This window comes from Halomonas sp. KHS3 (genome assembly GCF_000830495.1).
Classification (GTDB): domain Bacteria; phylum Pseudomonadota; class Gammaproteobacteria; order Pseudomonadales; family Halomonadaceae; genus Vreelandella; species Vreelandella titanicae.
On the sequence record NZ_JWHY01000017.1, the window covers coordinates 1 to 55,126 of the forward strand.

The following is a 55,126-nucleotide window of genomic DNA, read 5'->3' on the forward strand; positions in this document are numbered from 1 at the left end:
TAGCGTTGCACTACTAGTAACTTGAACGCTTCATTATGTTTCGTCATGAAAAACACCCCAATCGTTGGATGAGCGTCCAACTTTTGGGGTGCAGTTCAGTCTAGGTGCCGTTTTTGTATTCGCGTAGGAGAACTAGCGCTGATCGGCAAGATCTTCAATCAGCGCCCGCAGCATTGACCAAAACTCCTCCACAGAGGCGATCTCTACCCGCTCATCCGGCGAATGGGCGCCGCGAATCAGCGGGCCAAAAGAGATCATCTCCAAATGCGGGTATTTGCCGCCAAGAATGCCGCACTCGAGCCCGGCATGAATCACCTTCACCTCCGGCTCACGGCCCAGCAGCGCCGCATGGCGGGCTTTAAAGGTCGCTAGAAGCTCGCCATTCGGATTCGGCGCCCAACCTGGGTAGCTGTTCTCAACTTTTACCCGTGCGCCGATCAATCCAAACAGCGCTTGAAAGCGATCCCCCATGGCCACCACCGCACTGTCGTGGAGTGAGCGTACCAGTGCGCAGAGATGTAACCGGCCATTTTCCAGGCTTAGCACGCCCAGGTTATTGGAGGTTTCCACTACGCCTGGCACATCCGCGCTCATCCGCTCGACGCCACAGGGGGCAGCGTGAAGCGCGGCCAGCAGCATAACGCTGGCGTCCAAGGTTAGCGGCTCCGCGTCGGGTATCTCAGTCAGACGTTGGGCGCTAATTTTAAGGCCGCTGTCGCCACTGCCTAACTCTCTTAACAGAATCGTTTCCAGCCCGGCGATAGACACCATGGCTGCATCCACTTCATCGGCGGGCAGTGCCACCTGGGCAAAGGCTTCCCGGGGAATCGCATTGCGCAAGGTGCCGCCTTGGTAGCTAATCAAGCGCGCATCAAACGCCTCAAGGGAGCGCAGCACTCTAACCAACAACCGGTTGGCGTTACCCAGCGGCTTATGGATATCCGCGCCGGAGTGGCCACCCTTCAGGCCGGTCAAGACGATTTCGATCACCCGTTCGTGGTCGCCAGCGGCGGCACTGGGCAGTTGGGCATCGACTTCAACGTCGGCCCCGCCCGCACAGCCAATATAGACCTGCCCCCGATCTTCGCTATCCAGGTTGAGTAGCAGCGAACCTTCGAGCCAATTTTCAGCCAGGTTCAGAGCGCCGCCCATGGAGGTCTCTTCTTCCAAGGTGAATAGCGCTTCCAACGGCCCGTGGCGTAAATCAGGGTCTTCCAGCACGGCGAGAATCGCCGCCACGCCCAATCCGTTGTCTGCGCCCAAAGTGGTGCCATCGGCGTGCAGCCAGCCGTCGGCCACATAGGTACTGATCGGGTCGCGGGTAAAGTCGTGAGCATGATCGCTGTTGGCCTGGGCCACCATGTCCAGGTGGCCCTGGAGTACCACGCCGGGCGCCTGTTCGCAGCCGGGAGAGGCTGGCTTAAGCAGGCGTAAATTACCGAAGGTATCCCGGTCGTGGGCGAGGCCTTGGGCATCGGCCCAGCTTTCGAGGGTAGCGACGAGTGCCGCCTCATGCCCAGAGGGGCGCGGCGTATTACAAAGCGTTCGAAAGTGGCGCCAAACCAAGGAGGGCTCAAGCGCGTCAAGATGTGCGTTCATAAAGACTCTTCGTTATCGGTAACCGATCTACTTTACCTCAATGAGGCTGTTGACAGCGAGGCGCAGGGATTTCACTGCGTCGTTATGAGCATCCGCCAGAGCGATATTTTGGAACGCCCAGGCAGATAATTGTTGATGTGCCTGCTGTTGTGTCTCAGTTAAAGCGCGGTGGCTGGCTACGCGGGCCAAGGCTTGCAGAGCCGAGCGGGCAAGAGCGGGGTCGCGATGGGCGGTCGCTACGTCCTCGATATCCTGCCACTCGCGGTCACTCAGTGGCATGCTTGGCATTTGAGCGAGCAGCACTACGAGCACTGCTGCGGGTAGCGCCTTGAGTTCAAAAGCCAGCAGAGCTGGGAGCGCCGTCTGGAAGCGCTCACTAAGATCAGCAAGCACCGCCTCGCCCTCTGAATTCAACGCTTTGGCCACCATAACAGCGAACTCCCCGGTGGATGTCTCCCGAGTAATCCCTAAGCGTACCGGCGTAAAACCCAGCGCCAGCCAAAAGCGCAGCAGTGACGCTTCAGCGCCGAAGGTCGCGCCATAAAGTGCAGCACCTTGCTGCTTGGCAGCGTCCATATCCTCGCCTAGTAACGCTTGCCCCAAGCCTTGGCGTCGCCGCTCGGGGTGGGTAGCGATACGTACCACTCGACGCCAGCGGGCAGTCAATGCCTCACGGCTACCGGCATGGGTTGCCAACGATTGCGCCAACAAATGCCCCTGGGGACGTCGTTCACCGCGGGCGACCCGGTCGGCAAGAGTGGCCTCAAAGCCGCCCTCTTCACGGGTGACCAACACCGCTTGAGGTTCACCTGCCTGCTCAATCATGCGTAGCTGAGCACCCGGGCTGTCAAGCAGTTGGCGCAGGTCATTGGGAGAGGTGCGGTAGTGCGACTGTACCAGCAGCCCAAACAGCTTCTCCAACATAGCGTCTTGATGGGCGAGGCGAGCTCGATCAATCACCTTGGTTGCCACTGCGCTGCCATCCGTCTGAGCGCTGGGCAGCGGTGCTTTTAACAACAGCAGTTGATTGACCAGAGCTTCCAACGGGTCGCCGCTGCGCCAGCGGATCGGTGCGTTAAGCGTTAGCGCTTTCCACTGGGGCGTCAGGCGATCAAGGGTCGCGCGAAAGCGCAAGGCGAAGCCTCTTCCCGACCCCTCATAGCCGTGCACCGTGGTGGCAAAAGCAATACGCGGAAAGACCGCGAGCCACTGGCCCAACAGTGCAGCGGGAATCGCCGCCGCCTCATCGACCATTAGATAACTGCCATCACCGCCCTGCTGCTGAGCTTTAACCTGCTCGGTGAGCACATCCGGGGGTAAAAACATCAGCTCGCTGCCCTCGGCCAATACAAAGTGGCCGGTAGCGACACGACGGCCATCCGGGCAGAGTTCCGCTACCCGCTCGAACACGCTCTCCACCGCACTCAGCCGCGGCGCGGTGAGCACTACTCGTTGGGCTTTGTGGGTCAGCAGCCGAGCACAGGCAATGCCCAGCGCGGCGCTTTTGCCGCGCCCACGATCAGCGGTTATTACCAACGGGCGGCGGCGCTTTAAGCCAACCAGCTGTGTCACTGCGTAGGCTTGGTCTGAAGTCAGGCAGTCGCTATCGCCACTTGCGGCTTCATCTGCTTTGCGCACAGGCAGTCGAGGTAGATACAGCGTCTGGTCAGCGCGCCAGCGCACTACCTGAGACGAGGCCTGCAACTGGCGCGCTAAGCGCGCCAGGTAGTGGCAGCTCAGCTCTGACCAGCGCCAGGGATGATCAGCAAAACGTGCGTAATCTGGATCCGGTGACTCTCCCCACGGCTGCGGGGTGAGCAATACCAGCAAACCACCGGCGGTGAGCGTTCCCGCCAGCGCCCCCAAGGCTTCGGGATCAAACCCGGTGCGGTGGGTGTCGAGCACTACCAACTGGTGTTCTGCGCCCAGGCGCGTGCGCGCCTTGCGTGGCGACAGGTGTTCGCCCCCCACCCATAACGGCGCACTCCAGGGGAGGGCTTGCCATAAAGCCTGCGCAAGGGATTGGCACTGCTCGGCATCGCCGCTTAGCCACACAAGCTGGCGCCAGCGGCGGCGGGCCAAACGCTGCGCATGATGAACCAACGCCGCCACCATCCGCGCTTGCGGTTTATTCTCTAGCACATGGATATTTAACAAATGATTTCCTGCTCCAGCGCGACTGCTTCCCATCACGTTACCCTATTAAGTGTGTAAGTGTGCCGCTGAGCCTCTTATGGAGCGCTTATGCTACAACTTTGGTTGAACAATTTAACTCCTTTCAACGTTCTTGAGAGACGCAACTACTCATCTCGACGCTTAAAAAACAACATAACTATTTGTTTTAATTAAACCAATAGGGTTTTCCCATAAAAACCAACGGCTGAAATCTCTTACATTACTGATATTGCACTGCAGCGGGGTTGTTGTGCTAATTTAGCTCTGCAGCGCTAAAACCCATGTTTACGTAAACGTAACCCAGCAGCGCTGCACTTTCCTGCATCCAGGTACCCAACACTAATAACGCCACGCGCCAAACCAGGAAATACATCATGAAAACAATGAACAAATTTGCCCTCACCGGCCTTGCCGCTGGTATTGCCTTCGCTGCCTTAACGACCACCGCCCAAGCACAAGAAGAGTGGACAATGACCAGCACCTGGCCGGAAAACCTTGACCTGATCAAGATTGACCAGCACTGGGTGGAACTGGTCAATCAATTGGCGGGAGAAGAGCTACAGATCAATTTCCGTGCCGGCGGTACGCTGATGCCCGGCACAGAAGTATTTGACGCCACCGAAACGGGCAGCATTGAAGCCGCAGGCGACTGGCCGGGCTATTGGGCCGGCTTGAACCCCGCTTTTTCACCACTGGCCACGACCACCAGCCTGTTTAATGGCGTTGATTACCTTAACTGGATTCAGCAGTGGGGCGGCCGCGAGCTGTACGAAGAGATCTACGGCCAGTTCAACATGGTTTATCTGCCTTACGGCATTACCAACAATGAGTCGGGCTTTATGGGCCGCACCCCGATTGAAAGCATTGCCGACCTGGAAGGCAAGCGTCTGCGCCTTTCGGGCCGCGACCAGGGCCGCGTACTCGAAGAGCTGGGCGGCTCGCAAGTCACTCTGGCGGGTGGTGAAGTCTACCAAGCCATTGAACGCGGCGTTATCGATGCGGGTGAATTCTCCACCCCTGGCGTTGATTTCAATGCCGGTTTTGCCGAAGTGGCGGACTACTGGGCAACCCCCGGTTGGCACCAGTCTGCCAGCGTATTTGGCGTAATGATCAATAAAGACGCCTGGGACGCCCTCTCAGAAGAGACCCAAGAGACTCTGCGTATTGCGGCGGATGCCACCATGGCATGGTCACTGGCCTGGTCTGAGCGCCAGTCGACCGAAGCCACACAGAAGTTCATCGACGCAGGCGTCACGATCAATCAGTTCTCTGAAGAAGATTTGGCGCGCATTCAGGAAGTCACCAACGAAGTGATTCTGCGCGGTGCTTGCGAATCTGCTGACCACGCCAAGGTCTACCAGTCGATGATTGCCTACCTTGAGCACTACGCAACCTGGCGCGATGTTTCCGCTCCTTTCAACATGAGTCGCGTGATGGATAACCTGCCCTCACTGGAAGAGATCGAAGCCTGCCTGTAAGGCGCTTCTGTGCCGCCTTGGTGTTTGCCAGGGCGGTTTTTTTGTGCTGACCGCGGAGATCTTCCATGAATGCGATTGCCAAGGCGATCGATGCCATCAATGAAGCTTTTGGGCGTGTCATCGCTCCATTGATTGCCATCATTACCCTGATTGTTCTTTACGATATTGCGTCACGCTTTCTGTTTGGGCGCCCTAGCGACTGGGCATTTGACGTGACCAAAATGCTGTTTGGCGCCCACTTTATGCTAATGGCGGCCTATGGGCTCAAACATCATGCCCACGTGGAAGTCGATATATTAAAACGTCTGCTGCCGCGCAAAAAGCAAGCGGTGCTGGAATTGCTTGGTTACCTGATTTTCTTTGTCCCCTTTATCTGGATGCTGATCACCCTGGGCTGGAGCTTCTTTGAACGCGCTTGGAGCCGCGGTGAAACCACCTATGGCATGGTCTCAATCCCGGTCTACCCGATCAAAGGGGTGATTGTGGTCGCCGCTATCCTGATTCTGCTGCAGGCAATTGCCATTGTGCTGCGTGCCATCATGCAGCTTCGTGAGGAGGCATCAGCATGAACCTAAGTCCTGAAGTACTCACGCTGGTGATGTTTGGCGGCCTGATGGTGGGGCTGTTTATGGGCCACCCGTTGGCGTTTGTGCTAGGCGGTGTAGCCGTTATCGGTGCCTTTCTTGGCCCCGGCGAGCGCATTCTCGGCACCCTGATCAACAATATTTTCGGTAACGCCATGGATAACTATGTCCTGGTCGCGATACCGCTATTCATATTGATGGCGAGGTTCTTAAACGACTCTGGTGTTACTGAGAAGATGTTTGACGCCATGCGCCTATTGCTGGCGAACCTGCGCGGTGGCTTGGCGCTTACCGTGGTCATTGTATCGGTGCTGCTAGCGGCTACCACCGGTATTGTTGGCGCTTCAATTGCAGTAATGGGCATGATTGCCCTGGTGCCGATGCTCAAGTATGGCTACAACAAAGAGCTGAGCGCAGGCGTTATTATGGCCAGCGGCTGTTTAGGCATCTTGATTCCGCCCAGCATCATGCTCATTCTGATGGCCAGCTACTCACCGGTTTCCGTGGGCGCACTGTTTGCTGGCGCGCTGATTCCCGGCCTGCTACTTGGGGTCATGTATGCACTCTACGTACTGATCATCTGCTACATCAAACCGCACTATGGCCCTAAGGTACCAGCCGAAGAACGCGCCGAAGTCAGCACTAAACAACTGCTGATCATGTTGGCGAAGTATGTGCTTCCCCCCATGTCGTTGATCCTGGGCGTGCTGGGCGCGTTATTTACCGGCGTCGCCACCGCCACTGAAGCATCCGCTATCGGCGTCTTTATCGCCTTTATCCTGTTTATGATCTTCGGCGACCGCAAAATCAGCACCTGCTTCTGGACGATGATAGAGGCGGGCAAGACCACCACCATGGTCATGCTGGTACTCGTCGGTGCTACTGCCTTTACCGGTGTGTTCTCGCGCGGTGGCGGCATGACCGTGATTAGCGACCTTGTGCTGGCAATGCCTGGCGGCACCATTGGGGCACTGATTCTGATGCTGTTCCTGGTATTTATCCTGGGCATGTTCCTGGATTGGACCGGCATCGTACTGCTGAGCTTCCCGATCATGCTGCCCATCGTCGAAACCATGGGTGTGGATATGCTCTGGTTCGTGGTGATGGTGGCGGTAGTGCTGCAGACATCGTTCCTGACCCCACCCTTTGGCTATGCGCTGTTCTACTTAAAAGGCGTGGCACCACCCGGGGTCGAAATCGTCGATCTGTACAAAGCGGTCGTGCCCTTCGTCGCCTTGATTCTGCTGGCCTGTACGCTAATGGCGTTCTTCCCGTGGTTGATTACCGGCCTGCCTAGAATGCTGTTGGGCGGTTACTAGGTCCTTTGAACTTAAGCTTAACGTCCAACCATTATGGCCCGCTTCGGCGGGCTTTTTTGCACCACCTACCCGCCTGCAAAGCTGCAGCAGCGCAGCGCCAGTGCTACTATTCACGCCCGTCACTATTTCGCATCAAGTGCGCTGCACCACTTTACGCTGCTGCAAGGAGTGTTCGTTTGTTCAGATCCGGCTATCGCGGGCTATTCGCCTTCTCCTCTTCACTTAGCCATCGCGCTAGCCCCTGGTCGATTGCCCTGATAGCAGTAGCGTTCGTCGTGGCGCTGCCTGTGCTGGTAGTGTTTGCCCATATTGCGATGCCCACCGATGGCGTTTGGCAACACTTGGCCAGCACCGTACTTGGCCGCTATTTGAACAACACCTTCTGGCTCGTTACGACCGTAGGACTCGGCACGCTTATCATTGGTACCGGGACGGCCTGGCTGGTGGTCATGTGCCGCTTTCCAGGCAAGCGGCTATTCGAGTGGGCGCTACTACTGCCGTTAGCAGTACCCACCTACGTTATCGCCTACGCTTACACCGACTTTCTCCAATTTGCCGGGCCGTTACAAAGCCTACTACGCGAGACATTTGGCTGGGAGTATGGCGACTACTACTTTCCCAATATTCGCTCCCTTGGTGGCGCCGCGACGGTGATTACCCTGGTGCTTTACCCCTATGTCTACCTGCTGGCCCGCGCCTCGTTTTTAGAGCAGTCGGTCTGCGTACTGGATGTGGGCCGCACTCTTGGCCGCGGCCCCTGGAAACTGTTTGCCAGTATCGCCGTACCGTTGGCACGCCCGGCGCTGGTGGGTGGGGTATCGCTGGTTCTGATGGAAACACTTAACGAGTTTGGGGCGGTTCAGTTCTTCGGCGTGGATACCTTTACCACCGGCATCTACCGCACCTGGTTTGGCATGGGTGAACAGGTAGCGGCGGCACAGCTGGCGGCATGCCTGCTCACCTTCGTGATTGTGCTAGTGCTGCTGGAGCGCTGGTCACGGGGTAAACGCCGCTACTTCCACACCACCAATCGCTATCAGCAGTTGCCCGAGTACGCGCTGCACGGCTGGCGCGCTGCTGCGGCGACACTAGCCTGCCTGGTGCCGGTGCTGGTGGGCTTTTTACTGCCCAGTGGCATTCTGCTCAATCTAGCCCTGCAAGGGGGTGATTCACTGTGGGGCTCGCGATTTATTGGCTACGCCTGGAACAGTCTGGGGTTGGCAACAGTGGCTGCGCTAATCGCCGTGGGCTTGGCCGTTGTGCTGAGCTACGGCGTACGCATGCACGATACGACGTTTGCGCGGGTGGCTTCTCGCGTAGCCTCTATGGGCTACGCGATTCCCGGTTCGGTAGTCGCGGTGGGTATTCTGATTCCGTTTGCCTGGTTGGATAACGCCCTCAACACCTGGCTGAATAATCACTATGGCTACATCGTTGGCCTGGTCTTCAGTGGGTCGGCGTTTATTTTGTTATACGCCTATGTCGTGCGTTTTCTAGCTGTCTCGTTCAACGCTGTTGAGGCGAGCTTAGGCAAAGTAACCCCCAGCATGGACGCCGCCTCGCGCACCCTGGGTCAAACGGCAGGGGGCACGCTGCGCCACATTCATACACCAATGATGCGCAGCAGCCTGTTGGCGGCGGGAATTTTAGTCTTCGTTGACGTCATGAAGGAACTGCCCGCGACGATTATTCTGCGCCCCTTCAACTTCGACACCCTGGCCGTGCGGGCGCATAATCTCGCCTCTGACGAGCGATTGGCCGAAGCATCGACCTCATCATTGGCAATTGTGGTAGTGGGCATCCTGCCGGTCATTCTGCTTAGCATGGCCATGCGTCGCTCACGTCCCGGCGCTCAGTCGTAAAAGCTAAATGCCAAGCACTAATTGCTAGACCACAAGGGGAAAAACAAATACCTGTGAAAGGTCGAGATGAATATCCACCGGCTGCCCCTCCGCGGGTAAAAACACCCCAGGTACGCGGGCGTGCAGGTGGGCCTCAAGGCCGTTTCCACCATGGGCACACAGGTGTAGAAGGCTGGTCCGCCCCAGCAGCTTCGCCATTACCACATGGCTATGGCGGTGCTCATCCGCAGGCAGTTCACGCTCAACAATACGCAGCGCCTCAGGGCGAATCATGACCTGGGCGTCACTGCCTTCCGCTAGCCCACCGGCCGGCACCCGCCCCACGGGCGTGTTAACCGCGCCATTATGCACCTTGCCCTGTAGCTCATTGACGTCGCCAAAAAAGGTCACGACAAAAGGGTCTTGAGGTGAGCAGTAAAGCTCTCGCGGCGTTCCCGTTTGCACGATCCGGCCATCCCGCATTAGCGCGATGCGATCGGCCATAAACATGGCCTCTTCGGGGTCATGGGTCACCAGCAACGTCGCCGCGCCGACTTTTTTAAGCACGTGCAGCGTATCGTCGCGGATTCGGTCTCGCAGCCGCGCATCAAGGCTTGAAAACGGTTCATCCAACAGCATTAAGCGCGGAGATGGCGCCAGCGCCCGTGCCAAAGCCACCCGCTGCTGTTGCCCGCCGGATAGCATGTGTGGGTACACATCGATATACGCGGCCATCCCCAACTGCTCAAGCAGTTTGGCCGCCTGCTCCCGACGCTCGCGAGAAGCTAAATGTTTAAGCCCAAAGGTGACATTCTCCAAAACGGTTAAGTGGGGGAAAAGTGCCGAGTCTTGAAACGCCAGCCCGACATTGCGTTTCTCCGGCGGCACGTGACGCTGGCCCGGGCCTGCAATATAAATATCCTCCAAGGAAACGCTGCCCTCTTGCAGCACTTCAAGGCCCGCAGCGATACGCAGCAGCGTTGTTTTGCCACAACCAGAGGGGCCTAATAGGCAGACCACCTCTCCTGGAGCAACGCTTAAATCCACCCCTTTTACAACCGTATGGCCATCATAAGCGTGGCGTACATTACGCAGGGTTAACGCCGAAGAGCCAGGCGCTTCCTCAGCAGCCCTTCTTTCAGTTACCTTTAGAGTTGCCGTCATAAATCACCGCTATTAATTAGCACTGTCTGAATAGCACTTTCCAGGTGAGCAAACCGCACCTCTAAAAGACTAAACGCGGATTCAGTACATTTGAAAGTTGTTTGCATTCTATTTTTAATTGCCCCGATATGCACGTACCACCTTTTGGGTAGGCATTTACTCTTGACTGAAGGCATACGAAACGCTTCAATAACAATGTTAATAATGTAACTTATTATCATTCAATAAATAAGGATGTGCTTGATGAAAACCGTACGCTTTGTTGCTCCGATGGCAGCGATGATGGTGGGCGCTACGTTTGCCGGTCAGGTCGCGGCAGACGAGCTCAACCTTTACTCCGCACGCCACTACGACTCTGACGAGCGCCTCTACGATGCGTTCACCGAAGAGACAGGCATCGAAGTCAACATCCTTGAAGGCGATTCCGACCAGTTGATCGAGCGCATTCAGCGCGAAGGCGTGGCCAGCCCTGCAGATATCATGCTCACTGTCGATGCTGGCCGCCTCTGGCGCGCTGAAGATGAAGGCATCTTCCAAAGCGTCGAGTCGGACGTTCTCAACGAGCGCCTGCCCGAAGCCATGCGCCACCCTGACGGCCTGTGGTTCGGCTTTAGTCAGCGCGCACGGGCTATTTTCTATAACCGTGAAAACTTCGATCCGAGCCAGATCACTAGCTACGAAGACCTTGCCGACCCGCAGTTTGAAGGCAAGGTGTGCATTCGCTCTTCCAACAACATTTACAACCAGTCGCTGCTGGCCGCAATGATCGAGCACCACGGTGAAGAGGGTGCTGAAGAGTGGGCCCAGGGCGTGGTCAATAACATGGCGCGGGATCCGGAAGGTGGCGATACCGACCAGATTCTGGGCGTGGCCAGCGGCGAGTGTGACATCGCCGTGGCTAACCACTACTACTATGTTCGCCTGCTAAAATCCGACGACGACGCCGAGCGTGAAGCGGCTCGTAAAGTGGGGATTATTTTCCCCAACCAGGATGACCGCGGCACTCACGTGAACGTTGGCGGAGCCGGTGTGGTGGAAGGTGCGCCTAACCGCGAAAACGCCATTCGCTTCCTCGAATACCTGTCTTCCGACACTGCTCAGGAAATTTTCGCCTCCGGCAACAATGAGTTCCCGGTAGTTGACGGCATCAAGAAAGACCCGGTGCTGGAATCCTGGGGCAACTTCAAAACGGATGACGTGAACATCAGCGTGCTGGGTGAGAACAACCCTGAAGCGATCCGCATTTTTGATCGCGTCGGCTGGCGTTAAGCCCCCCTCTGCCCGCATTGAAGGAAGAACCTCGCTAGGCAAAAAGCACCTAAGTAGAGGCTAGAAACACCCGCAACTGCGGGTGTTTTGCGTTATAGCGCTTCTAAACATGCTGGCACTGGCGGAAAGCGCCGGGGACGACCATCTTCCTGCATATAGAGGGTACGCACCTGACTTTCAGGCAGCTCTAATGGCACGTGGCTAGAAATAACCAGAATCCCATGCTGTGCGCGGCGCACAAGGCTGGTGACGACATGACGCCGAGTTACCGCGTCAAGCCCGGCTAACGGCTCGTCGAGCAGCAGAATGGGCCGTCGCGCCAGCAGCACCCGCCCCAGGGCGATACGTCTCGCCTGACCTCCAGAGACAGCTGCTCCATACTCGCCCAAAGGTGTCTCAAGCCCCAGGGGCAACCCTCGCGCCCAGGTGCCTAGCGCCAAATCATCAAGAACGCTCCACAGCTCACTATCACCGGCATGACGGGCACCAAGGCGTAGATTTTCCGCCAGACTCATGTCAAACAAATCCCACTGTTGGGGCAGATAGCCGACGGCGTTGTGCATTGACCACTGCTCAATGGGATAACCATTAAGACAACACTCCCCGGACAGCGGCAGCAACTCGCCGGCAAATACCTGCAACAAGGTCGATTTGCCACACCCCGAGGGGCCATGTAAACAGAGTATTTCACCGCTCTTCAACGCCAGGCTGATACGTTGCGGCCCCACCAGTGCGCCAGGCAGGCGTGCTGTTAATTGGCTGACATTTAGCTGCCAGCTGAGCGGTGCGGTTTCAGCCTCCTCAATAGCGATTTGCGCCCTCGGCGCCCCTTCCGCCAGGGTATTGAGACGATTCCGTGCGGCAAAGCTCGCGCCCAAGGCAAGAAAACTATGGGTCAGTGGTGCCAATATTTCCCCTAATGCCAGGATCGCCAAGACGGCAGCTAACAGCATTGGCACCGTCAAATGGCTGGCCGCTAACAGCGCTTCTGCCTGCCATAGCACACTAACGATGGCAGCTCCCAGCGCCACCTGCTGCAACGCGGTGGTCAGGCTAGCAAGCAGTTGCTGGCGCTCCTGATGCGCCAAGTAGTCGGCGTCCCATTTTTTCACTCGTTGGGCCATCTCTGGCCATCGCCCCCACAACACTAATGAGGTAATGGCTGCCAAGGGTTCAATCAGTGCCACCCGACGACGCTCAGCAAGTTCGGCACTCTGGCGTGCCTGATCAATACCGCGCCATAACGCCAGTAACGGCAACCCCAGCCAGGCTAACAGCACTCCTGGCAAAGCAGCCCACATCAGGGTGCCACTCAGCCAGTAAAGCCCTGCCATGACAACCACCACCATTAACCCGGCCCAGCCCCAGGGCAGGAGCGCCCGCAATACCACCTGATCAAGCTGGTCTATATCGGTCACAAGGCGATGCATAGCGTTAGCCGTGCCGTGGTGAGAAGGACTGGAAGCCGCCTGCAATAATGGCTTTTTCCCCAATGCCATGAACAACCGACAACGCAGATCCTTCAGCAACCCTAGCGCGGCATCATGGGACGCTAGGCGTTCACCGTAGCGCCCGGCCGTGCGTACAATGGCACACAGACGAATCAGCGCTGCGGGGCGAAAATAGTCGAAACCGAAGGCGGTCGCCGTCATCGTACCGGCAACCGCCGCCGCGGTAATAAACCAACCCGAGATAGCCAGCAAGCCAATCACAGCCAGCAGCGTGGCGGCGCCTAGCAAGAACGCCAGCGACCAGCCGCCACGCCGAAGCAACAGCAAATCACGCAGCCGGATAGTGGGAGGTTGTTCTACAGAGGGGGTCTTGTTTAGCCGCAGCATGCGATGGCCTCTTTCGATGACAGCTCAATTTGCCGATCGACCCACTCCAGGCCCGCCGACTCGTGACTGACGATAAGCACGCTACGCCCGCGGCTAAGCTTTCCGATCAATGCATTGAGTTGCCAGGCAGCATCCGGATCAAGGTGGGCCGTGGGCTCATCGAATAGCCATAGCACTGCATCACGAAGCAGCAACTGCGCCAATCCCAAACGTTGCAGCTGGCCACCGGAGAGTCCCTGTCCGCGCTCGCCCAGCTGCGTGGCAAGCCCATTACCGCGAAGCAGAATCGGCCACAGGCCAACCAGGGTCAGAACCTCAATAAGCTCTTCATCTGTTTTATCCAGGGCCGCCAAGCGCAGGTTATCTGCAATGCTGCCGGACTGGATCGGCGGCTGCTGACTGAGGTAGCCAAGCTGGCGTTGCCAAGTGGCGCGGGGCCACTGGGCAAGTTCGCAACCCTTCGCCTTCAGGCTGCCCTGGTAAGCGCTAAATCCCAACAACGCATGCAAAAGGCTCGACTTGCCCACTCCGCTTTCGCCCTGCACCAATACCCTTTCGCCCGCAGCCAGCGTGAGGTTAAGCGGCGCCAGACGAAGCCGACCGCCTTCACCCCGAACACTCAGCTCGTTACACTCCACGGTGAAAGACTCGACGTTTCTCGCTACCGGGGGTAGCGGTGCCTCACGAGGCTGCCAAGTGTCAGCTTCCAGCAGAGGCATCAGCGCCTGCATGGCACCGATTGCTTCCGCCCGGGCATGATAGTCAGTGCCCAATTGGCGAAGCGGCGCATAGAACTCGGGCGCCAGCAGTAAAATAAACAGCGCCCCCTGATAGGGTACCGGCACCTCCGCTTTCGCCCAGGGCAAAAGGCCAAGCAGCCCTAAGCCGAGATAAAGCGCCACCAAGGCAATCGCCAGCGCGGCAAAAAACTCCAGCACCGCGCTGGATAGAAAGGCAAGTCTAAGCACCCGCATAGTACGCCCACGGTAGGCGTCACTCGCCCGGGCGACCTTGGTCTCTGCTTGGTCAGTTGCCCCCATGCGCTGTAGCGTCGCCATCCCACGAACCAGGTCGAGGAAGCGGCCCCCCATACGCGCCAAGGCGACGAACTGCTGCTGACTGGCACCCGCAGCAGCACGTCCCACCAGGATCATAAACAGTGGCACCAACGGCGCGGTCATTAGCATCAATCCCGCGGCCAAGGGGCTGTACAGCGCTACCACCGCCGCTATCAGGCAGGGCACTAGCACCGCCAGCAAGCTCTGTACCCGATAGCGGCTAACGTAGCCGTCCAAGGCGTCCACCTGCTCCAGCACCTGAGTGGCCAAGGCGCCATCACTGCCAAATTGGCGCCTAACCGGCCCAAGGTGGCCAAGCTGCGTTAATAACTGGCTGCGTAAGGCGTCACGAGCACGCAGGCTGGCCTGACGAGACAGCCACTCCCGGCCAGCGTGGAGAAAAGGGCGTAGCACCATGCAAATGGCCAGCCCTGCTAGCCACACCATCGGATGGCCCGGCGACTCCCTACCCTGCCAAAGCAGTAACCAATGGTGAAAAATAGTGGCCAACAGCCAACTCTGGGCAATCAGCAATACCACGCCGATCATCGCTAGCAGCGTGGCGCCCCGCAACCACCAGCGTTGTGGGGCGAGGCAGCGGTTCAGCCGCTGCCGCGGGTCATGGGCTTCAGTCGCTCCGCTCATGCTCGGATTCGCCTTCATAGCCATTCACTTCAAGCCACATGGCGTTAAGAATGCTGACGGTGGCCGCCAGCGTGACACCCAAAATCCAGGCGAAATACCACATACGACACCCCCCTCAGTAAAGCGCTTTGTCGTTATCACGAATAAACTGCTCGTTCAGGCGTCCACGCATGACCCAGTAACTCCAGACGGTATACAGCAGCACCAACGGCACGAAAATACACACCACCACAAACATGATCTTGAGCGTCAACTCGCTCGCCGTGGCATCCCACATGGTCAGACTATGGTTGGGGTTCAGCGACGACGGCATCACGAAGGGAAACATCGTAACGCCCGTTGTGACCACCACCATGGCCATGGCGACAGCCGAACTGGTAAATGCCAGCGCATGTCGTCCCAGCTTCATGGTCAGCGCGCAGAGTACAAAGCTTAAAACGCCTAGTATTGGCAGTAGCCACAACAGCGGGAAGCGGCTGTAGTTGGTCATCCAGCCGCCAGCACTGACCGCCACGATTTTACCGGTGGTATCGTTGTACCCTTGGGTGTCGATTACGCTAGTCACTTGGTAGCCATCAACGCCCAGGAGCAGCCACACCCCACCCAGCACGAACAGTGCCGCGCATACCAGTGCTGCCAGGCTGCCGATGGCCGCACTACGGCTGCGCAGTTCGCCCTCGGTTTTAAGCTGCAGCCAAGCCGCTCCATGGGTGACGAACATCAGCAGGCTCAACAACCCGGCCAATAGCGCAAAGGGGTTTAATAGGCCCAGCAAGCCGCCCTGATACTCCAGGCGCAGATAGTCATCGAACTGGAAGGGAACGCCTTGCAAGAGATTGCCAAAGGCGACACCAAAGATCAGCGCGGGAACGGCGGAGCCGATCGTCAACCCCCAATCCCAACGACGGCGCCATGTGGGATTTTCCAACTTGGAGCGATAATCGAACGCCAGGGGGCGAAGAAAAAGCGCAAATAGCGTCAGCATCAAGGCGAGATAGAAGCCATTGAAGGCTGTTGCGTAAACTGGAGGCCAAGCAGCAAACAGTGCGCCCCCCGCAGTGACCAGCCAGACTTGATTACCGTCCCAATGAGGCGCCATGGAGTTGATCATCACCCGGCGCTCCTCATCGCCGCGCCCGACCACGTTGAGCAAGGCGGCAACGCCCATATCAAAACCATCGGTGACCGCGAAGCCCACCAATAGCACGCCGATCAGCACCCACCAGACAAACCTAAGGGTTTCGTAGTCCATCATCATGCCTCCCGTGCTGGGGTTGAGATTGGATAGTCAGACTCAGCGTCATCATCCAGGTAACCGCTACCGGAGGGCCCTTTGCGGGCAAAGTGTTGCATCAGCCACATTTCGATGATGACGAAGGTGGTGTAGAGGACGCCAATAGAAATCAGGGTAAACAGCACCTGCTCAGCAGTCAGGCTGGAAATGGCCAAGTGCACCGGCAATATCTCGCCGATTGCCCACGGCTGACGCCCATATTCGGCCACGAACCAGCCCGCTTCACAGGCAATCCAAGGCAGCGGTAGGCTGAACAGCGCGAAGCGAAGTAGCCACCGGGACTTCTCTGGCTGACGACGTACGCTATGCCAGAAGGCCAGCGCAAACAGCAACAGCATGCTAAAGCCCGCGGCGACCATGGCCCGAAAAGACCAGAAAAGCGGCCAAACCTTGGGAATCGACGCTTCAACGGCTTGATCAATTTCGGCTGTGGTCGCATTGGCTACATCGTCGCTATAGGCACTGAGCAGTAGCCCATAACCAAGATCGCTGCGCACTTCCTCGAACCGAGCCATATCCCCTTCGCGCTCTTCATCACTGCGCAGGCGCTGCATGAGTGCGTAGGCTTCCTGGCCATTGACGATGCGCTCGCGGTGCTCTTCCTTAAGCTCCCGAATACCCATCACTTCGGTATTCAGCGAGCGCGTGGCAATCAAGCCCATCACGCCAGGTATGCGGATGGCAAAGTCGGTATGCTGTTCCGCCTCGTTGGGGAGCCCAAATAGCGTGAAAGCCGCAGGTGCGGGATGGGTTTGCCACTCTGCTTCGATGGCGGCCAGCTTGACCTTCTGCACGTCCCCCAGCTCATAGCCAGACTCATCGCCCAGTACAATGACCGATAGCGCGCTGGCCAACCCGAAGGCAGAAGCAATCGCAAAGCTGCGCCGCGCAAAGGCAATCTCACGCCCCTTGAGCAGGTACCAGCTTGAAATCGCCAACACGAAAATCGCCCCGGTGACGTACCCCGCTGACACGGTATGCACAAATTTGACTTGGGCGACGGGGTTGAGCAGCACCTCTGCAAAGCTGACCAACTCCATACGCATGGTGGCTAGGTTGAGCTCCGACCCTACGGGGTGCTGCATCCAGCCATTGGCTACCAGAATCCACAGGGCTGACATATTGGTCGCCAAGGCCATGAACCAGGTAACCGCCAGATGCTTCTCTTTTGACAGGCGATCCCAGCCGAAGAAGAACAGCCCGACCAGCGTCGACTCAAGGAAGAACGCCATCAAGGCTTCTATCGCCAGGGGCGCTCCGAAAATATCGCCGACATAGTGAGAGTAGTACGACCAGTTAGTGCCGAACTGGAACTCCATGGCGATACCGGTCGTTACCCCTAACGCAAAGTTAATACCAAACAGCTTGCCCCAGAATTTGGTCATCTGACGATAAATGGTTTTACCGGTCATGACATAGACCGACTCCATGATCGCCAGCAGTATCGACAGCCCTAGCGTTAAGGGTACAAACAGGAAATGCACCATCGCCGTAAAGGCGAACTGCAACCTGGATAATTCAACAATGTCCATGAGTGACTCCCGATGGATAGCTTAAACACACCTTTCGCCCCACCGGGAAACCACAGACAGGTGCTAACCCAGGCAAAGCGATGTGTATAGGCTATTCCTTCACCCGAGCCAACAATTTGATCTTGATCAATTCCTTACTTAAGCATTGCACTGTTGCGACAATATGCCATCCACCCCTTTCCTCATTCAGAGTCGCAGGCGTAGATGAGCGAGGCTTGTGGTGTTGGTAGTAGGCATTAATGCGCTTCATCCCAATTGGCACCGCTCTCCGCTTCTACAATCAGCGGTACTTTCAGCTCAGCCGCGCCCTGCATGCGTTTTTGCACCTGCTCGATAAAGGCCTCGACCTGCTTCTCGGCGACTTCAAATACCAGTTCATCGTGCACCTGCATCACCATCAGCGCATCGAATTCGCCTTCCGCTAGCCACGCATCCACATTGATCATCGCCTGCTTGATAATATCGGCGGCAGTGCCCTGCATCGGCGCGTTAATCGCGGTGCGCTCAGCGCCTTGGCGGCGGTTGCGGTTTTGCGACTGAATTTCCGGCAGGTAAAGCCGCCGCCCTAATACAGTTTCGACAAAACCATCCTCTGCTGCTTGCGAGCGAATGCGCTCCATATAGCGGGCCACGCCGGGATAGCGGTCAAAGTAACGATCAATGTAGGTTTGCGCCTGGTTGCGCTCGATATGCAGCTGACGCGACAGCCCCCAGGCACTCATGCCGTAGATCAAGCCGAAGTTAATCGCTTTGGCGCTACGGCGCTGATCGCCAGAGACCTTCTCAAGAGAGGTGCCGAAGACTTCTGCCGCCGTGGCGGTGTGAATATCACGCCCTTCGGCAAACGCTTCCAGCAGCCCTTTATCTTCAGATAAATGCGCCATAATACGCAGCTCAATTTGCGAGTAATCGGCGGCGACAATACGGTAGCCTGGGCGGGCAATAAATGCCTGACGAATTTTGCGCCCCTCTTCGGTACGGATGGGAATGTTCTGTAAGTTGGGATCCGACGACGACAGCCGCCCGGTCGCAGTGACCGCCTGATGATAGCTGGTGTGTACCCGGCCAGTGGCTTTATTGAGCAGACGCGGTAGCTTATCGGTGTAGGTGGACTTCAGTTTGGCCAGCCCCCGATGCTGCATAATCACCTTGGGCAGCGGGTAATCCAGCGCCAGCTCTTCAAGCACACCTTCCGCGGTAGAGGGTGCGCCTTTAGGGGTTTTTTTGAGCACCGGAATTTTCTGCTCTTCAAACAGAATTTGCCCCAACTGCTTGGGCGAGCCGAGATTAAATTCGCGCCCGGCCAGTTCAAACGCCTCGCGTTCTAATTCGCCAATGCGCTGCTCTAGCTGCTGGCTCTGTTTGTGCAGTAGCTCGGCATCTACCGCTACCCCGTTGCGTTCGATGCGCGAGAGCACTTTGATCAGCGGCAGCTCAATATTATCCAGTACCTCCGCCAGACGCCCTTCGCTTTCGACCTGGGGACGCAGCGTTTGCTGCAGCCGCAGGGTAATATCAACATCTTCGCAGGCATAAGGCGCCGCTTGTTCCAGGGCAATCTGGTTAAAGGTCAACTGCTTGGCGCCCTTACCGGCAATCTCTTCAAAGGAGATGGTCTTTTCGCCCAGATACTTGAGCGCCAGCGAATCCATATCGTGGCGGGTGGCGGTGGAGTTGAGCACATACGAGGCCAACATGGTGTCGGCAAACGGGCCCGCCACGGAAATCGCATAGTTGGCCAGCACGGAAATATCGTACTTGAGGTTTTGGCCAATCTTGGTCTTGGTCGCGTCTTCCAGCAGCGGCTTTAGCGCCGCCAGCACTGTTTTGCGGTCAAGCTGTTGGGGGGCATCCAGGTAGTCGTGGGCAAGCGGAATATAGGCCGCCTCCCCCGCTTCCAGCGAAAAGCCAACGCCGACGATTTCTGCGTCCATGTAATTAAGGCTGGTGGTTTCCAGATCGAAGCAGAAGCACTCGGCGTTTTGCAGCCGACCCAGCCAGCGATCGAAGTCTGCCTGTTCGAGGATGACCTGATCTTCACGAACAGACGCTTGCACAGAAGTGTTCGCCCCCTCGGATTCGTTACTAACTTCCTCGGCACTTGCGGGCGCAGGCTCGCCGCCTTTGACGTCATCCACGCCCTCGTCTTTGCCTTCCAGCAACTCGCCCAACCACTGGCGAAACTCCATCTCTTTATACAGGGTGACCAACGCTTCACGATCCGGATGGGCAATATCCAAATCGTCCAAGCCCACCGGCAACTCGCAGTCGACTTTGATGGTGGCCAACTGATAGGAGAGAAACGCCTGCTCGCGATGCTCTTCAAGCTTCTTGGGAAGGGTTTTGGCGCCCCGGAAGCTGAGCGTTTTTACTCGCTCTAAATCGCCATAAATGGTCTCCAGCCCACCGTCCATGCCTTGTAGCAGGCCAATAGCGGTCTTCTCACCCACGCCGGGCACGCCGGGAATGTTATCGACCTTGTCACCCATCAGGGCGAGAAAATCGATAATCAGCGCGGGCGGCAGGCCGAATTTTTCTTCTACGCCCGCCTCATCCAGGGTTTCATCCTTCATGGTGTTCACCAGGGTGATATGGGCATTGACCAGCTGCGCCATATCCTTATCTCCGGTGGAGATCACTGCATCGCGGCCCGCCTGGGTGGCGTGATGGGCCAGGGTGCCAATCACATCGTCCGCTTCTACGCCGTCAACGCATAACAGCGGCAGGCCCAGCGCCTTCACACAGGCGTGCAGCGGAGCGATCTGGCTGCGCAGGTCATCGGGCATCGGCGGGCGGTGCGCTTTATAGTCGCTGTACAGCTCATCACGGAAGGTTTTGCCCGGCGCGTCAAACACCACCGCCATGGGGCTTTCGGGGTAATCCTTAATTAGCCGTTTGAGCATGTTTAACACGCCCTTCACCGCGCCCGTTGGCTGACCATTGGAGGTCGTTAGCGGCGGCAGCGCATGAAAGGCACGGTACAGATAGGAAGAGCCATCGACGAGGACGATCGGAGCGCGAGCCATAACCAAGTTCCATTGTTAAATAAGATTGCTTAAAAAGAATTGCCAATAAGAGTGGCTCATATGATACGCGTTGCACAGGCAGACTGCAGAGCCAAACTCGACTCTCTTATCACAACAACGCTGCCAACTGAGCGACCAAGCCGCTACAATAATGGGCTTAGCAACCTGGGCGAGACTCTCATGGCTGTATTTACCCCGCTTAGCGACGCACAGGTCGCCGCGTTTTTAGAAAAATTTGATGTGGGCAGTTTTGTTTCCCTTAAGGGAGTCGCGAACGGCACCGAAAATTCGACTTTTTTTGTGACTACCGACCGCCGCGAACTGGTATTAACCCTGTTCGAACAGGGCGAACACGCAGAACTGCCGTTCTTTGTCGAACTGCTGGACTATTTGGACGAGCACCGCTTACCGGTGCCCGGCACCATTCATGACCGCGAAGGTATCGCGCTGCATAGCCTGGAGGGCAAGCCGGCGTTGCTATTCCCGCGCCTGCCTGGCCGCCATCCCGAGGCGCCCAATGTAGCCCAGTGCCATGCCTTAGGCGATACTTTGGGTCACCTGCACGTGGTGTCAAAGCGTTTCCCCGGCCACCGCCCCAACCCGCGGGATCTCCACTGGCTGCAGGTGATGCACCATAAAGTATTGAGTTACCTAAGCCCCGCGGATCAAACGTTGATGAAGGATGAAGTCGACGATTTCGAGAGCGCCTTTATGCGACACGGTGAGCTGCCCCAAGGCGCCCTGCACGGTGATCTGTTTCGTGACAACACCCTGTTTGAGGGTGACCAGCTTGGCGGTATTATCGACTTTTATAATGGCTGCACTGGGGATCTCCTGTTTGATCTGGCGATTGTGATCAACGACTGGGCCTCTAACGACGATGGCACTCTCAACGCTGAGCGCTACAATACGCTGTTGAGCGCCTACCTGGCGCGCCGGCCGTTAACGGCGGATGAACGGGAACTGTGGCCCACCATGCTGCGCATGACGGCGCTGCGCTACTGGCTGTCACGCCTGCTGGTGGTCTATGTTGATCCCCCGGCCCACGATTTGACGCCTCACGACCCCGAACGTTTTCGAACCATATTAACTGCGCGCATTGCCCACGGTGCATTGCCGCTACCTGAGGTTTCTGCATGAGTGTGATGGCGACGACTAGCCCTGCCCTTCGCGCACGGCGCACCTGGAATATCGATCAATGGGGTAGCGGTTACTTCGACGTGGATGATCAAGGTCAGGCCCTGGTGCGGCCGCTGGGTAGCGATGCGGAAGGCCCGGCGCTACCGCTGAGCGGCTTGGTTCGCCAGTTGCAGAGCGCTGGGCTGCGGCTGCCTGTGCTGGTACGCTTTAGCGATATTCTTCACGACCGGGTGGAGCAGCTGTGTGGCGCTTTTGATGCCGCCATGAGCGACTGCGACTACCAGGGCGGCTACACCGCCGTTTACCCGATTAAAGTGAACCAGCAGCGCAGAGTAGTCGAAGAGATTCTGGCCACCGCCGAGCGCGGCAACGGCCGTGTGGGGCTGGAAGCGGGCAGCAAGCCCGAGTTGCTGGCAGTGCTGGCTTTGTCTGACGGCGGCTCCTCGCTGATCGTCTGCAACGGTTACAAAGACCGCGAGTATGTGCGCTTGGCGCTGCTGGGTGAAAAACTCGGCCACAAGGTCTATTTGGTGGTCGAAAAGCTCTCCGAGCTGCAGTTGATTTTGGAAGAGGCGAGAGAACTGGATGTTACCCCGCGTATTGGCCTGCGCGCCCGCCTTGCCTCGGTGGGTAAGGGCAAATGGCAGAATACCGGCGGTGAAAAGTCTAAGTTCGGCCTCACCGCCAGCCAAATTCTCGAGGTGGTAGACACTCTACGTCGCGAGGAGGCACTGAAAAGTCTGCAGCTCGTGCACTTCCACCTGGGTTCCCAGATCGCCAATATTCGCGATATTCAACGCGGTCTGCGTGAGTGCGCGCGCTTCTACCAGAACCTGATGCAGTTGGGTGCGCCAATTGACACCGTCGATGTAGGTGGCGGCCTGGGTATCGATTACGAAGGCACTCGCTCGCGCAGCTTCTGCTCAGCTAACTATTCGATGCGTGAATACGCCCGCAATGTCGTCAGCGCCTTTGCCCAGCTCTGCCAAGAGGCGAACCTGCCGCAGCCTCATCTCATTAGCGAATCAGGCCGTGCGCTAACTGCCCACCACGCGGTGCTGATCACTAACGTGATTGGCGAAGAGCGCATCGACGACACGCCGCCTGAACGGCATTCGGCAGGCGAGAGCCAAGAAGATGCCCAGGTAGAGCTGCTGTGGCGGGTGTTCGAGCAGTTAGCGACCGCCCAAGAGCCGCGCATGCTGGTGGAAGCGTGGCACGATCTGCTTCAAGCGGTTAGCGAACTGCAGGAACGTTTTGTGATGGGTTTGAGTGACATTACCGCCCGCGCTGAAGGTGAGCGGGTGTATATGGCTGCCTGCACACGGCTGCGCACTCAGTTGGATACCCGTAACCGTGCCCATCGCGAAATCATGGATGAACTGGCGGAGAAACTCGCCGATAAACTGTTCGTCAACTTCTCGCTATTCCAGTCAGTGCCTGATGTTTGGGGCATCGAGCAGATATTCCCGGTACTGCCCCTTAGCGGACTGGATCAAGCGCCCACCCGGCGGGCAGTGATTCAGGATATCACCTGCGACTCCGACGGCCGCATCGACAGCTACGTCGACGGCCAGGGGGTCGAGAGCACCCTACCGCTTCCCGAGTGGGCTTCAGACGATGAACGCTGGCTAGGGTTCTTTCTAGTGGGCGCCTATCAGGAAATTCTTGGCGATCTACACAACCTGTTTGGCGACACCGACTCCGTTGATGCTGCGCTCAATGCCGACGGCGAGTGGACACTATCTAACCCGCTGGCCGGGGACTCAGTGGCCCAGGTACTTGCCTACGTCAACTTCAATGCCAATGTGCTCAAGCAGAAGCTCACCGACCAGCTAGCCGCCAGCGGCTTTACTGCCGACGAGCAAGCGCGCTTTGCGGCGAGCTTAAGCGAAGGTCTGGAAGGCTATACCTATCTTGAATAACCGATCTTGCAAACGAGCCTTGAATAGCTCGTCTTGAATAGCCCGTACTGAATGGCACGTATTGGGTTACGCCAAACAGAAGCGCCACCCTGATTTTGGGGTGGCGCTTCTTCACGATCCAACACTGCCCAGCAATTCTCTGCTTTTTTCGCTACTCGACTACGCTGGTTTCAACTACCAAACCACCGGTCAAGGTTAAACGCAGTGATGATCCGCGAACCAGCTCTCCAACGCCTGATGGCGTGCCGGTCAAAATCACATCGCCCGGCTCTAGAGTGAAGTGACGGCTCATTTCGGCTACCAAGGTTGGTATGGCGAAGATCATATCGGAGCCTTCACCGTGCTGGCGCTCTTCACCATCAATCTCAAGCGTGAAAGCCAGCGCGTTCCAGTTGGGAACACGGCTTAGCGGCAGAAACGACGAAAGCGGGCAAGCGCCATCAAAAGCTTTGGCGATTTCCCAGGGATGCCCTTTCTCTTTTAGCTTCGTCTGTACATCACGCAGCGTTAAATCCATCGCCAACCCGATACCGACAATCGCACGCTCGGCTTCATCCAGGGTGGCGTGGGTTAACGTTTCACCCACTAACAGCGCAAGCTCGGCTTCATAATGCACATCACCGCGTGAAAACGGCGGATCCAACGGTTTGGTTAGATCCACAACGCTGGTCGATGGCTTTATGAACAGCAGCGGCTCAGTGGGAACTGGATTATCCAGCTCTTTCGCATGGTCGGCATAATTACGGCCGATGCAGACAACCTTGCCCAGCGGGTGGGGAAACTCCTGGCCATCGGTAAACTGTGGAACAAAACGCATGGCGGGTATTCTCCTTCTCATTATGCGTGCCGCTTTCGCAACGACAGGCGCAACAGTTTACCCCACCTATACGAAGGTTCCACACCCTTCGGCCATGAATTTGTTTCCCCACTACACGTTAGCGATATTGCTGAGCCTGTTGACCAGGGCTATGAGCCAGGAAATCAGGCCGTCGTTTGGCCGCCGCATAAGGCGCCCGGCAACGGTTATCCTGGCGGTTAAACACGAAGAACACGTTGCTACGCGGGTCAGGCGACAGGTTGGCGTTAGAAGCATGCAGCGTATTGCAATCGAACAGCAGCAAACCACCCGCCTTGCCTTTTGGCGCTTCAATACCGTGTTCAGCCACTAGCTCGGTAAGTGCTTCTGGGCTTGGCACGCCCACTTCCTGCGCTTTCAGCGAGCTTTTGTGGTTATCCTCCGGTGTTTCCCCCACGCAGGGTACAAACTTTTTGTGCGAACCGGGGACCAGCATCAACGGACCATTGAACTCATGGTTGTCAGTTAAGATCAGCGATGCGCTAACCGCGTGCATCGCAGGCATGCCATCTTCCGCGTGCCACGTCTCAAAGTCGGAGTGCCAGTTAAAGCCCTTACCGGCAAATCCAGGCTTATAGTTAATACGCGACTGATGCACATAAGGGTCGTCGCCTATGATTTGACGAGCAGCGCCCGCGACACGCTCATCGCTGGCCAGCTTTCCCAACCGCTCAGAGAGGAAGTGAACCGCAAATAGCGAGCGGATTTCCTGGCTCTCTGGCTCAGTGACGCTGAAGTCTTGATTGAGGTACTTATCGTTGCTCATCAACGCCTTCATTTCCTGACGCAGCTCCTCAAGCTCTGCGCCTTCAATGAGGTTGGGAATAAACAGAAACCCTTTACGTTCAAACTCATCAAGCTGCGCCTGGCTTAACGGGCCGGAAAGTTGACGGCCTTTGACAACCGCCTCTTGGCGCGGCAGCCAGGTTTTCTCAGGGGTGGTGGTTAAGCGCGACGGGTAGGCATCCTGTACCTGTTGGCACTGAACCTGAGTAGTGTGAACGTTAGGTGTATCGGCCATTTCGCTATATTGCTTATGGGCGGTTACAGCATTTAGTGGTGTGCTTTTGACTGTCATCTAATCCACTCCTTGTATGATTAGGTTTCAGATCGAACATATTGCACGTATAAAGATTAGCGTACATATAAATAAAACAGCACGATTCTAACATCGTGCTGGGAGTAGCCTATACCACTAAAATTTCCTCGCAAGGCATGATTTCTGGTTTGATAACGTAGGTTACGTGAAAAAAATTGAACAGTGGCTTTTTAGGCAATAAGTCACCTAAAAAGCTCACTCCAAGCCACAATGTTTGCGGTTAATGTTGCTCATCTTTTTATCTAACTGAATGGGGAATCATACTTTGAAAAGGCAGCTACCGATTTATGGATTTATCAGCGCGCTATTAATAACCGCTGGGTGTTCTTCAGCAACAATGGATACCCACGAGACAGCGCATCGCCCTAATGAACCGTTGATCAACACCTACTGGAAGCTGGTAACGCTTGATGGCGCACCGGTCGTCACCCATGAGAATTTCCGTGAAGCACATTTGGTTCTTCATCAAGAGGCTTCTCGCTTAGCCGGCGCTACCGGCTGTAACACCCTGATGGGCAGCTACCGTGTGGAAAACGAGCGCATAGAGTTTGGGCAAATCGCCAGCACTAAAATGGCCTGCCCACCGTCCCAAATGAAAACTGAGCAAGATTTTCTAGCCACACTCAAGCAGGTAACAGCATGGAGCGTGGATGGCGCAATGCTTGTACTGTCGAGCGATAACAGTGAATCATTGGCGGTCTTCGAGGCGGTGCATCTTTATTAATCACAAAGAGCTCATCTAAAGGACGCATTTTAAACTCACCAAGCCTAGAAGAATCAGGCCGGGGAGCGCGAAATCAAGAGGCGACCGCCGATCAGAAGAAAGACTAAACCAGAGATGCCTTGGATCGACTTCCATACCCATGGTTTCCTTAACCACTCAGCGACTCTATGCAATGTGACGACAACCATACCGTAGAAGAACAGAGCGATCAGGGCATGGCTGGCTCCCAACCCGAGCCCTCCCAGCCAGTAGTCCGTTCCACCGGCACTCAGGAACTGGGGAAAGGCCGCAACGTAGAAGATAGCGGGCTTGGGGTTGAGAATATTGGTGAGATAGCCCCGCACAAAGGCCTGTTTTTGGCTTATCCTCGGCAATGTTTGACAATCTTTCGCCTGCGACGCGATGGGCGTTTTCGTTAGTGCTGCTCGAAATGCCTTAACGCCAAGCCAAATAAGATATGCAGCGCCCACACATTTTATAATAGTGAATAACGTGACAGAGGCTGCGACGAGTGCCCCAACACCAATGAGCGCCAACGTGGCATGAGATATGATCGCTGCACAGAAGCCCAGGGTCATCAACACCCCCGTAACACGGCCTTGCGCCGGCGTCGCCTGAAGCAGCAGGAACAGGTTGGCTCCTGGGGAGACTACGATGAGCGTAACGATGGAGAGAAATGCCAAGTAATCATGAAGTGGAATCATCGAGATTCACCCTGAAATGATAAGCCCTGAATTCAACTAATAAGTGCAGCATCTGCGGTTTCTAGTGCTCTTTGCCGAGACGGCCTTGGCAACCTTTCTGTGCTCGGCGAATTCCGATCCAGAATCCAGGGTGATGGCGTGCGCTGCCCCTCGGCGTGGCATCAATAACCGCGCCTGCTGAGCTAACTGATATGTTGGGTCTGAGCCAGTTACCAGTATTCCATGCTCTGCTTCACTCTGGTAGGTAAGGCAGAAAGGGTACCAGCGCTGGCCCTACTGCCTCTACCTTGTGAACCAAAGTGCTGAGCTTATTCTATGAATCCAGGCCCGCTCGTCTTAAGTTTTATCGAAGATAATCGGGTTACTACTGCATCAATGCTCGCCGTATACCACTAGCCAATAGCGACCTGATAAGCATGGGCGACTTTAAGCACGGTCGCTTCATCCCAGCGTCTACCAACCAACTGCATACCTACGGGCAAGCCCTCCGAAAAGCCAACCGGGACGCTCATGGCTGGGTGACCACTGACATCAAACGGGGCCGTGTTGTGCAGGTTGCCAAGCGCACCGGCCAGTGTGCTATTGAGACTTTTATCAGCCGGCCTCTTTACCGCTTTCATGGCGGTGGTAGGCATGATTAACAAGTCATATTCCTGCAGAGCGTTGTCATAATCGCGCGCGAGACGCCTACCGATATTCTGGGCTTTACCATAGTAGTGGCGATTGTACTGCTCTGACATGTAGTGCCCGGCGAGCACCGTCATCTTCACCGTGTCGCTAAAGTCATGACCGCGAGCGCGGCGAGCCCGCCCATAAAAGTCCATAAGCTGCGTACTGTAATGGCCGCGCCAGTTTGTGCCGTAGCCATCGCCCCTAACCATCAGTTCGGTGGCCCCCTCAAAGGCGATCGCACTCCACAGTGCAAGCCCGTCGTTATGCATGGGCACCGACACCTCCGAAGCACGGGCGCCCACTTTTTCCAGCACGCTGATAGCCTCCCGTACAGCGGCATCCACATCGGGCTCACTGGCACCGGCAATACCAAACCCTTCACGTAGGATGCCAATGCGTATACCAGTAAGATCTTCACTTAGCGTTTCGGTGTATTTCGCCGTGCGTACGTCGTATTGGCGTGGATCTAAGCCATCCGAGCCCACCAGCACTTCCAGCATTCGGGCGCAATCTTCCGCGGTGCGCGCCATAGGGCCTACGTGGTCAAGAGTCAGCTCAATGGGAAAGATACCTGTGTAAGGCACAAGGCCATGCGTTCCTTTGATCCCGTAGCAACCGCTCCATGAGGCGGGTAGCCGAATGGAACCGCCCTGGTCGCCCCCTAGGGCCATATCGACTTCACCGTTGGTCACCACCACGGCGCTGCCGTTGGAGGATGCACCGGCCAGTCGATCATGATCGTGAGGGTTGACCGGCTGGGGCTCGGGGTAGCCAGTACAGCCGCCACCGTCAAAGCAGAACGCAGGAACGGCCGTCTTGCCGATGATGTGCGCGCCAGCGTCGAGCAGCCGGGTGACAACGGTGGCGTCCTCGCGGGGCACAAAACCTTCCATGATCGGTGAGCCATTCATCATGGGAATGCCTGCCAGAGCGATATTGTCCTTTAGCGCGACCGTTCGACCCGCGAGCGGCCCCTCCTCGGCGCCAGGCACCGAACATTTCCAAGCCCAGCCATTAAGCGGATTGTCGTCACCTACGGGGCGATAGCCCAATTCCGCCCGTGGGTAATTGACAGGCAGCGATTCATCCGCCAGTTCGTCCAGGCGATCATAAATGGCCATTGAGCCAGCAACGGCGGACTGGAACTCACTCAGTTCATCAAAGGAAAGGTCAAAACCATAATAATCGGAAATGGCGGCCAACGTATCAATGCCAGGTCGTTTCACACTCATAGTCAACTACTCCTATACACAGACGATTGCCTGAAAAGGCATCTAGTGAGGGAAATACGCACTATCGCTCCAACAGTTTCGGATAGTGGTGTGGCAGGCGCATCACCACCAGGTCCTTGCGGCGCACAGCGCTGTTTGGGTAAGCCGATTCCAGATTCCTTGTGTCGATAGCAAGCTGCACGCAACCAGTGCCGCTGGTTAACAATGCCTCCTGGCGCGGAAAATGAAACGTATCCGGGCCGAATACACCGCTTAGCCCGGGTAATCCAGCCTCGGGCATATGCACGTTGGCGAATGCGAAATAGCAGTTATTCTCGCCACCGCGTACCCGATAATGGTGCCAATGGTGATCGTCCGGGCCAGTGGGAATAGGTGCCGGCTGACGAATGCCAGTACCGGGATGGGCACAGTGAAATGGCCCTGGCAAGGCAGCGGGACAAGCGATGACATCGCATCCCCGCAGGGCCAGGATGCGCCCCGCTTCGGGAAAATCGGCATCATGGCCAATTAATAACCCTAGCCGACCTAGCGGAAGGTCGCAGCATACCCAGCGCTCGCCAGGCGTCGCCCACTCTCGGTCAGCCTCGCTTAAGTGAATCTTGCGATAAACCGCCATAACGCCCTGCGCGCCCACCAGAGCGGCCGCATTGTAGAGATGGCCATCAGACTGTTCAGCGAAACCAACCACATAATACTGTTGACGCTCTTCAGCGAGTCGACGCAGCGAGTCAAAATCAGCGTGATGCTTTGAGATGGGATTGATAGCGCCAGCATCCAGCCCGGTAAGGGCTAACTCGGGCAAGACAACCAGCTCGGCATGCCCTGCTTGTTCGATCAGCGCAATACATTGGGCAAGGTTGTCGTCGATGTCGTTAGATGGGGCAAATTGCGCAACAGCGATGGTGCTTGCTTTGCCCCTGGGCAAAGGCTGATGGCCATAAAGCCTGAAAAAATCGAGCGGATTCCAGGCGTAGGTTTGATGCAGTAGCTCATGATAGAGCGCTGGTCGACGCTCGCTGGCCAACGGCCCCGTAACACGGTCAGTATCGATATCACCAAACACGATTCCATCCCCGTCATCTCGGCTAGCCTGGACATGACCATCCGGTTCAATCACGCAGCTACCCCCACTGAATTGAACGCCACGCTCGAGCCCCCAGCGGTTACTTTCTATAAGATAGCAGCCATTTTCCCTGGCACGGCTTATCCAGTAAGGCGCCGGTGTCCGCTCAGCCAGCCAATTACTCAGATGGCAAATGACATCGGCGCCTTGCAACGCCACCAGCCGCGCGGTTTCGAGAAAATGAATATCCATACAAATGAGCAGTGCAATACGGCCCAGCGGCGTCTCGAACACTTGATGGCCGCTATCGCCTGAAGCCGCCCATTTTGGCTCGGCGATATAGGGGTGACTTTTGCGGTGCTTGCCGATATAGCCGTCAGGGCCAATCAATACAGCGGTGTTGTAGTAAAGCCCGTTGGCCAGCTCTACTTCTGGTAGGCCAATAACAATATAGCAGTCAAGCTTCGCCGCCAGCGCGGCGAAGCTTTCGGTCGAAGGCCCAGGAACCGGTTCCACATAGGGAGCGACTTCTTCCCTGTCATACCAGCAGTAACCGGTAAGCCCCATCTCCGGGGTGATGATCAGCCGCGCACCAGACGCGACCGCCTCTTCCACCAAACGCTTCAAAGCATCAATATTGCGCTCTTTGGCAAACATTTCAGGCTCAAACTGCACTGCGGCGGCAAAATATTTCATATTGTCCTCCCCGCTCGCTAGCGTGCCTGGCCAACGATGGACTTGAGAATGGAAGCACCCAAGGTATACTTTGGATCCACCATATTGCCCAGCCGCACACGGCCTGCCTGGGTAAGCAGCATGTAAGCCTCGATTTCATCAAAATCGAACTCTGCCGCTAGCCAGCGAACCAGCTCTCGGTAGGCGATGCGCGTGGCATCTTCCATGGGGCGCGCGGAACCAATGGTCATATAAAACTGTTCGTTTTCCAGGCGCGGCCACTTGAACGTCCAATCTTTGATCAAGTCGACCTGTACAGTGGTCACGGTAGGATGCTCAATCGCCACGCCGCACAACTCACCATCACCCTGCGCCGCATGACAGTCGCCTAGATAAAGATAGGCGCCTTTGGTATGCACCGGCAGATAGATCACCGCGCCAGGCGCCACATCAGGCAAGTCCATATTGCCGCCGTAATAATCAGGCACCAGCGAGCTAATCGATTCAATCTCTGGCGACACCCCAATGGTGCCAATAAAAGGCTGATACGGAAGGGTAATTTTGTCAGTCCACTTCACGCCGGTTTCCGCATCAACGTCCACCTTCTTTACCCGTTCCGGTAGCGGTGTGTTGAGTAGCGCGGTATCACCGGTCGCCACCAAGCCACCAAATTCGGTAATCAGCGCCGTCGTGCCACAAGGCTGCGGGCCACGAGGTTTCATGTCACGGATATACACCGCCAGGCAATCACCCTTCTCCGCCCCCTCTACGTAAATCGGCCCGTTCTGCGGATTGAGATAAGGTAAATTAAGTAGCTCGCTTGGCTTATCGCTTTCCGAGCGCAGTTTTCCCTCGAAAGCATCATGGGTTTCCGCACTGACTACATCGCCAGGTTGGATATGCAGCACAGGCTTGGGGTTAGGTCCAAGCGTATAGTGGTATTGACCTTGAGCCACCTCAGTGAGTTGGTGGGTAGTACCCGGCTTACCCTTGGCGACGGCGCGACGGGCCATGATGGACTGATCAAACCAGTTCATTGTTCGACTCCTTTTTGAGTACTGTTTAAGTACGTTCAATCATCGCTCCGGCAACTACGGGCTGGAGCGTGCATCGTTGTTAAATGGCAAAACGTTTTCCGTGACCCCTTACGTGTCACGCCCTCAAACCGCCAGAATGCGCCGCATGGCGTCACGGTCACGAAGTTGTTCCGTCGCGAGCTCATGGGTAATCTGCCCCTTGTCCATGACGTAGCAGCGCTGCGCCATGGTCATGATCATGTCCAGGTTCTGTTCAACGAGAAGAACGGTCACGCCCAGCTCGCGATTGAGCTTGAGGATGTTGCGCGAGATGTCCTTGACGATGTTCGGCTGGATACCTTCCGAAGGTTCATCGAGCAGCATCAGCTTCGGCTTGCCTACCATGGCCCGGCCGATAGCAAGCTGTTGCTGCTGTCCGCCGCTGAAAGTGCCGGCCCGCTGATTGGCCCGCTCGCGCAAGATAGGGAAGAACTCGTAGACCCGCTCATAGTCGACACCCTCGCCGGGCTGTTGGAGCATCTCGCCGACCTTGAGGTTTTCCCAGACGGTCATGCGCGAGAAGACCTCGCGCCCTTGCGGGATATAACCAATGCCCAAGCGCGCACGTTGGTGCGATTCGAGCGCGCCGATATCCTGGCCATCGAAGCGGATAACGCCCTGTCGATGCTTAAGAAGACCGATCAGCGTCTTCATTAACGTTGTCTTGCCAACGCCATTTCGGCCGATGACGGCAACCACCTCGCCGCGGCCCACACTCAAGCTGACCTCTTGCAGAACGGCGGTGGTACCGTAGCCAGACGTAACGCCTTCCACGCTCAACAGATGTGTATTATTCGTCGTCATCGGCTGTCCCCAGGTAAATGCGTGCGACCTCTTCGTTAGCCTCGATGTCGTTGATCGTGCCTTCCGCAAAGATCTCACCGAAGTTCAGTACGGTGACCTTATGGGCAATCTGGCGTACGAACTCCATGTCGTGTTCAACCGCCAAAATGGACATACCCTGGCGATTGAGCGCCTGGATCATCTCGCCGGTGCGCGCCGTTTCTTCCGGCGTCATGCCAGCCGTTGGCTCATCGAGCAGTAGCAAACGCGGCTCCGTGCTCACCGCCATGCCGATCTCAAGCCACTGTTGCTCGCCGTGGGAGAGTTCTCCGGCAAGCTCTTCGGCCTTGTCGGTAAGCCTTACGAAGGCGAGTGCCTTGTCGATCGCCGCCGTCATCGAATCGCCATGCAGATGGTTCTGAACCGCGATCTGCATGTTTTGCCAAACGGACAGCTCAGCGAAGATACCCGGCACCTGGAACTTGACAGCGATTCCCTGTTTCACGCGCTCAAAGGAACGCAGCTTGGTGATTTCCTTATCTGAGAAGTAGATCTTGCCAGCGCTGGGTTGATGCTCACCGAGCACAAGCTTGAAAAACGTGCTCTTCCCCGCGCCATTCGGGCCAATCAAGCAGCGGATTTCACCGGACGCCATTGAGAAGTTCACGTCCTGCGCCACTTTTACGCCGTCGAAATGCTTATATAAGTTCTCGGTTCGCAATATGGTCACGACATGCCCTCCTTACGCTTGCGGAGACGGCTTACAAGCCTGACCAGCCCCGGGATCAACCCTTCCGGCAAATAGACCACGATGACGACCAGCAGCAAGCCCATGATGACGAAGGCGTAGTAGCTGCCGTAGATCGTGAGATTCTGGAAAATGCCCAGCACCACCAAGGTGCCCACTAGCGTCGCGGTGAGGTCTTTACGCCCGCCCACCGCCACCCAGATAATGGGTAATGCGGCGGCCGCCAAATCCATGTTGGACGGGCTGATGTACTGCCCCCAGGCGGTATACAGCACACCAGACAGACCCGCTAAACCACTGCCAATCACAAAGGCAATTAACTGGTAGCGGCGAATGTCGTAACCGAGCATTTCAGCGCGGTGCGGGTTCTCACGAATCGCCACCAGCACATTGCCGAACCTCGAATTAACCAGCACCCGTAAGCCCAGATAGCAAAGCACCAGCATGGCGAGAAGCAGGTAATAAAGCGGCACGCCCGAGTACAGCGCTATATCGCCTCCCGCCCAGGGGATGGTCAGCGGCGGCATACCGGTCATGCCATTGTCACCACCCATCCGGGCATCGCCGATCGCCCACTGTGAGCCCGCCGTCTGCGCCATGAAAGTTGCAAAAACCAGCGTGGTCGACAGCGTGACAATCCCCAGGAAGACGCCGCTGATGCGTCCGTAAAAAAGCATGTAACCCAGCAGAGCCGCCCCCAGACACGACATCCCAACGCCGAGCAGCACTCCGACGATGGTCATACCGTAAGCCGCGCCAAAGTTGATCGTGACGACACCGTACGTATACCCGGCAAGCCCGAAGAAAGCGGTCTGGCCAAAGCTGAGCGCGCCCGTGTATCCCCAGATCAGCGATAGCCCAAGAGCCATAAACACCCAGCAAAAAAAGTAGGCCGTATTACCGACACTCCAGCCATCTGCAAAGGCGGGGTAAACGGCGGCCGCGCCAATCGCCAAGGCAAAGCCAACCCAAAACAGCGATCCGCGACCCAGTGTTTGCGGACCGTTAACGAGCCGCATCCAGTTTGGCACGCGAGACGCTGACCGCGCCGTCAGCGGGTCTTCTCGTTGCAACATAGCCATTTATGAACGCCCCTTGAGTAACCAGCCAGACAGGCCTTGCGGGAGAATGCGGATAACCACCATGACGGTTATTAACAGCCCCACCTGGCCCATGAGCTGCCCCTGCCACCCGGTCAGGAACGCCTTGATAACCGCGAGCGTGGCCGCGGCTGGCGCCGTACCCAGGAACACATCCGCCCCGCCCACAACCACCGTCACGAAGCTCTCGACCAGGAAGTTGGCGCCCAGCGTCGGGACGATGGAGATCGTGGGGGCATAAAGCGCGCCGGCCAAACCGGCCAGTGCAGCCCCGAGACCAAAGGTGAGGGAGTACATACGCCCGGTGTCGATCCCCGCGGCTTTAGCCATGTGCGGTGCTTGAATCGTTGCCCGCGAATGGATACCGAACGTCGTATGGTGAAACAGCACATACAAGCCAATAAGCAGTAGCACGGCGACCCCAAGCAGCACCATTCGATAGGTCGAGTAGGTGTAATCGCCCACCGAAAAGCTACCCAGCGGCGTGCTGATACCCGACATGCTGGAGCCAAACACGATCAGTGTGCCTTGAGTGAGAACCAGGCTGATCCCCCAGGTGGCCACAATGGAGTCCAATGGCCGGTGATAGAGGCGATGAATAATCGTGCGTTCAAGCACAATGCCAAGAATCCCGGCGGCAAGGCTGCCGCATAACATAGCGATGGGCAGTGGAACCCCCATGCGCGCCGTTGCCACCGTTACGTAGGCGCCGCACATGATAAATTCACCGTGAGCCAGGTTGATGATACCCATCATCCCGAAGATCACCGCAAGCCCCATGGCAGATAGCACCAGGAAGGCAAACGCATCCCCAAACTGATAAAACGCTGTAAACGCGAAATGTATATATTCCATATCCAGGCTCCTGGGCAGGAAACGCCAGCGAGGTTTCCCGCTTAATGCAAACTCACAGGTCAGGCAGGGTGAATTTCATCACCCTGCCGGGACGATGCGTGATATTTACTCGTTGGGAGGGCTAGAAGGGGTGTACTGGGCACTTGGATCGTTCTGGGTCAGATCGCAACCATTTTCACCCAGCCAGTACGGCTCGATATTTTCCCAAGTTTCGGGGAAAGATATCTCGTGGTTCTCATCCACTTTCGCCAGAAAGATATTGTGAGACATATGCTGGCTCTTAGGGTCGAGACACACGGTGCCAGAAGGGCCATCGAAGCAGACATCGCCCTCGGCGATCACTTCGCGAAGGTCTTCTTTGTCGGTCGAACCGCCGGCACGCTCGACCATCTGCTTATAAAGGTACATAGCAATGTAAGAGTTCGCGGCTTCCTGATTCACATAGGGCGTATCAGGGAAGCGCTCATAGAACTTCTCAACAAACGCGTTAGCCTCAGGGGTATCCACTTCTTCGATAAAGTTCGTGGTAACAAACATGTTTGCAAGGCTTGGGGGCGCGAAGCGCTTATGCTCGTAGCCCTGTCCGACATTTACTGACGATGCCATGGGCAGCCCCAGATTTGCCGATGCCGCTTGCTCGTAGTAAGACGCCTGGTTGGAACCGACAAGTAGGGTTACTACAAAGTCTGGATCCTCACCCTGAATATCTTGAATTGTCTGTGAAAATTGTGAAACACTCAGTGGAATGAACGCCTCGCCTACAATTTTCCCGCCTTCCTCTTCCACAATCTGTCTAACCCACTCCGCCGAGATCTGGCCAAAGTTATAGTCCGCGGCGATCGTATAGACCTTAGGGCCATACTCTTCCATCATCCAGGGAATCAGCGTCGAGAACTGCTGCTCCGGAACAGCGCCAGTGACAATCATGTTGGCGTCACATACGCCGCCTTCATACTGATTGTTATAAAACGCCAACCCATCAAACTGGTTAACAATCGGTCGATATGCTTCCCTTGATGAAGAAGCAAACCCCGCAAAGACGGTATCCACTTGATCACGCTGGAGAACCCGCCGCATTAACTCTTGATAACGACGATCATCAGACTGAGTGTCGTAAACGACGAGTTCCACCTCGCGACCCGCGATACCGCCTGCGCCATTGATTTCCTCAGCCGCTAATTCAATGGCACTCACCTTCGCCTGAGTGACTGCCGCAAAGTTGCCGGACTGATCCTCTAACACACCGATCCGGATAGGATCATCTGCCGAAGCGCTGGCCACAAAAGCGCCAGCCATCAGAGTTGATAAGGTTATCGTTCTCTGAATTGTTGAGTATTTCATTTGTATACTCCCAGTTTAGTTTTTACTGTTTCCTGCAACGCTTTAACGCCTTCCTGCGGCAATACAGCTTCCTACATCGCCTCTACATGAAATGAGAAACGACGCTCTGCTCTTAAACGCAATGACGGCTAAAATCGTGTGGTTAGGTGTTAGAGTTCAATGATGTGCCCCACTTTTGCCTCGCTTGTTGTCTCGCTTATTGTTAGTTAGGCCACTACAAGTAGCGATTGAACCGGGCTTCCCCGAGACCATCGGTGACATCGAAATCTCCCTTCAGCGCTGCCATAGCAATCTCGCCGGAGACGATCATCGCCGAGAGGTCTTCCAGTGATAGACGTCGGTTCATGCTCGCCGAGCGCAACAGGGCAAAAGCGTCATTGACGGAAACGCCCATATCCTCAATGAGCTTGATCGCCGCCGTACAAACGACTCGGCGTGCACGCACCTGCTGTTCCAGACGTTGAAGTCTCTGCTCAGTCTCGTAGCGCTCATTAAACTTTTGGTTAGCGAGAATTAGGCTCGCGAGAATACCGGCCTTACGTAACGGCTTGGTGAGATAGCCGCAAACTCGGCGCTCGATGAACCAATTGACCGAGCTCGGCGCATCCGAACCGATCAGGGCAATCGCCGGCCCCTGGACACTGTCGATCATGCGAGTGATGCTGCCGAACTGGCGTCCCAATTCATCATCGAAGAACACCAAGTCAAACGGCCTATCAGCCCCCACTTCATCGTGGATTTCATAAACGACCGGGGTAACTCCCAGTTCTACAAGGAACTGGCTCAGCACCGCCCGATCCTTTTCGGCGGCACACACAACCAATGCACGGTGGCCCCTGAAGTTACGTCGTGTGGTAACAGTCATCGCACGATCCTCAAGCCAATATTGTTTTGAGCAATGGGCGTTTCCGTCTGAGCAGAGCTTCCACCACATGCTTCAGCCCAAACGAGATAAGGATCCGGGCGAACGGGGGCGTTTGCTTCTGAAATCACCTTGAACGTCGCGTCTTCACGGGATATTCCTAGCCGGACGGTCAAGTAGCTGTGATTGCTCTCAGGATCGACATGAACCATGCCCTGCGGGGCTTGGAACGACGTTTTATGCAAGGCTTTTTTCACCCGTTCGATATCAACTGAATCGGCGCCAGCCAGCGCCAGGGCAAGAAGATGAACGGTGTTATAAGAAGCCTCTGCATCTGCACTCGGTAAAGCATTGTGGCCATATCGCTTGCGGTAACTTTTAACGAACTGCTTGTTAACATCCGTCTCAATGGTCGAGAAGTAGACACTCGATGCAAGATGCCCACTACATGCCTGCGAACCGATCTGGGCGAGTTCCGGCTCACAAAGTGTGCAGCTACCAATGACCGTTTCTTGTAGTGCCGCATTCTCAGCGCGAGCTTTTGCAAACGCCCGGTAGAACGCGTAGCTAGACTCACCGATCAGCATGTTCATGATGAAGGCGGGGCGCTTTTCGTGGATTTCTTCGATGATGCGTGCCACATCCAAATCACCTACCTGCAAGTACCGCTCGGCGATCATCTCTCCACCGTGTGCTTTGGTAAGTTCCCTAATGATGCGGCCGTTTTCCCAGGCCCATACATAGTTAGAGCCTACGAAGTAAACATCTCGTGTGATATGGGCAAGCACATAGTCCATCAGCGGCAGAACATGTTGGTTCTGAACGGCGCCGGTATAGATAACGTTATTGTTGGTCTCAAAACCTTCGTAGTGCGACGGATACCACAGCAAGCCATCGTATTTTTCGAAAATCGGGATGACTTCTTTTCGACTGGAAGACGTATAGCAACCAATCACGTGCTTTACGCCCTCATGGCGTAGCAAGCTGCGCACGTGGGTGCCGTAGGCAGCGGTATCACCGGCCGGTTCGCATTCGATGGGCACAAGCTCAAAGGAGAAACGTTTGTCCTGGTTGACCTCTTCCAGCGCCAGCATCGCCCCATCGCGCATTGAGCGGCCAACGGTGGCGTAAGGGCCTTGGGTAGAGAAGAGAATGCCAACCGGAATACGACGGTTCATTGACTAACCTTCCTGTTCGCGGACATAAAAAAAGGGCTCACAACGCTACCTGACGGTAACGATGGGAGCCCTATTGCTCTGTGCCTTTTCGGTGTATGCCGACGCACAATATGTCAATTACTAAACTTAGTATTGTGACCCCTAATCGACTTTGTCAACTCATTGACGCTATTCTTAAGTCGAAGGCCATTACCACTAAACAACTATAAACAAACTAAAGCAACAAACGTGCCAATTAAACAACATGCCACAATAGCGGCTTTTGAACACCTTTAATGTAGGTGCTTCGCCTCTTTTTGATACACACATAAGAATTTATGCTGCACGAAGGTGCACTCAGGCTTCCCATGCTTGTATAGCCGTGAAAACCAGACAGTCGAGGATGAAGGATTTTATAGAATCTGCTGAAGGCCGCCAACAAATCAGGTCATTTCGACTACTCAGATACGATTTGCCAATCTGATAAGAACAGGCAGAAGTGGTCTTGAAAGAAACAGTACGCAGATGCAGAATTTGGGGAATAAAACAAAAAAGGCCACCTTTGAAGGTAGCCTTTTTGAGTCTCTAACATGTTGCTTTTAACCACTTTTCAGTGGTGCCGACACCAGGAGTCGAACCCGGGACCTACTGATTACAAGTCAGTTGCTCTACCAACTGAGCTATGTCGGCGCTTCACGTTTTCTTGAGAACTTGATTGCTTCGCTGTTAGGCTCTGCAATCAACAAGAAATCTTGTTGGCAATGGCTGGGGTACCAGGATTCGAACCTGGGAATGCCGCTACCAAAAAGCGGTGCCTTACCACTTGGCGATACCCCAGCAGTGTGGTGGCCAGAGACGGAATCGAACCGCCGACACGGGGATTTTCAATCCCCTGCTCTACCAACTGAGCTATCTGGCCGCTGCCAACGGTGCGTATTAAACTAAAAACGCCGCTTTCCGTCAACACCTTTGTGAAACTTTCTTGCGATACCGATGCTTAGAAGTCTTTTTTCCTACGCCATCTCTGGCTCGGCCTTCGATACACCCATACCTAGAGCCACTGATTACAAGTCAGTTGCTCGATCAATCCCCCTTGTACTCAGAACGAACAACCGCTCTCTTCATGCCCTGCTATTCATGCCTGCTGCTCATACCTGCTTAGGCGGCACATAACCTTCGGCTTGGTCGGTTTCCTGGTTGTCCAGGAAGCGCTGCATCTGCTCCATTAGATACGCACGGGATTCGGGGTCGAGCATGTTGAGGTGCTTTTCATTGATCAGGCGGGTTTGCAACGCCTGCCAGGCTTCCCAAGCGGGCTTGGAAACGGTGGCCTGAATCTCCTGCCCCTGCTTACCCGGCAAAGGTGGGAATGGCAGTGCTTCCAACTCTTTTTGGTACTTGCGGCAAAAAACGGTATTGCTCATAACGTGCTCCTGGTTCTGCGACTTCATTCAATGATCTCATCCAATCAGCTAGCAAACGCTTAAGCGTGCCCTGGTGTCGGATTGAGGCTAAAGGGCGTTAGCTGGCTGAGCAGCGCTTTAACGGGAGCAGCAAGGCCCAGTTCAGGCGGACGGTTAACGTCGTACCATACGCCGCTTTCACGAACACCGCCCAGCCTATCGCAGCTCACCGGCTGCGGGGTAATCTCTAAGCGAAAATGACTGAAGGTGTGGTAAAAGCTAGGCGGCGTAGTTCCCCGCTTAGGGTTAACGGCGTTGTCTTCAAGCCAGTCATTGAGCTCGCTGTACTTCTCAAACTGCGGCAAACTCCATAACCCGCCCCACAGACCGCTGGGAGGGCGTTTCTCAAGCCATATCCGGCCTTCCGGGTCACGCAGCATCAGCATGATCGTTTGTCGTGTGGGCAGCGCCTTTTTGGGTTTGGATTCCGGGTAGCACTTTGGTTCGCCTTGGGCGTAGGCCAAACAGACATCGTTAAATGGGCAGCTCAGGCAGTCCGGTTTGCTGCGTTTACATAGCGTGGCGCCAAAATCCATCATCGCCTGGGTGTAATCCGCTAGGCGCTCTGTTGGGGTGTAGTACTCCGCCAGCGACCACAGCTTTCTCTCCACATTGGGCTTGCCCGGCCAGCCGGGCAGCGCATGCAAACGAGTGAGCGAGCGCTTTACATTGCCATCTAAAATAGCCGCACGCTGCCCCGTGCTTTGCGCAATGATAGCGCCAGCGGTGGAGCGGCCAATACCAGGCAAAGCGACTAATGCGTCGAGACTCTCCATCGGCAGTTCGCCATTGTGCTCCGCTAACGCAACCTGGGCAGCTTTATGCAAGTTGCGCGCACGGGCATAGTAACCAAGGCCCGTCCAGAGGTGCAGCACTTCATCCTGCGGGGCCTTGGCGAGACTTTCCAGGGTAGGAAAGCGCGCCATAAAACGCTCAAAATAGCCGATAACGGTGGCAACCTGGGTTTGCTGCAGCATGATTTCCGACACCCACACGCGGTAGGCGCTACGCGGCGACTGCCACGGCAAGTCGTGACGGCCGTAGCGGTCAAACCAATCCAGTAGGCGCTGTTGGAATTCGCTTGCCGCTAGCCGCGGCGTGGGCATATCTGCCATGCACGCTCCTTAAACAGAAATGGGTATATGAAACAGCAATGGGCATACACCAGTGCCAATATAAAAAAGCGCCGGCGTTTAGGCCGGCGCAGCACTTACTGTTTCGATAAATGCGTCACTTTACATCCTGCGTCGATGCTCAGTTAAACAGACTGCGTAGGCCATCGCGAAGCTCTTGAGCAGCGCCTTCGCCAAGGCGTTCATCTAGCTCATCTAAAGAGTCGCCTAGACGCTCCTCCAGCTCTTCATTAACACGATCCCCCGTTTCGTTGCGCAGTAGGTCGACCACAGCGGTCTGGAACATCTCACGGTCGAACCGGCACCACTCGGTGCGTTCATCGCCAAGATTACCTTCACAGCGTACGGGCAGCGGCAGTTGTTCCAGGCGCGGGTTAACTTCACAGGCCGCGTCAGCGGTGTCGACCAAACGAGCATTAGCACGGGTATCAAAGTTCAAGCTGGCGAGATCCAGTTCACCTTCTCCACGCACATCGATGCCGGGCAGGGTAATCAGCAGGTCGTCACTCTCCACTAAGCCGTTACTGATTTGGAAGGTAGCATCAAAACGCTCAAAGCGCGTATCGGTGTGCCAATCCCGCAAAGTGCCCTGCCCCTCTAACTGGGCAACCAGTTCACACATCTGCTTGGAAATGTTGGTATTTAAAATGGCGCCTTCGTTTAGACGAGCATTAAGCGCGCCATTGAGGTTGCCGATAAGCGCTTCACGGGTATTGCCCTGACTGGTGACATCCCCGGTTAAATTAAAGCGACCGCGCAGTGGTGATGCTTCCTCTTTTTCACTGATCGCTTCAATCAACGGCGCCACCTGAACGTTGTTAATAGTCGGCGATAGCGCCCACTCAAGGATGGAATCCGTAGCATCAACCTGGCCGGTCGCGCGGAGTTCACCCTCGTAGAAGCCTGACTCAAACGCCGTTAGCCGATGAACGCCGTCGTCGCCACGCAGTTGCAAGCGTGGATTGTTGAAGGTCAGGCCCGCAAAAATAAGCGTATCGACACTCAGGTCGCCCTCTAGCGCCAACCCGCTGAGTAATGATTGCGGCACTAGTGTGTTGTTTTCCTGAGCAAAAGCTTTACGCAGTAAACCGCGACTCGCCTGTTTGGCGGTGGCCTCACCGGGTAGATAGCGATCAAGGTCTAGTTGGTCACCGGCTAAATCAAACGCCAGGCGTGAGCCATTCAGCGCCGCCGTCAGCTCGCCGGTAAAGGTGCTGTCGTCGACGACCAACGAGAGGCTAGGCAAAGAGAATTGCTCGGCATCACCTTCGATAGGACTGGTCATGGCTACATCGCTGAGCGCAGCCTCGCCCGCGGTGGTTAGGGTAACGCCAGCACGGGCAAGCCAGGGGCGTAGCGTAAAGGGGGCAGCGGTTAGCTGACCACGATAACGGGGAGCATCGCGCAACTGCTCAATATTAAGGTGGCCGCTCACCCTTAAGCCATCCGGCCCGGTAAGCTGCAAGTCTTTCAACTGCGCCGTTTGTGCCTGCCAGTCGCCCTCCAGGCCAAAGGCGAGCGCCAACGCCAAGCTGCCCTGCCAGTTATCCGCATTACGCAGGCCCGTTTCGAGCAGCCCCTCTTTAATGGTGAGCTGCTGCTCGCCCATACGGGCAACCAGTTCGGCGGCCTTCAAGCTTAGCTGCTGTGGCTCGCTCTCTGCCCCCTTGGTGGTTCGAGTGGTCAGTGCCATATTTTCCAGGGCGAAAAGCTTATCTGCCAACCCAAGCCGCACGCGTGTTTCAAGATTGATATCGCTGGTCAGATCAGGGGCACGCTCCAATACCTCGGCATCGAGCCGGTTATGCTTGGTCAGTGTGAACATAGCCTTCAGCGGAAAGGCGCGCAGCGGGTTAACGTTACTACCCGAGATATTCAGTTGCTGCATACGCCACAGTGCTTGGGTTTGCGCATCGCGGAAGCGAATGTCGGCGTTTTTCACTTCAACGCTGGCAATACTCAACACCACGGCCAAGCTACCGGCGTCCGCATTGGGGCCAGCACTGGCGGGCGCTAGCACCGTTTCAGCCGCGCTTTCATTGTGCTCAGAAAGGCGCTCTAACAAGGGCTCCCAGTTACCCTCACCCTGTTCATCGCGCTCTAAGTTAAGGCGCATACCGTCCAGGGTTAGGCCGTCGACGGCAATTTCCCCTCGCAATAGCGGGCCGAATGCCACGCTCACCTCGGCGCGGTCAATAGCCGCAAAGGCAGCACTCTCTTCAGCCTGCTCGGGCAACCAGGCGCGGGCTTTCTCTACACTGACGCCGATACGCGGGTAGAATGACCAGGTAATCGGGCCTTCCAACGCCAAGTTGAGTCCCGTTTGCTCCTCCACGACAGCAGTTAAACGGGGCTTGAAGTCTTCTGGATCCAGAAAGGTGGTCACGTAGACCACGGCGGCGACCGCAACGATGGCGAGAATGCCGACTGCTGCCAGCAAGATACGTAATAGCTGTTTCATTACCCTTTCCCTTGTGGGTCTAACTCAACAAAATCACTGGTGGCGGGCATACCCGCTGCCGGCGTTTCTGGGTTGGCCATTGGCCGGTAACCTAGCTTGGAGAGCAGCACGCGGTCGGCCAGTGGTAAAGTGGACGTTTCAATGCGCAGGACACGGCCTTCCTGCTTGGCTTGCTCGCCAAGCAGCGCCATCAAGCGCGAACCGACGCCACGGCGACGGGTGGTTTTGCGCACGCAGAGCTCAGATAGCCACCACGCCCGGTCTGCGCCCTCCTGAACGGCGACGGCCCCCAGCAGCCGATCGTTGAAGAGAGCACAGGCAAAAAAGTGCTGGCCTGCAAAATGTTGCTCAATAAATGGCTCAACCGTTGGGGTGGGCATACGCTCTTGGGGCGCATCCTGATAGATGCGCATAAGATCAAGGCGCACCTGCTCATCGGCTTCCCAACGGGCCTGGTCGACATGGTGCAGTGTCACCGGCATGGTGAAATCCTCTTCGCCAAAGCAGCCTGGCTGCTATTTCTGCCGCAATTGATTGCGGCTACATTTCGCGCATTGTAGCGGATGAGGGCGCCGATTCACTATAATGGTCGCTTCGCCACAGGCCGATCAAATCAGTGGTAAGTTGATGATCGCCACCAGCCATCCCTCAGAGTGCGCTTCAGCGCAGGAGATGCAACATGTCAGCGCGTATTGCCACGGTTAGCCGTGACACCAACGAAACGCAGATCAAGGTCAGCGTCAATCTCGATGGCGAAGGCCGTCTTAGCTGCCAAACCGGCGTTCCGTTCCTGGATCATATGCTTGATCAAGTTGCTCGCCACGGGATGATCGATCTCGACATCAATGCCACTGGCGACCTGCATATTGACGACCACCATACCGTAGAAGACCTGGGTATTACGCTAGGCCAAGCTTTTTTTGAAGCAATTGGCGATAAACGCGGCATTTACCGTTATGGTCACGCCTATGTTCCTCTTGATGAAGCACTCTCCCGGGTAGTGATCGACTTTTCCGGTCGACCTGATCTGTTTATGAATGTTGAATTCACCCGCGACACTATCGGTAGCCTGGACACTCAGTTGTTCTGGGAGTTTTTCCAAGGCTTTGTCAATCACGCCCGCGTGACGCTGCATATCGACAACATCAAAGGCTTTAATGCTCACCATCAGGCGGAAACGATCTTCAAGGCCTTTGGCAGAGCACTCCGCATGGCCGTGATGGAAGACCCGCGCATGGCAGGCCAAATGCCCTCCACCAAAGGGAGCTTATGATGCTGCGCTGTAGCCTGCGCGATGCCACGGGCTTTGCCGTTAGCCCTATTTTGTCCACTTCTCCAAGGAGCGCTTCATGACCATTGCTGTAATCGACTATGGAATGGGCAATCTTCATTCTGTAGCCAAAGCGCTGGAGCATGTGACCCATGAGAATGTCGTCATTACCCGCGACCCGCGCCGTATCCTCGGCGCAACGCGTTTAGTGCTACCGGGCCAAGGGGCCATTCGCGACTGCGTTGGCGAACTTGAGCGCACCGAGTTACGCGGGTTGGTGGAGGATATCTTAACCCGCCAGGCCAAACCGCTGCTGGGTATCTGCGTGGGCCAGCAGATGCTACTGGAGCGCAGCGAAGAGAATGGCGGCGTAGAGTGCCTGGGGTTCTTTAAAGGCAGTGTAGATCGTTTCCCTGGCGATATGCGCGACGCCCACGAGCAGCGCTTGAAAGTACCGCACATGGGCTGGAACGTGGTAGAGCAGCACCATGAACACCCTCTCTGGGCAGGTATTGATAATCACGAACACTTCTACTTCGTGCATAGCTACTACGTTAATGCCGATGAAGATGCACAAGTATTTGGTACGACCCAATACGGCAAGGTAACCGCCCACGTGGCCATTGGCCGTGACGCGACCTTCGCGGTGCAGTTTCACCCCGAAAAAAGCTCCCGCGCGGGCCTTCGCCTGCTTGAAAACTTTGTCACCTGGACGCCCTGAGAGGATTTTGTATGTTGGTAATTCCCGCTATTGATCTCAAAGACGGCCAGTGTGTCCGATTGAAGCAGGGCCGCATGGAAGACGCGACGTCTTACGGCGATGACCCGGTGGCCATGGCGGCGCGCTGGGTAGAAGCAGGCGCCCGTCGCCTGCACCTGGTAGATTTGAACGGCGCCTTTGAAGGCAAACCGGTGAACGGTGACGCCGTGACGGCTATCGCCCGCGCTTACCCGGATCTGCCGATTCAAATTGGTGGCGGCATTCGCAGTGCGGAAACCATCGAGCACTACTTAAGCGCCGGTGTCTCTTATGTGATTATCGGCACCAAGGCAGTTAAAGAACCCGCTTTTGTGGGCGAGATGTGCCGCGCTTTTCCCGGCCATGTGATCGTTGGACTTGATGCCAAAGATGGCTATGTCGCCACCGACGGCTGGGCAGAGGTCTCCACGGTAAAAGCCACTGAGCTTGCCAAGCGTTTCGCCAACGACGGCGTCTCCAGCATTGTCTACACCGACATTGCCCGCGACGGCATGATGCAAGGCGTCAATGTGGAAGCCACCGCGGCGCTTGCCCGCGAAGGCGGTTTGCCGGTGATCGCCTCCGGTGGAGTGACCAACCTGGACGATATCAAAGCACTCTGCGAGGTTGCTGATAGCGGTATCCTGGGCGCTATTACCGGTCGGGCAATTTACGAAGGCAGCCTGGATGTTGCCGAAGCTCAGCGGCTGAGCGACCAACTGACGGGAGGCAGTTCATGAGCCTTACCAAACGCATTATCCCCTGCCTGGACGTAGACGCCGGGCGCGTGGTCAAAGGCGTTAATTTTGTCGGTATTCGCGATGCCGGTGATCCGGTGGAGATTGCCCAGCGCTATAACCAGCAGGGCGCCGATGAAATCACCTTTCTCGACATTACCGCTAGCCACGAAGACCGCGACACGACGGTGGAGATGGTTGAACGCATTGCTGGCGAAGTGTTTATTCCGCTAACCGTCGGCGGCGGCATTCGCAGCTGTGACGACATTCGCACTATGCTGAACGCCGGAGCGGACAAAGTATCGATCAACACCGCAGCGGTCACTAACCCTGAGTTTGTTCGCGAAGCCGCCGAGCGTTTTGGTAGCCAGTGCATTGTGGTGGCGATTGACGCTAAACGGGTCTCTAAAGAGGGAGAAACGCCCCGTTGGGAGATTTTCACTCACGGCGGCCGCCGCCCAACAGGCCTTGACGCCGTTGAATGGGCGAAGAAGATGGTTGAGTTCGGGGCGGGCGAACTACTGCTCACCAGCATGGATCGCGACGGCACCAAGATTGGCTTTGACCTGGGCGTGACCCACGCGATTTCCGAAGCGGTGAGCGTTCCGGTGATAGCCTCAGGGGGTGTGGGCAACCTGGATCACCTGGTGGATGGCGTACTCAAAGGTGGTGCCGATGCAGTGCTGGCCGCCAGTATTTTCCATTTTGGCGAATACACCATCCCTGAAGCTAAGCGCTATATGGCCGAACGCGGTATCGAAATGCGGCTTTAAAATGCCCTCTATCAACCAGGAGCTTCGAATGTTTCGTTTACACCCATGGATGGGATGGCTCGCAGGCCTGCTATTAAGCACGCCTGCTACTGCCTTCACGCTACCTGATTGGCCACCGTCGCTGGAGTGGGATCACACCCTGGTGCAAACCAGCCTTTATACCCGCCACTTCAGCCCCGACCCGGAACACACTAACCAACAAGACCTGGTTAGCATTGAACTGCATAATCCGAATCACTGGTTAGCGGGCGGGGCTTGGTTCAAAAACTCCTTCGATCAGCCCTCTTGGTACTTCTATGCGGGGCGGGAGTTCCCTCTTTGGCAAACCGATCAGGGGATAAACGTGCGCGCCAAACTCACTGGCGGACTCCTGCGCGGCTATAAAGGCGAGTATCGCGACAAAATTCCGCTCAATCACTTGGAAATCGCCCCGGCCGCACTCCCCAGTATCGGTGTGCAATGGGGCCGGTTTGAATCAGACCTGATCATTTTCGGCACCGCAGGCATGATGATAACCGCAGGGATGCGCTTTTAGTCGCTACTCCTCAACGTCGTCTAGCGATAAACCCAGATTGCTGATGCCACCATTGCGACCTAATTCACGCACCTCTTTCAGCGACGCCTTATCCAGCGGTTCGCTGACGGCTTCCAATACGGCATCCTGAAAATCGTTTTCGTCGTCCATCAACGGATGGTCGCGAATAATCAGCGCTAGCTTCTGCGCGTCAACCTCGCCTTCAGTAAGCTCTATAAAGGCGCGTACGCCCGCTCGGGATGTGCGGCTAACATCCAGCACGGCCTCTGGGGAGTCGCCTTGCAGGGTGTCCAGCAGCGCTGAGACCGACACTACTGCATCCAGGGCGCGCCGGGCACCAAAGCTGTCATCCTCTTCGGGCGGCTCACACTCGGCTAGCTTTTCCGCTTGGCGGGCAAAGTCGATACTGGCATTGGGCACATTAAGCCGCTCCCAGACCAAGCTCAGCACGGTGCCTAGCGTATGGCTATCGCCGTGGCCGGTGGTTTGCTGATAAAGCATATAGTTAGGCAGCAAACGTTCACACAACGCCGCCATGAAGGCTTGCTGGGCAGGTAGTGGGAGTCCTTGTAACCGTTTGTAAAAGCCCTGGGGTTTCGACACCATACTGATTTCCTGGATCGCCTGCTGTGGGATATTGGTGAAAGTTAGCGGGTACGTTATCGTCTCTCTACGCTTGGGGCGATCCCCAGCGCTTTGATGATTGTACGGCCGGCGAGGAGATTACCATGCATATTCATCTGCTACAGCACGGCCCTGACCATGGCCCCGCCCGATTAACCGATTGGCTAACCAGTATGGGCCATAGTTACACCGTTTTTCATCTCTACGCAGGCGAGCTAACGCCCCGCCCAAACGAGTCTGATGCACTGATTATACTTGATGGCCCAGAAGAGCTACTCAGCCATCCTCCGGCGTGGTTTAAAGCCGAAGATAAGCTCATCAACCGCTATTTGGATGGTCAAAAACCGCTGCTGGGTATTGGCGTAGGCGCCCACTGGATAGCCCAGGCACTGGGCTCGGTGGTAGCGCCTGGTACCTATACTGAAACAGGCTGGCATACAGTCACCCTAGCGCCGGAAAGCTTGCTGGATTTACCCGAAACATTCAGCGCTTTTATGTGGCATCGCTATGTCTTCAGTTTACCCGACGATGCGCTGCCCCTAGGCGGTAGCGAAGCTGCACCGCTGCAAGGGTTTGCATGGGACAGAGGTCGTGTCATCGGCCTGCTGTGCCACCTGGAAGCCACTGCGGCTAGCGTGAAACAGCTACTGGGCACAGCCGAGTGGCCTGAAGCGTCACCTTCCACTACCCGCTATGTTCAGGATGCGGCCCAAATATTAGAAGACCCCAACCGCTTTATTCACCTCGCGCCACAGCTCGACCGACTGATGACCCAGTGGCTTAAAGCAGCGTAACAGTACAAGCTATAAGGCCGTCAGCGGTTCCACTGCCTGGCGGCCTCTAGGCAGCTATCCCAATCGCCCACATGAATCTCTGGCGGCGCAGCGTCGCGCTGCTTCTCTAAATGGTAGCGGTAGAGCGGGTCGTAGTACTCGGTGAGCAGCGGCGCAAGCCAGGCTTCATGGGCTTGGGGGTTGCCCTGGGCATGCTCTTTGAATGCCAGCGCCTGCAGCCGCTGTAAGCGCTGAAGGCGCGCGTTACCCAAGCGTTTTCCTAGTCGGATAAGGGAATTACTTAACTGCGCCTGCATTAATTGCCAGCCCTGGTAGGCCCCATGACGAGCGGCATAGGCCTGCTCCAGGTCGATAATATAGTCCTGCTGAATCTGAGCAAGGCGCCAATCCAGCGGCATTTCGATACGCACCCGCGGCGCTTGCTGCTGCGCCCGCCAGAAGTTCAAGGGAATATTGGCGCTGCCAATCTGACGGGACTCATCTTCGATGACCAGCCCTTCCATCAGCCCGATTAGCCGCTTGGCCAGCGCATGCTCAAAGTTGATTTGAGTAGCAGGCTCTTCAGGTCTGCGTCCAAAAGCAGAACCTTTGTGGTGCGCATAAGCTTCCAGGTCGACGCCATTATCGAGCTGATTAATCAGCGCTGTTTTTGCACACCCGGTGAGCCCTGCAACAACCAGCATTGGCTGAAGCGCGGCCGTATCAATGCGCTCACAGAGCGCTTGGCGCATAGCCTTCCAGCCACCCTCCAGCCGTGGCCTTGAGATACCGGCCTCTTCCAGCCACTGCTGAGCAATTTGCGAGCGCAGTCCACCGCGAAAGCAGTAAATCAATGCATCTGGGTATTCGGCTAAGCACTTCTGCCACGCTGCGACCCGAGCCTGCTTGACCTCGCCGCTGACTAAACGCTCACCTAGCTCAATCGCCGCGGCTTGACCATGCTTCTTATAAGCGATGCCCACCTGATGACGCTCGTCATCGACCATTAAGGGCAGATTGACGGCACCGGGCAGCGCACCCTGGGCAAACTCCACCGGGGCGCGCACATCTATTAGCGGTCGCTCTTCTCTAATTAAACCCAATACCGCCGGTGTGGTGGCTGGAGTTGTGGCCAGTGTCACCCGACCACCTCGATGGAGGCTTTACCCTGGCGCGCCTTCATGACGCCGAATGACTGTAACGACAGGCCGAATTCGCGACCAATACGCTCAACGTCATCCTCCCAGGCGGGGTCAACGCTGAGCAGCAGGCCGCCGGAAGTCTGGGGGTCACACAACCACTGCCAGTGGGCTTCATCCATGGCCGGCAAGCTTTCCCCCAGCGCATCACGATTACGCAGCGTACCTCCAGGCACAGCGCCTTGGCGGCGGTAGGACTCTGCCTCGGCCAGACGAGGCAACTTACGGAAATCAATCTGGGCCATGACGTTACTGGCCTGGCACATTTCAGCAAGGTGGCCCGCCAAGCCAAAACCAGTGACATCGGTCATGGCGTTCACCCCTTTTACATTGGCAAGCTTCACACCAATACTATTGGGCTTGAGCATCGTTTCACGGGCAAGACCATGGTGGCCCATTTCCAGCAAGCCACGTTTCTCTGCTGTGGTTAGCATGCCCACGCCTAACGGCTTGGTTAAAAACAGTAGATCACCCGGCTTGGCGGTGCTGTTTAGCTTGAGCTTATCCAGGTCGACTAAGCCGTTTACCGCGAGCCCGAAAATCGGCTCGGGCGCATCAATGGAGTGACCGCCCGCCAGGGCAACGCCTAATTCGCGACATACCGCCTGGGCGCCGGCCATTACGTCCCCCGCCACTTCAGCGCTGAGTTTATCCAGCGGCCAACCGAGAATACCTAACGCCATCACCGGCGTGCCGCCCATGGCGTAAACATCGCTGATGGCATTGGTGGCGGCGATACGTCCAAAATCGAAGGGGTCATCGACAATGGGCATAAAGAAGTCCGTGGTGGCAATCATGCCGCGACCATCGCCCAGATCGTAGACGGCCGCATCCTCGCGCCCTTGATTGCCGACGATAAGCCGCTTATGGCCCGCCGCTGGCCCTGCCTTGGCCAGAATCCCATCCAGCACATCTGGGGCGATTTTGCAGCCGCAGCCTGCGCCGTGGCTATATTGGGTCAAGCGAATCGAACTCATCGTGTCTCTCCTTGGCACTTGGGGAATATCATCAGTTTAGCCCAGCATGGCGCATACTACAGAGCGTCCAGCGCGTCGCTAAGCTTATCCACGGCAATGACCTCCATACCTTTGGGCGGCTGCTTGGGGGCATTAGCGCGGGGTACAATGGCACGTAGAAAACCGTGTTTGGCGGCTTCGGCGATGCGCTCCTGACCACTGGGCACCGGGCGTATTTCGCCCGACAGTCCAACCTCACCAAAGACCACCAGCTCTTTGGGCAGGGCTCGGTTTTGCAGGCTAGAGACCACCGCCAACAGTACTGCCAAATCAGCGCTGGTTTCGAGCACTTTGACACCTCCGACGACGTTTAAAAATACGTCCTGGTCGCCGGTAAACAGGCCGCCGTGGCGATTAAGTACCGCTAACAGCATGGCCAGACGGTTTTGATCCACGCCGACGGCGACTCGACGAGGATTACCCAGCGCAGACTCATCCACCAGCGCCTGTACCTCGACCAGAATCGGCCGTGTGCCTTCCCACACCACCATGACTAAACTACCTGGCGCCTGCTCCTCCTGGCGAGAAAGAAAAATCGCGCTGGGGTTTTTAACTTCTTTAAGGCCCTGTTCAAGCATAGCGAAGACGCCTAGCTCGTTGACGGCACCAAAGCGGTTTTTCTGCCCTCGCAGGGTACGAAAGCGTGAGTCGGCGCCCCCCTCTAATAGCAGCGAGGCATCAATCATATGCTCAAGCACTTTAGGGCCCGCCAGCGAACCGTCCTTAGTGACGTGACCTACCAGCAGCAAAACCGTATTAGTCTTTTTGGCGAAGCGCGTTAGCGCCGCGGCTGACTCGCGCACCTGGGCAACGCCACCGGGTGCAGAACTGATATCTTCCAGATGCATGGTTTGGATGGAGTCAATCACCAGAATCTCTGGCTTCTCCCGCTCAGACACCGCCAGAATAGTTTCTACACTGGTCTCGGCCAGCATTTTCAAACCATTGGTGGGCAACTGTAGGCGGTGCGCACGCATCGCTACCTGGGAGAGTGACTCCTCACCGGTCACATAGAGGATACGCCGCTGCTGGGCCAACTTGCAGGCCGTTTGCAGCAGCAGGGTCGATTTGCCCGCCCCAGGATTACCACCCAACAGAACCGCTGACCCGGGCACCAACCCTCCGCCTAGCACGCGATCAAACTCCGCGAACGTCGAGCTCATACGCGGCACTTCACTAAGATCCACATTGCCCAGGTCGATCACTTCACGGGACAGATCTCCCGCGTAGCCAGATCGACCGGGGGCTGCGCCGCCACCAGGGCGGGCGCTCGCCAAGTGCACTTCACTGAGCGTGTTCCACTCGTGGCAACTGCTACATTGTCCCTGCCATTTACGGTATTCGGCACCGCACTCGGTACACACAAAGGCGCTTTTGGCTTTGGCCACTGCCATTACACTCCTACTGTTGCTGTCACTAAGGGGCAACTTACGCTTGGCTGCCGCTAGTATTCATCACTTACTGTCGCGTACTTTATATTCATGAGTGCCAGCAAACACAAAAGGCGGCCAGTGGCCGCCTTTTGTACTACTGGCTAACGTCTTATTGACGCTTTAGCTGCAGCATTTCACCATTTTCAAAGCGGCGACGCTCTGGATCAATCAACTCCAACGTGCTCTCATCAATACGCATGAAGTAGTAGATTTGACCATCGCCATCTGGCGTCAGTTCGTAAACAGTGGCGTCCAGATCGGAAGGCGTACCGGTTAGCACTTCCCAGTTACCCGCGTAGTTTTCATCCGGCGGTGTTTGAGGGTGGTTACGGTAAGAAGCATTCAGTGTGAAGGTACGCTCTTCAGCCGCGCTCATCTCTTCACCCACCATCGTGACATCCAGATCGATACCATCGCAATTGCGGCAAGGTAATGAACCTTGGTAATTTTGCTGTGCGGCAGCTGCCTCTTCTTGCTGCTGCTCCATGGGGCTGCTTGCACAGCCAGCCAGCAGTGCCAACATGGCCGAACCGGCCAGCAAACTCTTAAGTTGCATAGAGTGTCTCCTTAATCTCGTGTTGGACATCACATTTATTTACGCGCACTTATGACAGCATAACCGCTACAAGGTGCGACGCACACCCCTAGTGATGCGAATGCTTGCGCTTAGTTAGCCTTCAAGCGACCATGGTGTACCTTGCTAGGATAATCAGGTTACCCACATGAGCCAATACTGGAGTCCGGCCGTTCGCGAACTTACGCCTTACGTGCCCGGCGAGCAGCCACGCGAGCAGCTTGTAAAGCTCAATACCAATGAAAACCCTTACCCACCTGCGCCAGGTGTCGGTGAGGCACTGCGTGACTACGCGACCGATCATCTACGCCTCTACCCTGACCCAACCTCTGCAGCGCTGCGTGAAGCGTTAGCGGAGACGTTTCAGGTAGCGAGTGGCCAAGTGTTTGTCGGTAATGGTTCCGATGAGGTGCTGGCGTTTGCCTTTCAGGCATTTTTCCGCCATGGCGCACCACTAGACGTACCCACGATCACCTATAGTTTCTACCCCGTTTACGCCAACCTTTATGGCGTTGAGCTGCGAAAGCATCCGCTCAATAAGCAGTGGGAAGTCGATATTGATGCGCTTGGAGCGGATACTAGCCGCAGCGGCGTTATTTTCGCTAACCCCAACGCCCCTACTGGCCACGCGCATTCGCTTGCGACTATCGAGGCGCTGTTAAAGCGCGTCACTGATCGAGTAGTGCTTGTGGACGAGGCGTATGTCGATTTCGGCGCAGAGAGTGCTGTTGCGCTGATTGATCGCTACCCTAACCTTCTCGTCACCGGTACGTTTTCTAAATCACGCAGTTTGGCAGGCTTGCGGCTAGGCTATGCGGTGGGCTCAGAGGAGTTGATCGATGGCCTGTTGCGGGTAAAAGACTCCTTTAACTCTTTTCCAGTGGATAGTTTGGCAAGCTTAGTAGGCATCGCCGCACTCAAAGATGTCGAGCATTTTGAAGCCTGCCGCGAGCGTGTTATCACCACCCGTGAACGCACTCACCGGCGCCTTGAAGCGTTGGGATTTGAAGTATTGCCCTCTAAGGCTAACTTTGTGCTCGCCCAGCACCCTAACCACGAAGGCGCGCAGCTATTTGCTGGCCTACGCGAGCGGGGCATTCTGGTGCGCCATTTTAATACCTCAGACCTCAACAACTTCCTACGCATCACCATCGGCACCGATGATGAGATGGATAGCCTGATTGAAGCGTTAGAAATGCTTCTCTAGTAAAGGGTGAGGGGTAAGGAGTGAGGAGAGCCTTGCTGGCAGCTCACACCCTTTACTCCTTACTATTTCCCCTCACAACCTCCCCCTCACGCAAAAACATCCCCCAAGGCATCAGCCCTGGGGGATTTTTTCGTATAAGTGCCTGACGATGATCGGGCCGGCCATCCGGCGGCCGGCGCTCCGGGACTCTCCATGGGGAGACCCCTTGTTTTTCTTCCCCGCAAACAAAAAACCCAGCCGGTTGGCTGGGTTCTTCGTTAAATAAGTGCCTGACGATGACCTACTCTCGCATGGGGAGACCCCACACTACCATCGGCGCTAAGCGGTTTCACTTCTGAGTTCGGCAAGGGATCAG

General features: G+C 56.3%; 46 protein-coding genes, 3 tRNA genes and 1 rRNA gene. 15 read left to right on the top strand and 35 right to left on the bottom strand.

All coding sequences use genetic code 11. From position 1 onward, the window contains the following. Nucleotides 1-132 precede the first annotated feature (132 nt). Both RO22_RS23240 and RO22_RS23245 read right to left on the bottom strand, forming a co-directional pair. Nucleotides 133-1,599, bottom strand: coding sequence for an aminoacyl-histidine dipeptidase (locus tag RO22_RS23240; RefSeq protein ID WP_041159511.1), 1,467 nt, complete (start codon nt 1,597-1,599; stop codon nt 133-135). Nucleotides 1,600-1,626: 27 nt separating this feature from the next. Beyond that, a complete protein-coding gene (locus RO22_RS23245) occupies nt 1,627-3,714 on the bottom strand; it encodes a tRNA(Met) cytidine acetyltransferase TmcA (RefSeq protein WP_041159536.1) in 2,088 nt (695 codons plus the stop codon). A 434-nt stretch (nt 3,715-4,148) separates the two neighbouring features. On the opposite strand from RO22_RS23245, the gene dctP reads away from it, so the two are divergent. The 4 genes from dctP (at nt 4,149) to RO22_RS23265 (ending at nt 9,017) form a co-directional block, all read left to right on the top strand. Continuing rightward, complete coding sequence (dctP, locus tag RO22_RS23250) at nt 4,149-5,252, top strand: TRAP transporter substrate-binding protein DctP (RefSeq protein ID WP_009288576.1); 1,104 nt, start codon at nt 4,149-4,151, stop codon at nt 5,250-5,252. Nucleotides 5,253-5,317: 65 nt separating this feature from the next. Continuing rightward, complete coding sequence (locus tag RO22_RS23255; RefSeq protein WP_041159512.1) at nt 5,318-5,821, top strand: TRAP transporter small permease subunit; 504 nt, start codon at nt 5,318-5,320, stop codon at nt 5,819-5,821. After that, nucleotides 5,818-7,155: a TRAP transporter large permease subunit gene (locus RO22_RS23260; RefSeq protein WP_009288578.1), complete on the top strand. Its 1,338-nt coding sequence runs from the start codon at nt 5,818-5,820 to the stop codon at nt 7,153-7,155. Before RO22_RS23255 ends, RO22_RS23260 begins: the two co-directional genes overlap by 4 nt. 176 nt (nt 7,156-7,331) lie before the next feature. Continuing rightward, nucleotides 7,332-9,017, top strand: coding sequence for an ABC transporter permease (locus RO22_RS23265; RefSeq protein ID WP_041159513.1), 1,686 nt, complete (start codon nt 7,332-7,334; stop codon nt 9,015-9,017). A gap of 24 nt (nt 9,018-9,041) precedes the next feature. Here the strand turns inward: RO22_RS23265 and RO22_RS23270 are convergent, their stop codons facing one another. Beyond that, nucleotides 9,042-10,160 (bottom strand): ABC transporter ATP-binding protein, encoded by a 1,119-nt coding sequence (locus tag RO22_RS23270; protein WP_041159514.1) that lies wholly within the window; start codon nt 10,158-10,160, stop codon nt 9,042-9,044. Between the two features lie 243 nt (nt 10,161-10,403). Here RO22_RS23270 and RO22_RS23275 point away from each other — a divergent pair, with 243 nt between their 5' ends. Beyond that, entirely contained in the window at nt 10,404-11,429 is a 1,026-nt protein-coding gene (locus RO22_RS23275) for a Fe(3+) ABC transporter substrate-binding protein (RefSeq protein ID WP_041159515.1), read from the top strand. Nucleotides 11,430-11,521: 92 nt separating this feature from the next. On the opposite strand, the gene cydC is transcribed toward RO22_RS23275, so the two are convergent. The 6 genes from cydC to polA all read right to left on the bottom strand — a co-directional run bounded on the left by cydC (nt 11,522) and on the right by polA (nt 20,822). Beyond that, nucleotides 11,522-13,267: a thiol reductant ABC exporter subunit CydC gene (gene cydC, locus RO22_RS23280; protein WP_041159516.1), complete on the bottom strand. Its 1,746-nt coding sequence runs from the start codon at nt 13,265-13,267 to the stop codon at nt 11,522-11,524. Beyond that, nucleotides 13,255-14,970, bottom strand: coding sequence for a thiol reductant ABC exporter subunit CydD (cydD, locus tag RO22_RS23285; protein WP_230804814.1), 1,716 nt, complete (start codon nt 14,968-14,970; stop codon nt 13,255-13,257). The genes cydC and cydD overlap by 13 nt, the downstream gene beginning before the upstream one ends. Further along, on the bottom strand, nt 14,954-15,073 hold the full coding sequence (cydX, locus tag RO22_RS23960; protein ID WP_051052215.1) for a cytochrome bd-I oxidase subunit CydX: 120 nt from the start codon (nt 15,071-15,073) through the stop codon (nt 14,954-14,956). Before cydX ends, cydD begins: the two co-directional genes overlap by 17 nt. Before the next feature lie 12 nt (nt 15,074-15,085). Next, entirely contained in the window at nt 15,086-16,228 is a 1,143-nt protein-coding gene (gene cydB, locus RO22_RS23290) for a cytochrome d ubiquinol oxidase subunit II (RefSeq protein WP_084625533.1), read from the bottom strand. Next, nucleotides 16,225-17,796, bottom strand: a complete 1,572-nt coding sequence (locus RO22_RS23295; RefSeq protein ID WP_041159519.1) for a cytochrome ubiquinol oxidase subunit I — start codon at nt 17,794-17,796, stop codon at nt 16,225-16,227. Before RO22_RS23295 ends, cydB begins: the two co-directional genes overlap by 4 nt. A gap of 236 nt (nt 17,797-18,032) precedes the next feature. Continuing rightward, the gene (polA, locus tag RO22_RS23300; RefSeq protein WP_041159520.1) at nt 18,033-20,822 is read right to left on the bottom strand and encodes a DNA polymerase I; all 2,790 of its coding nucleotides are present in this window, start codon (nt 20,820-20,822) and stop codon (nt 18,033-18,035) included. 180 nt (nt 20,823-21,002) lie between these two features. Here polA and RO22_RS23305 point away from each other — a divergent pair, with 180 nt between their 5' ends. Both RO22_RS23305 and speA read left to right on the top strand, forming a co-directional pair. Next, nucleotides 21,003-21,962 carry a homoserine kinase gene (locus RO22_RS23305; protein WP_041159537.1) on the top strand — a complete coding sequence of 320 codons (960 nt, stop codon included), beginning with the start codon at nt 21,003-21,005 and terminating at the stop codon, nt 21,960-21,962. Next, nucleotides 21,959-23,887 carry a biosynthetic arginine decarboxylase gene (gene speA / locus RO22_RS23310; protein WP_041159521.1) on the top strand — a complete coding sequence of 643 codons (1,929 nt, stop codon included), beginning with the start codon at nt 21,959-21,961 and terminating at the stop codon, nt 23,885-23,887. The genes RO22_RS23305 and speA overlap by 4 nt, the downstream gene beginning before the upstream one ends. A gap of 151 nt (nt 23,888-24,038) precedes the next feature. On the opposite strand, the gene RO22_RS23315 is transcribed toward speA, so the two are convergent. Beyond that, nucleotides 24,039-24,704, bottom strand: coding sequence for a fumarylacetoacetate hydrolase family protein (locus tag RO22_RS23315; RefSeq protein WP_022522053.1), 666 nt, complete (start codon nt 24,702-24,704; stop codon nt 24,039-24,041). Between the two features lie 118 nt (nt 24,705-24,822). Then, nucleotides 24,823-25,821, bottom strand: coding sequence for an ectoine hydroxylase (gene thpD / locus RO22_RS23320; RefSeq protein WP_041159522.1), 999 nt, complete (start codon nt 25,819-25,821; stop codon nt 24,823-24,825). A gap of 358 nt (nt 25,822-26,179) precedes the next feature. Between thpD and RO22_RS23325 the strand changes: the two genes are divergently transcribed. After that, entirely contained in the window at nt 26,180-26,566 is a 387-nt protein-coding gene (locus tag RO22_RS23325) for an META domain-containing protein (protein ID WP_052475754.1), read from the top strand. A 53-nt stretch (nt 26,567-26,619) separates the two neighbouring features. Here RO22_RS23325 and RO22_RS23330 read toward each other — a convergent pair whose 3' ends face one another. The 18 genes from RO22_RS23330 to RO22_RS23415 form a co-directional block, all read right to left on the bottom strand. Continuing rightward, complete coding sequence (locus tag RO22_RS23330) at nt 26,620-27,270, bottom strand: LysE family translocator (RefSeq protein ID WP_041159523.1); 651 nt, start codon at nt 27,268-27,270, stop codon at nt 26,620-26,622. A 392-nt stretch (nt 27,271-27,662) separates the two neighbouring features. Further along, a complete protein-coding gene (locus tag RO22_RS23335; RefSeq protein ID WP_041159524.1) occupies nt 27,663-29,174 on the bottom strand; it encodes an amidase in 1,512 nt (503 codons plus the stop codon). Between the two features lie 61 nt (nt 29,175-29,235). Next, the gene (locus tag RO22_RS23340; RefSeq protein ID WP_041159525.1) at nt 29,236-30,933 is read right to left on the bottom strand and encodes a nitrilase-related carbon-nitrogen hydrolase; all 1,698 of its coding nucleotides are present in this window, start codon (nt 30,931-30,933) and stop codon (nt 29,236-29,238) included. 17 nt (nt 30,934-30,950) lie between these two features. After that, nucleotides 30,951-31,949, bottom strand: coding sequence for an acetamidase/formamidase family protein (locus tag RO22_RS23345; protein WP_022522048.1), 999 nt, complete (start codon nt 31,947-31,949; stop codon nt 30,951-30,953). A gap of 123 nt (nt 31,950-32,072) precedes the next feature. Continuing rightward, nucleotides 32,073-32,792, bottom strand: coding sequence for an urea ABC transporter ATP-binding subunit UrtE (urtE, locus tag RO22_RS23350; protein ID WP_041159526.1), 720 nt, complete (start codon nt 32,790-32,792; stop codon nt 32,073-32,075). Continuing rightward, on the bottom strand, nt 32,779-33,438 hold the full coding sequence (locus RO22_RS23355) for an ABC transporter ATP-binding protein (protein ID WP_200890279.1): 660 nt from the start codon (nt 33,436-33,438) through the stop codon (nt 32,779-32,781). The genes urtE and RO22_RS23355 overlap by 14 nt, the downstream gene beginning before the upstream one ends. 59 nt (nt 33,439-33,497) lie before the next feature. Continuing rightward, nucleotides 33,498-34,601 carry an ABC transporter permease subunit gene (locus RO22_RS23360; protein WP_022522045.1) on the bottom strand — a complete coding sequence of 368 codons (1,104 nt, stop codon included), beginning with the start codon at nt 34,599-34,601 and terminating at the stop codon, nt 33,498-33,500. Next, nucleotides 34,602-35,474, bottom strand: a complete 873-nt coding sequence (locus tag RO22_RS23365) for an ABC transporter permease subunit (protein WP_041159527.1) — start codon at nt 35,472-35,474, stop codon at nt 34,602-34,604. A 105-nt stretch (nt 35,475-35,579) separates the two neighbouring features. Next, complete coding sequence (locus RO22_RS23370; protein WP_200890280.1) at nt 35,580-36,755, bottom strand: urea ABC transporter substrate-binding protein; 1,176 nt, start codon at nt 36,753-36,755, stop codon at nt 35,580-35,582. A gap of 274 nt (nt 36,756-37,029) precedes the next feature. Beyond that, nucleotides 37,030-37,680, bottom strand: coding sequence for an ANTAR domain-containing response regulator (locus RO22_RS23375; RefSeq protein WP_022522042.1), 651 nt, complete (start codon nt 37,678-37,680; stop codon nt 37,030-37,032). Beyond that, the gene (locus tag RO22_RS23380) at nt 37,677-38,855 is read right to left on the bottom strand and encodes a transporter substrate-binding domain-containing protein (protein WP_041159528.1); all 1,179 of its coding nucleotides are present in this window, start codon (nt 38,853-38,855) and stop codon (nt 37,677-37,679) included. Before RO22_RS23380 ends, RO22_RS23375 begins: the two co-directional genes overlap by 4 nt. A 593-nt stretch (nt 38,856-39,448) precedes the next feature. Further along, nucleotides 39,449-39,524: transfer RNA gene (locus RO22_RS23385), tRNA-Thr, on the bottom strand. Nucleotides 39,525-39,596: 72 nt separating this feature from the next. Further along, a tRNA-Gln gene (locus RO22_RS23390) sits at nt 39,597-39,671 on the bottom strand. A gap of 6 nt (nt 39,672-39,677) precedes the next feature. Continuing rightward, nucleotides 39,678-39,753 (bottom strand) — tRNA-Phe (locus RO22_RS23395). Between the two features lie 229 nt (nt 39,754-39,982). Further along, complete coding sequence (locus tag RO22_RS23400) at nt 39,983-40,258, bottom strand: oxidative damage protection protein (RefSeq protein WP_027958863.1); 276 nt, start codon at nt 40,256-40,258, stop codon at nt 39,983-39,985. A gap of 59 nt (nt 40,259-40,317) precedes the next feature. Further along, on the bottom strand, nt 40,318-41,412 hold the full coding sequence (gene mutY / locus RO22_RS23405; protein WP_041159529.1) for an A/G-specific adenine glycosylase: 1,095 nt from the start codon (nt 41,410-41,412) through the stop codon (nt 40,318-40,320). A 139-nt stretch (nt 41,413-41,551) separates the two neighbouring features. Then, on the bottom strand, nt 41,552-43,891 hold the full coding sequence (locus RO22_RS23410) for an AsmA family protein (protein ID WP_041159530.1): 2,340 nt from the start codon (nt 43,889-43,891) through the stop codon (nt 41,552-41,554). Further along, nucleotides 43,891-44,373: a GNAT family N-acetyltransferase gene (locus RO22_RS23415; RefSeq protein WP_009288590.1), complete on the bottom strand. Its 483-nt coding sequence runs from the start codon at nt 44,371-44,373 to the stop codon at nt 43,891-43,893. The genes RO22_RS23410 and RO22_RS23415 overlap by 1 nt, the downstream gene beginning before the upstream one ends. 197 nt (nt 44,374-44,570) lie before the next feature. On the opposite strand from RO22_RS23415, the gene hisB reads away from it, so the two are divergent. The 5 genes from hisB to RO22_RS23440 all read left to right on the top strand — a co-directional run bounded on the left by hisB (nt 44,571) and on the right by RO22_RS23440 (nt 47,945). Further along, entirely contained in the window at nt 44,571-45,164 is a 594-nt protein-coding gene (gene hisB, locus RO22_RS23420) for an imidazoleglycerol-phosphate dehydratase HisB (RefSeq protein WP_041159531.1), read from the top strand. Between the two features lie 76 nt (nt 45,165-45,240). Beyond that, on the top strand, nt 45,241-45,882 hold the full coding sequence (hisH, locus tag RO22_RS23425) for an imidazole glycerol phosphate synthase subunit HisH (protein ID WP_022522036.1): 642 nt from the start codon (nt 45,241-45,243) through the stop codon (nt 45,880-45,882). A gap of 11 nt (nt 45,883-45,893) precedes the next feature. Further along, nucleotides 45,894-46,640, top strand: coding sequence for a 1-(5-phosphoribosyl)-5-[(5-phosphoribosylamino)methylideneamino]imidazole-4-carboxamide isomerase (hisA, locus tag RO22_RS23430; protein WP_022522035.1), 747 nt, complete (start codon nt 45,894-45,896; stop codon nt 46,638-46,640). Further along, the gene (gene hisF, locus RO22_RS23435; protein WP_008957631.1) at nt 46,637-47,410 is read left to right on the top strand and encodes an imidazole glycerol phosphate synthase subunit HisF; all 774 of its coding nucleotides are present in this window, start codon (nt 46,637-46,639) and stop codon (nt 47,408-47,410) included. Before hisA ends, hisF begins: the two co-directional genes overlap by 4 nt. A gap of 28 nt (nt 47,411-47,438) precedes the next feature. Further along, nucleotides 47,439-47,945: a hypothetical protein gene (locus RO22_RS23440; RefSeq protein ID WP_041159532.1), complete on the top strand. Its 507-nt coding sequence runs from the start codon at nt 47,439-47,441 to the stop codon at nt 47,943-47,945. A 3-nt stretch (nt 47,946-47,948) separates the two neighbouring features. On the opposite strand, the gene RO22_RS23445 is transcribed toward RO22_RS23440, so the two are convergent. Continuing rightward, nucleotides 47,949-48,551, bottom strand: a complete 603-nt coding sequence (locus tag RO22_RS23445; protein WP_041159533.1) for a YjaG family protein — start codon at nt 48,549-48,551, stop codon at nt 47,949-47,951. A gap of 122 nt (nt 48,552-48,673) precedes the next feature. Between RO22_RS23445 and RO22_RS23450 the strand changes: the two genes are divergently transcribed. Beyond that, a complete protein-coding gene (locus RO22_RS23450) occupies nt 48,674-49,363 on the top strand; it encodes a type 1 glutamine amidotransferase (RefSeq protein WP_022522031.1) in 690 nt (229 codons plus the stop codon). 20 nt (nt 49,364-49,383) lie between these two features. On the opposite strand, the gene mnmH is transcribed toward RO22_RS23450, so the two are convergent. From mnmH to RO22_RS23470, 4 genes are all read right to left on the bottom strand, one after another. Beyond that, a complete protein-coding gene (gene mnmH, locus RO22_RS23455) occupies nt 49,384-50,484 on the bottom strand; it encodes a tRNA 2-selenouridine(34) synthase MnmH (protein ID WP_041159534.1) in 1,101 nt (366 codons plus the stop codon). Beyond that, nucleotides 50,481-51,518 (bottom strand): selenide, water dikinase SelD, encoded by a 1,038-nt coding sequence (gene selD / locus RO22_RS23460; protein WP_027958873.1) that lies wholly within the window; start codon nt 51,516-51,518, stop codon nt 50,481-50,483. Before selD ends, mnmH begins: the two co-directional genes overlap by 4 nt. A gap of 56 nt (nt 51,519-51,574) precedes the next feature. After that, nucleotides 51,575-52,945: a DNA repair protein RadA gene (gene radA, locus RO22_RS23465; protein ID WP_041159540.1), complete on the bottom strand. Its 1,371-nt coding sequence runs from the start codon at nt 52,943-52,945 to the stop codon at nt 51,575-51,577. Nucleotides 52,946-53,099: 154 nt separating this feature from the next. Further along, nucleotides 53,100-53,546, bottom strand: coding sequence for a copper resistance protein NlpE N-terminal domain-containing protein (locus tag RO22_RS23470; protein ID WP_041159535.1), 447 nt, complete (start codon nt 53,544-53,546; stop codon nt 53,100-53,102). A 166-nt stretch (nt 53,547-53,712) separates the two neighbouring features. On the opposite strand from RO22_RS23470, the gene hisC reads away from it, so the two are divergent. Next, nucleotides 53,713-54,771: a histidinol-phosphate transaminase gene (gene hisC, locus RO22_RS23475; RefSeq protein ID WP_084625540.1), complete on the top strand. Its 1,059-nt coding sequence runs from the start codon at nt 53,713-53,715 to the stop codon at nt 54,769-54,771. Nucleotides 54,772-55,038: 267 nt separating this feature from the next. Here hisC and rrf read toward each other — a convergent pair. Continuing rightward, nucleotides 55,039-55,126 (bottom strand): 5S ribosomal RNA (gene rrf / locus RO22_RS23965); the annotation flags it as partial.

What these genes read in the sequence shown, in the direction of transcription:
- polA (WP_041159520.1), bottom strand. Translation starts at nt 20,822, where the DNA reads ATGGCTCGCGCTCCGATCGTCCTCGTCGATGGCTCTTCCTATCTGTAC.
- hisC (WP_084625540.1), top strand. Translation starts at nt 53,713, where the DNA reads ATGAGCCAATACTGGAGTCCGGCCGTTCGCGAACTTACGCCTTACGTG.
- cydD (WP_230804814.1), bottom strand. Translation starts at nt 14,970, where the DNA reads ATGAGCGGAGCGACTGAAGCCCATGACCCGCGGCAGCGGCTGAACCGC.
- RO22_RS23375 (WP_022522042.1), bottom strand. Translation starts at nt 37,680, where the DNA reads ATGACTGTTACCACACGACGTAACTTCAGGGGCCACCGTGCATTGGTT.
- RO22_RS23445 (WP_041159533.1), bottom strand. Translation starts at nt 48,551, where the DNA reads ATGGTGTCGAAACCCCAGGGCTTTTACAAACGGTTACAAGGACTCCCA.
- hisF (WP_008957631.1), top strand. Translation starts at nt 46,637, where the DNA reads ATGAGCCTTACCAAACGCATTATCCCCTGCCTGGACGTAGACGCCGGG.
- urtE (WP_041159526.1), bottom strand. Translation starts at nt 32,792, where the DNA reads ATGACGACGAATAATACACATCTGTTGAGCGTGGAAGGCGTTACGTCT.
- RO22_RS23270 (WP_041159514.1), bottom strand. Translation starts at nt 10,160, where the DNA reads ATGACGGCAACTCTAAAGGTAACTGAAAGAAGGGCTGCTGAGGAAGCG.
- RO22_RS23245 (WP_041159536.1), bottom strand. Translation starts at nt 3,714, where the DNA reads ATGGTGGCGGCGTTGGTTCATCATGCGCAGCGTTTGGCCCGCCGCCGC.
- RO22_RS23240 (WP_041159511.1), bottom strand. Translation starts at nt 1,599, where the DNA reads ATGAACGCACATCTTGACGCGCTTGAGCCCTCCTTGGTTTGGCGCCAC.
- dctP (WP_009288576.1), top strand. Translation starts at nt 4,149, where the DNA reads ATGAAAACAATGAACAAATTTGCCCTCACCGGCCTTGCCGCTGGTATT.
- RO22_RS23295 (WP_041159519.1), bottom strand. Translation starts at nt 17,796, where the DNA reads ATGGACATTGTTGAATTATCCAGGTTGCAGTTCGCCTTTACGGCGATG.
- RO22_RS23345 (WP_022522048.1), bottom strand. Translation starts at nt 31,949, where the DNA reads ATGAACTGGTTTGATCAGTCCATCATGGCCCGTCGCGCCGTCGCCAAG.
- RO22_RS23415 (WP_009288590.1), bottom strand. Translation starts at nt 44,373, where the DNA reads ATGCCGGTGACACTGCACCATGTCGACCAGGCCCGTTGGGAAGCCGAT.
- RO22_RS23255 (WP_041159512.1), top strand. Translation starts at nt 5,318, where the DNA reads ATGAATGCGATTGCCAAGGCGATCGATGCCATCAATGAAGCTTTTGGG.
- thpD (WP_041159522.1), bottom strand. Translation starts at nt 25,821, where the DNA reads ATGACAGTCAAAAGCACACCACTAAATGCTGTAACCGCCCATAAGCAA.
- speA (WP_041159521.1), top strand. Translation starts at nt 21,959, where the DNA reads ATGAGTGTGATGGCGACGACTAGCCCTGCCCTTCGCGCACGGCGCACC.
- RO22_RS23440 (WP_041159532.1), top strand. Translation starts at nt 47,439, where the DNA reads ATGTTTCGTTTACACCCATGGATGGGATGGCTCGCAGGCCTGCTATTA.
- hisA (WP_022522035.1), top strand. Translation starts at nt 45,894, where the DNA reads ATGTTGGTAATTCCCGCTATTGATCTCAAAGACGGCCAGTGTGTCCGA.
- cydC (WP_041159516.1), bottom strand. Translation starts at nt 13,267, where the DNA reads ATGCTGCGGCTAAACAAGACCCCCTCTGTAGAACAACCTCCCACTATC.
- RO22_RS23410 (WP_041159530.1), bottom strand. Translation starts at nt 43,891, where the DNA reads ATGAAACAGCTATTACGTATCTTGCTGGCAGCAGTCGGCATTCTCGCC.
- RO22_RS23400 (WP_027958863.1), bottom strand. Translation starts at nt 40,258, where the DNA reads ATGAGCAATACCGTTTTTTGCCGCAAGTACCAAAAAGAGTTGGAAGCA.
- RO22_RS23365 (WP_041159527.1), bottom strand. Translation starts at nt 35,474, where the DNA reads ATGGAATATATACATTTCGCGTTTACAGCGTTTTATCAGTTTGGGGAT.
- RO22_RS23335 (WP_041159524.1), bottom strand. Translation starts at nt 29,174, where the DNA reads ATGAGTGTGAAACGACCTGGCATTGATACGTTGGCCGCCATTTCCGAT.
- hisB (WP_041159531.1), top strand. Translation starts at nt 44,571, where the DNA reads ATGTCAGCGCGTATTGCCACGGTTAGCCGTGACACCAACGAAACGCAG.
- RO22_RS23450 (WP_022522031.1), top strand. Translation starts at nt 48,674, where the DNA reads ATGCATATTCATCTGCTACAGCACGGCCCTGACCATGGCCCCGCCCGA.
- RO22_RS23340 (WP_041159525.1), bottom strand. Translation starts at nt 30,933, where the DNA reads ATGAAATATTTTGCCGCCGCAGTGCAGTTTGAGCCTGAAATGTTTGCC.
- RO22_RS23275 (WP_041159515.1), top strand. Translation starts at nt 10,404, where the DNA reads ATGAAAACCGTACGCTTTGTTGCTCCGATGGCAGCGATGATGGTGGGC.
- RO22_RS23380 (WP_041159528.1), bottom strand. Translation starts at nt 38,855, where the DNA reads ATGAACCGTCGTATTCCGGTTGGCATTCTCTTCTCTACCCAAGGCCCT.
- RO22_RS23470 (WP_041159535.1), bottom strand. Translation starts at nt 53,546, where the DNA reads ATGCAACTTAAGAGTTTGCTGGCCGGTTCGGCCATGTTGGCACTGCTG.
- hisH (WP_022522036.1), top strand. Translation starts at nt 45,241, where the DNA reads ATGACCATTGCTGTAATCGACTATGGAATGGGCAATCTTCATTCTGTA.
- selD (WP_027958873.1), bottom strand. Translation starts at nt 51,518, where the DNA reads ATGAGTTCGATTCGCTTGACCCAATATAGCCACGGCGCAGGCTGCGGC.
- RO22_RS23305 (WP_041159537.1), top strand. Translation starts at nt 21,003, where the DNA reads ATGGCTGTATTTACCCCGCTTAGCGACGCACAGGTCGCCGCGTTTTTA.
- cydB (WP_084625533.1), bottom strand. Translation starts at nt 16,228, where the DNA reads ATGATGATGGACTACGAAACCCTTAGGTTTGTCTGGTGGGTGCTGATC.
- RO22_RS23330 (WP_041159523.1), bottom strand. Translation starts at nt 27,270, where the DNA reads ATGATTCCACTTCATGATTACTTGGCATTTCTCTCCATCGTTACGCTC.
- RO22_RS23360 (WP_022522045.1), bottom strand. Translation starts at nt 34,601, where the DNA reads ATGGCTATGTTGCAACGAGAAGACCCGCTGACGGCGCGGTCAGCGTCT.
- cydX (WP_051052215.1), bottom strand. Translation starts at nt 15,073, where the DNA reads ATGTGGTATTTCGCCTGGATTTTGGGTGTCACGCTGGCGGCCACCGTC.
- RO22_RS23315 (WP_022522053.1), bottom strand. Translation starts at nt 24,704, where the DNA reads ATGCGTTTTGTTCCACAGTTTACCGATGGCCAGGAGTTTCCCCACCCG.
- RO22_RS23260 (WP_009288578.1), top strand. Translation starts at nt 5,818, where the DNA reads ATGAACCTAAGTCCTGAAGTACTCACGCTGGTGATGTTTGGCGGCCTG.
- mutY (WP_041159529.1), bottom strand. Translation starts at nt 41,412, where the DNA reads ATGGCAGATATGCCCACGCCGCGGCTAGCGGCAAGCGAATTCCAACAG.
- RO22_RS23325 (WP_052475754.1), top strand. Translation starts at nt 26,180, where the DNA reads ATGGATACCCACGAGACAGCGCATCGCCCTAATGAACCGTTGATCAAC.